Here is a 56,422-nt window from a genome sequence, read left to right as displayed (position 1 = left end):
AGAAGGACAAGGTCTGGCCGCTGATCGAGCAAGGCGCCATCATCTATGTCTGCGGCGACGGCGGCAAGATGGAGCCCGATGTGAAGGCTGCCCTCGTCGCGATGCACCGCGAGAAGAGCGGTAGCGATGCCGCGGCCAGTGCACGCTGGATCGAGGCGATGGGCGCGAACAACCGCTATGTGCTGGACGTTTGGGCGGGTGGGTGACCACGGGCCCGATCGTGCTAAACGTCAGGCATGATTCCCTGGGAAAAGATCGACACCGCGCAAATCCCCGGTTCCGACGGTGAGCTCCGCCTGATGCGGCGCGGCAAGGAGTTCTCTATCAAGCTCGGCAGCAACGAGCTGATGAACAGCCGCTTGTCGGGCTCGGAGGCCGCGCTTGCAACGCTGGCGGCAAAGCAGATCGAGAACGTCGCAAACCCTGTCGTCCTCATCGGCGGCCTCGGCATGGGTTTTACGCTGCGCGCGGCGCTTGCCGTGCTCGGAGGCAAGGCGAGGATCGTGGTCTCCGAACTTGTGCCTGCGGTGGTGGCCTGGGCACGCGGCCCGATGGCGTCGGTCTTCGGCGACAGCCTCGACGATCCCAGGGTGAGCATCCGGGAGACCGACGTTGGCGAAATCATTCGGGCGCAGCGCTCCGCCTTCGACGCCATTCTCCTCGACGTCGACAACGGGCCGGAAGGGCTGACACGAAAGGATAACGACGCGCTCTACAATGCGGACGGTTTGAGGGCGGCCAAGACGGCGCTGCGGCCAACCGGCGTGCTCGCTGTCTGGTCGTCAGGGCCCAACCCGGCCTTCACCAAGCGCATTGCGAGCGCCGGCTTCGACGTCAACGAAGTCAACGTCCGTGCTACCGGCAGAGGCGGCGGCGCGCGCCACGTGATCTGGATCGCGAGGAAGGGCTAGGCGGCTTGCGCCGCCGCGCCATGCGCGTGGTCGTCGATGGCGCCGATGATCTCGGGCCAGAAGCGCATCGGCAGCGCGTGGCCCATGCCTTCGATCATCAACAGCTTGGCGCCGGGAATTGACGCTGCCGTGTCCTTGCCGCCTTCGGGATGGACCAGGGGATCGACGGTGCCGTGAATGACGAGCGTCGGCGTCTTCACCCCATGCAGCCGTTCCTTGCGGCTGCCCGAGGCGAGCACGGCGCGGAGCTGCCGGCCGACGCCGGCCGGATTGAGTCCGCGTGCGAACACGCGCTCGGCGCGTTCAGGGTCGAGCGCTTCCTCTTCCGGAAATGACCCGGCGCGCAAGATCTTCCAGGTCTGGCCGAAGCGGACCATGAATTCCTCCTTGCTGCGTGGCGGCGGCGCCATCAGCATTGCGGCGGCCTCGCGTGTCGGCGGTGGCACGCGCGGATTGCCCGTGGTCGACATGATCGAGGTCAGCGAGCGTACGCGCTCGGGAAATGACAGCGTCACCTCCTGGGCGATCATGCCGCCCATGGAGGCTCCGACCAGATGCGTCGACTTGATGCCGAGCGCATCCATCAGCCCGATCGTGTCCTTCGCCATGTCGATCAGCTTGTAGGTTGCAGCAACCGGAATCCTGAGGAAGCGTAGCTTCAGCAGCTCGAGCGGCGTCAGCCGCTTGCCGCCGGTCAGATGGCTCGACTTGCCGATGTCGCGGTTGTCGAAGCGGATCACGCGAAAGCCGCGCGCGGCAAGCTGCTCGCAGAACGCATCATCCCAATGGATCATCTGCGCCCCGAGCCCCATGATCAGCAGCAGCGGCTCGGCATTGTCGTTGCCGAAGATTTCGTAGCAGATGTCGATCCCATTGGCGCGGACGGTCTGGGGCGGCTGATGGACGTTCACGGTCGCTATCCCTTGCTGCTGACCAATGCTGTATTGCACGGTTTCCCGCGGCAAAGAAGCCGTGTGCGCGGCACCGGGCCGCTCGCCGGTTGACCGGCCCCTCGCAAGGGTGTGGTATGGCCCAAAAGAAGAGCATCGAAGCTCTCGACATCAGGAGGACGCCGATGACCGACAAGACCAACGACCCTGTCGCCATGTGGCAGAAGATGATGGGCGAGATGGAGAAGGGGTTCAACTCCTTCGCCAACCAAGCCATGTCGTCGCCCGAATTCTCACAGGCGATGAACCGCGCGGGAGGAGTTGCTGCAGGTGCTCAGAAGCAGCTCGGTGAACTCATGGAGAAGTATCTCGTCGCAATGAACCTGGCGAGCCGGCAGCAGGTCATGGGTCTTGCGGAACGGCTCCAGTCCATCGAAGCTCAGATCGGCGAGATGAGGTCGATGCTGAGTCAGATGGCGGCAAATTCCGGAATATCGCAAGGCGGCGACGGCGCCCCACGGCCGCCGCGGACGAAGCGCCCGCCCTCCGAAGACGGAGAGCGGACATGAACGCGCCGACGGGACTTGATTTCGCATCTATCCCGGAGCGCATCCAGACCGAGGTGCAGCGCGCGATCCAGCGCAGCATCAAAGGCGTCGAATATTTCTCGACCTCCGGCCCCACGCTCGGATCGACACCGAAGGACGTGCTGCATTCGCGCGGCACGATGAGCCTCTATCACTACCGGCCAATGTCGAACGAGATCTACCGCGTGCCGGTGCTGATCGTGATGGCCACCACCAACCGTGGCTACATTCTCGACCTCGTCCCTGGCCAGAGCTTCATCGAGTTCCTCTTGAGGCGCGGCTACGACGTCTACATGCTGGATTGGAGCGCGCCGCGGCCGGAGGAGAAGAGCCTGCGGATGGAGGACTATGTCCTCGACTTCATTCCGGATTGCGTCCGCCGTGTGCAAGCCGATTCCGGCGAGCAGGACGTTTCCATCATCGGCTATTGCTTCGGCGGGGTGCTGTCGCTGCTCTACGGCTCGATCCACAAGGACGGGCCGATCAAGAATCTGATCTGCTTCACTACGCCGATCGACTTTCGCGAGATGAAGCTGTTCTCGAACTTCTCCGACCGCCGCTATTTCGATGTCGACCATCTCGTCGATAGCGTCGGCAACGTGCCGCCGGAGATGATCCTGTCCTCGTTCGAGATGTTGCGCCCGGCCTCGCGCACGGTGAGCCAGATCCAGCTTTGGGAGAACATCTGGAACGACGAGTTCGTCAAGTCTTACCGCATGTTCGACCGTTGGGCGACCGACACGCTGCCGCTGGCGGGTGAATATTTCCGCACCATCACCAAGGATCTGATGTGGGACAATAAGCTGTTCAACGACACCATGTCGGTCGGCGGCCGCGCAGCGAAGCTCGAAAACATCAAGGTGCCGCTCCTGCATGCGGTCGCCGAGCATGACCACATCGTGCCTTATGACTCCGCAAAGCACCTGATCGCAAAGATCGGCTCCGCGGACAAGGAAGAAGTGATGTTGAAGGGCGGCCACGTCTCCCTCGTGGCCGGTGCCAACGCGGTGAAGCGGCTGTGGCCGAAACTGGACTCCTGGCTGGGAAAGAGATCGACATGAATGAGCAGCGTTCCTATCCGCGTCACCTCAGGACCGATGCCGGTGATATCGAGATCCGCCTGATGTCGCCTGGAGACGAAGCCGCGGTGCTGGCCTTCGGCCAAGGTCTTCCGTCCCATGATCTGTTGTTCCTGCCGCGCAATATCAGCCAGCCGAAGGTGCTCTCCGCCTGGGTCAAGGAGATCGAGCGCGGCGCGATCACGAGCCTGCTTGCGGTGAGGGACGGCAAGGTCGTCGGCTGCGGCACGCTGGTGCGCGATCCGCATTCCTGGTCGCCTCATGTCGGTGAGATCCGCATGGTGGTCTCGTCCGACGTACGCGGGCAGGGTGTCGGGAAGGCGCTCTCGCAGGAGACCTTTGCACTTGCGCTCGGAGCTCGCCTGGAAAAGCTCTCGGTGCAGATGACGGTCGACCAGCAGGCGGCGATTGCCTTGTTCGAAAGCCTCGGCTTCAAGGCCGAGGCTCTGCTGCGCGATCATGTCCGGGACGTCGATGGCAAGACCCACGACATCGTCGTGCTCGGGCACCATATCGCGCAGGTTCAGGCCCAGATGGAGGCCTATGGATTGCCAGGCGCGGTCCAGCACTAAGGTGAAGATCGGGTGGTCCGGGACGGCCGCTGACGAAGGCAGCGCGGCGCCTTTTTCTAAGGCTTTTCACGATTCCGTGATGCCGCAGTGCAATAAGGATATTGCATCGCACAATAGTCCATGCCATATATGTCGTGCCCCGGGCCATGCGGACGGGGTGAGCCATAGCTCAGCGCAATGAGGATGGAGGAACCCATGACCACCGAAACCAACACCGCCTTCGAGGGCTTCAAGGACGCTTTCAAGAACATCCAGAATTTGGAAGTTCCTGAGGCCGCCCGCGAGTTCGTCAAGAAGACGGCCAGCACCGCTAAAGACCGTGCTGCCGAAGCTTTCGCCGGCTCCGAGCGGGTGACCGCCGCCGTCGAGAACGCGGTGACAGAATCGATCGCCGAGGCCGGCAAGATCAGCCGCAACATTCAGCAGGCGATCTATGAGGACGCTGAGGCGTTCTTCTCGGGCATCGACAAGCTCGCGTCCGCCAAGTCGATCAGCGAGGCCGTCGAGATCCAGTCGAGCCTGCTCCGCGCCCGCGGTGAAGTGTTCGTCTCGCGAGCCAAGGCGACTGCCGACTATTTCGGCAAGCTCGCCGCCAACGGTGCGAAGTCTGCGCAGGACAATTTCGCCAAGGTCTACAACAAGACCGCGTGATACGGCGCCTTGGGACGAGAAACTGATTTTGAGGCCCGCTTCGGCGGGCCTTTGTTTTTTTTCGCCACCGTCACTGCGAGCCACCGGGCCCGCGCAAAGCGCGGCCCGATGACAGGCTCCGCGAAGCGAATCCAAAGTCTTTCCACGGAAGCAGACTGGATTGCTTCGCTTGGCTCGGAATGACGAGTACTGTGATGCAGTGATGACTCCATCCGCCGCCTTCTCCTTCGACACCCCTGGTGACGCCAAACGTGCGGCCGAGCTGCGCCGCGTGAAAGCGCTCGCGACGTTGGTTCTGGCCGCGACGCTTGCGCTCTTCATCGTCGCGAAGATCCTTCTGAACGTGCATCCCGTGTTCGGCTTCGTCGCGGCCTTCGCGGAAGCCGCGACCATCGGCGGGCTCGCCGACTGGTATGCCGTGGTTGCGCTGTTCAAGCGGCCGCTCGGCCTGCCGATCCCGCATACCGCGATCATCCAGAGCAACCAGGCCCGCATCGCCGACAAGCTCGGCGAGTTCATCCAGGTGCATTTCCTCGAGGCCGGACCCGTCGAGGCCAAGCTGAAGGAAATCGATTTCGGCTCCTTCGTTGCCGACTGGCTGCGTGATCGTAAGCGCAGCGACGATCTCGCGCGCTTTGCGCTGCGCCTGCTGCCGGAGGCGTTCTCAGCGACGGAGAGCTCGGGCCTGATGACCTTCATCATCCGCCGCATGTCATCGCAGCTCCAGGCGATCGACCTTGCGCCGCTCGCAGCCGGCACGCTGCGCGGATTCGTAGCTGAGGGGCGGCACCAGATTCTGTTCGACGATCTCCTGCGCGTGATGCACGAGACGCTGAATCAGAAGGAGACGATGGCGATGATCCGCGAGAAGGTGCGCGCGGAATTGCCGACCCTGCTGAGACTCTACCGCGCCGACAAGTTTCTGGTGAACAAGATCGTCGCATCCGCCACCGCCTTCTTCAATGAGGTGCGCAGTGATCCCAAGCATCCGTTTCGCGGTGAATTCGACCGCATGGTGCTGACCTTCGTCGAGAGGCTCGGCACCGACCAGGCCTATATCGACCGTATCGCCGGGCTGAAGCGCGATCTGCTGGCGCGCCCCGAGCTTGCCCAACTCGCCCGCACCGTCTGGGCCAACACGCGCTCCTTCATTGAGCGCAGCGCCAGCGGCGAAACGCAGATGCTCCAGCATCATCTCGCCGGCATGTTCGTTGCCGCAGGCGAAGCGCTCGCGGGCGATGCCGAGTTGCGGGGCGAGATCAACAAGGGCCTGGTGACCGTGCTGCGCAGCTTCGTCGCCGATCAGAAGGGCGGCGTCTCGACTTTCATCTCCGACCAGGTCAAGGCGTGGAATATGACGCAGTTGATTTCTCTGATCGAAATCAATATCGGGCGCGACCTGCAATACATCCGCTTCAATGGCTCGCTGATCGGCGGTCTCGCCGGACTTGTGCTCTACTCCGTCGAATTCCTGCTCCGATTGTTGTGACTTTTGCGTCACGGCGTAAGCATTAACGCCTGAGCCTATTGTCGCCTTGCGCCTCTCCCGCTTGAATATCGGGAACCGGCCGCCTAGCTGATTCATGTTGCGCTGCGGAACGTTCAAGAGGCCGGCGTGTTGGAATCCATGCCCATTTTCCGCAATGCAGCCGGCCTTTCCAGGAATTCTTCCCAGGGGAACATTGATGAGCGCAACTGCCCAGACGCTGCGTCCGCCGTCCCGCTCCCTGATGTTTCTGGAGGGGCGCGCGATCCACGAGTTCGGCGCATTCCTCGGCGCGCTGCCGCTCTTGAGCCTCGCGCCGCGCGGCGACGGGCATCCGGTGCTGGTGTTGCCAGGCCTCGTGGCCTCCGATTCCTCCACGCGCGCGCTGCGCGCGTTTTTGACCAGCAAGGGCTATGCGGTGAGCGGCTGGGGCCAGGGTCGCAACTACGGCCTGCGTCCCGGCGTCCAGCAAGCGATGGTCGATCTGGTCCAGGAACTCAGCGATACGCATGGCCGCAAGATCAGCCTGATCGGCTGGAGCCTCGGCGGCCTCTATGCACGCCAGCTCGCCAAGATGATGCCGGAGCGCGTGCGCCAGGTGATCACGCTCGGCAGCCCCTTTGCCGGCAATCCGCGTTCGACCAACGCCTGGCGCGTCTATGAATGGGCGAGCGGGCGGAAGGCCGACGAGGTCGATCCGCACTTCGGCGGCGAGCTCGCCGTCCCGCCGCCCGTGCCGACCACCGCCATCTTCAGCCGCACCGACGGCATCTGCGCCTGGCAGGGCTGTATGGAGAAATCGGGAGCGCAGACCGAGAGCATCGAGGTCGAAAGCAGCCATTGCGGCATGGGACATCATCCCGCGGTGGTCTACGCGGTCGCCGATCGCCTCGCACAGACGGAAGGCCAGTGGCAGCCGTTCGACCGCAGCGGCTGGCGCAGCCTGGCCTATCCCGATCCGCACAGGTGATGCTTCGCCTCTGCCCGTAAGAACAAACGGGAAGAGGAGCAACGGCGTGGTTCCCCTCCATTGTCGCGCCCGCACCAAACGCGCTATGCCTTGCGCATGGCACATCCGTTGTCCCGCATCATCGATCAGCTCAAGCGCGAGCCGTCGCGCACTGGCTCCATCGTCATCACCGTATTCGGTGACGCCATCGTACCGCGTGGCGGTGTGGTGTGGCTCGGTACGCTGTTGGAATTCTTCGAAAGCCTCGACATCGACAGCGGCGTGGTGCGTACCGCGATGTCGCGCCTTGCAGCCGATGGCTGGCTGACGCGCGAAAAGGTTGGCCGCAACAGCTTCTATCGGCTGGCCGAAAAGGGACGCCAGACCTTCGAGGCCGCGACGCGCCACATCTACGATCCGCCGCCGTCCAACTGGACCGGGCGTTTCGAGCTGCTGCTGATCGGCAATGGCGAGGACCGCGACGCCTCGCGCGAGGCACTCCGCAATGCCGGCTTCGGCACTCCGCTGCCGGGCGTATGGGTTGCGCCATCGGGCGTACCGGTGCCCGACGAGGCCGCTGGCGCGATCCGCCTTGAAATCTCGGCGGAGGATGACAGCGGGCGCCGCCTGCTCAGCGCGAGCTGGCCGCTGGACCGTACCGCGGACGCCTATGTGAAGTTCATGAAGACGTTCGAGCCGCTCCGTGCCGCGATCGCGCGCGGCACGGATTTGTCCGAGACTGACGCCTTCACCGCGCGCATCCTCCTGATCCACTATTACCGCCGCGTCGTGCTGCGCGACCCGCTGTTGCCCGAAAGCCTGCTGCCGGCGGATTGGCCGGGCAGGGCAGCGCGTGCGCTTTGTGGCGAGATTTATCGCGCGCTGCTGGCTCCGTCGGAACAGTGGCTCGACAGGCATGGAACTAACGAGAGGGGACCCTTGCCGGCGGCGCGGAAGCTTCTGGAACGGAGGTTTGGGGTCTGATATATGTTACAGAAATATCTTGCATGAACTAAATTTTGTTATACATTTCCTCCAACAAATCGGGAGGATGCGCATGTACACCCAGGCGCTGAACATGGCCGAGACCGATGATCGCGGTCTTGAGGACGCAGCCAGGGCTGCACAATTCCAGGCCCGCATTGATACCGAGGAGCGCATCGAGCCGAACGACTGGATGCCGGCGGCCTATCGCAAGACGCTCACCCGCCAGATCTCCCAGCACGCCCATTCCGAGATCGTCGGCATGCTGCCGGAGGGCAATTGGATCACGCGCGCCCCGACGCTGCGCCGCAAGGCCGCGCTGCTCGCCAAGGTGCAGGACGAATGCGGCCACGGGCTCTATCTCTATGCCGCCGCCGAGACGTTAGGGACCTCGCGCGAAGAGCTGGTCGATGCCATGCTCGCCGGTAAGGCCAAATATTCCTCGATCTTCAACTATCCGACGCTGACCTGGGCCGACATCGGCACCATCGGCTGGCTGGTCGACGGCGCCGCGATCATGAACCAGATCCCGCTGTGCCGCTGCTCCTATGGCCCCTATGCGCGCGCGATGATCCGCGTCTGCAAGGAGGAGTCCTTTCACCAGCGCCAGGGCTACGAGATCATGTTGACGCTGTGCCGCGGCTCGGAGGAGCAGAAGGCGATGGCGCAGGATGCGTTGAACCGCTGGTGGTGGCCGGTGCTGATGATGTTCGGCCCACCCGATGCCGCGAGCCAGCACAGCGACACCTCGACGAAGTGGAAGATCAAGCGCTTCTCCAATGACGAGCTGCGCCAGAAATTCGTCGATGCCACCGTGCCGCAGGCGCAATATCTCGGCCTCACCATTCCCGATCCCGGCATGACCCAGGATGCCGACGGGCACTGGCGCTACAGCGAAATCGACTGGACCGAATTCAAGCAGGTGCTCGCCGGCAACGGTCCCTGCAATCGCGATCGGCTGGCCGCGCGCCGCAAGGCGCACGAGGAGGGCGCCTGGGTGCGCGAGGCCGCGGCTAGCTATGCCGCCAAGCGCGCGCAGCGTCAGACCGCACAAGCCGCGGAATAGGAGATTACGATGGCCACGCCGAACACGCCGCTGTGGGAAGTCTTCATTCGCAGCCGCAACGGGCTCGCGCACAAGCATGTCGGCTCGCTGCATGCGAGCGACGCAACGATGGCGCTGCAGGCCGCCCGCGACATCTACACCCGCCGCGGCGAGGGCCTGTCGATCTGGGTCGTGCCGTCCACTGCGATCACCGCGAGCGATCCCGCCGACAAGGGCATGATGTTCGAGCCGGCGGAGTCGAAGATCTATCGGCACCCGACCTTTTATGAGGTGCCCGAAGAAGTGGGACATATGTGATGCCGGTCGCCAACATCCAGGTCTCTGAAACGCCGCTGGTGCTCTACGCGCTGCGCCGGGCCGACGATGCGCTGATTCTCGGCCACCGGTTGTCGGAATGGTGCGGGCATGCGCCGATGCTGGAAGAGGACATGGCGCTGTCCAACATCGCGCTCGATCTCATCGGGCAGGCACGGGAGCTCTATGGCTATGCTGCCAGGGTCGAGGGCGAGGACAACGACGAGGACAAGCTCGCTTATCTGCGCGACGTCAGGCAGTACCGCAATCTGCTGCTGGTCGAGCAGCCGAACGGAGATTTCGCCCAGACGCTGGTTCGGCAGTTCTTCTATTCCGCCTTCGCCGATCTCTATTGGCGCGCGATGATGACCTCGCGCGATCCAACGCTTGCCGCCATTGCAGCCAAGTCGGAGAAAGAGAGCGCCTATCATCTGCGCCATGCCTCGGAGTGGATCATCCGGCTCGGTGACGGCACGCACGAAAGCCACGCCCGCGCGCAGGCCGCGATTGATCATCTCTGGGCCTTCACCGGTGAGATGTTTGCCGTCGACGAAGGCGAACGCGCCCTGATCGATGCCGACATTGCGGTTGATCCGGCGAGCTTGCGCGGTCGCTGGTTGACGACGTTGTCGGATATCGTCAGCGAGGCGACACTTGAGCTGCCGCAGAACGACTGGATGCAGCAGGGTGGCCGTTCTGGCCGGCACAGCGAGCATCTCGGCCATCTCCTGTCCGAGCTGCAATCGATGCAGCGCACTTTTCCGGGGCTGACATGGTGACGGTGCTGGATCGCGACACTGACCTGCGCCGGCGCGCCTGGGATGCTGCGGCGAGCGTGGTCGATCCCGAGATTCCGGTGCTGACCATCGGCGATCTCGGCGTGCTCCGTGACGTCGTTCTGGACGGCGATCGCGTCGAGGTCGCGATCACGCCGACCTATTCGGGCTGCCCTGCCATGAACATGATCGCACTCGAAATCGAGCTCGCGCTGGAACGCGCCGGCTTCCGTCGTCCGAACGTGCGTACAGTGCTGTCGCCGGCCTGGACCACGGATTGGATGAGCGAGGAGGGGCGCGCCAAGCTGCACGCCTACGGCATCGCGCCGCCGCAGGCCTCAAGCTCGCGCCGCGCGCTATTCGGCGGACAGACCGTCGCGTGTCCGCAATGCGGTTCTGACAAGACCGAACTCTTGTCCGAATTCGGCTCGACCTCCTGCAAGGCGCTCTGGCGCTGCAAGGCCTGCCGCGAACCCTTCGACTATTTCAAGTGTCATTGAGCTGAACGAATGCCAACCCCATCGTCATTGCGAGGAGCTTTTGCGACGAAGCAATCCAGACTGCTTCCGCGGAGAGACTCTGGATTGCTTCGCTTCGCTCGCAATGACGTCGGAGAGACCGAACGAGCGGGCACGTAATGTCAGCAGCCGCACCGCGCTTCCATCGCCTGGCCGTCAACGACCTCCGCCGCGAGGCCTCGGACGCCATCTCGATGACCTTCGCCATCCCCGGCGAACTCGCCAGCGATTACGCCTTCACGCCCGGCCAATACCTGACGCTCCGCACGACGCTCGATGGCGAAGAGGTTCGTCGCTCCTATTCCATCTGTTCCGGACCCGAGGACGGCGAGATCCGGATTGCCGTGAAGAAGGTCGACGGCGGCGCATTTTCGAGCTGGGCGGCGGACGAGCTGAAATGCGGTGACGAGCTCGATGTGATGACGCCGACGGGGCGCTTCGGCCTAGTCCCATCGGCGGAGAGCGGGCGCATCCATGTCGGCTTTGCCGCGGGCTCCGGCATCACGCCCATCCTCTCGATCGTGAAGGGCATACTCGCGCGTGAACCGCAGAGCCGCTTCTTCCTGTTCTACGGCAATCGCTCTACCGACAACATCATGTTTCTCGAAGCGCTGGAGGAGCTGAAGGACCGCTTCATCGACCGTCTTTCGATCTTCTACGTCATCTCCGGCGAGGAACAGGACATCCCGATCCTGCATGGCCGGCTCGACGGCGACAAGGTGAGGGTGCTCTTGCGTTCGCTGGTGCCGGCGGAAAGCGTCGACCATGTCTTCATCTGCGGTCCATCAGGCATGAGCGAGGACATCGAGGCGACCTGCCGCGATCTTGGGGTCGCGGAAGAGCGTATCCATGTCGAGCGCTTCGTCTCCGAATTCGGCGGCAAGCCGCGGCCGAAGAAGGTCGTTGCCCCCGACGCGCCGCCGAAGGCGGTCGCATCCCTTATCATCGACGGCAAACGCCGCGACGTGCCTGTTGCCGAGGACGAGGCGATCCTCGATGCCGCGCTCCGCGCCGGCGTCGATCTGCCCTTCGCCTGCAAGGGCGGCATGTGCTCGACCTGCCGCGCCAACCTGATCGCGGGCGAGGCGCCGATGGACATCAACTACTCGCTGGAACCCTGGGAGCTGAAGGCCGGCTTTATCCTGACCTGTCAGGCGAAGCCGTCGTCGGAGCGCGTCGTGGTCGATTACGACCATGTTTGACAGTTTTGGCCGAGCAGCAGAGCATGATGGATAAACACTTGCCCGGGAGAAGCGCGTGAACATCAAAGCTGCTCTTTCGTCCGAGGATATTGCCCGCGCCTGTGCTGACGCGATGTGGGTGGAGGACGATGCTTCCAAGGGGCTCGGCATGGAGATCGTCGAAATCGGCCCGGGCTTCGCGACGCTGACGATGGTGGTGCGGCCGGACATGGTCAACGGCCAGCGCATAGCCCACGGCGGCTTCATCTTCACGCTCGCCGATTCTGCCTTCGCATTTGCCTGCAACTCGCACAATGAGCGCGCCGTCGCGGCGCAGGGCCAGATCACTTTCATCAGACCGGGCAAGCTCGGCGATCGCTTGGTTGCGAAGGCTAGAGAGGTCACCCGTGGCGGCCGCTCCGGCATCTACGACGTGCGTGTCACTGTCGGCGACACCGTCATCGCGGAATTTCGCGGGCATTCGCGTGTCATTCCCGGCACGTGGCTGCCGGCGCAGGATCAATAAGAGAGCAAAGAAAAGAACAAACGAAATGAGGGGAAACGAGGATGGCTCTGACGAGACTCAAGGAAGGTGGCAACACTTATAGCGCGGAGATGGACGCGCAGGAGCGCGCCTCGCGTGACCAGATCATGGCGCTGCAGAAGCAGCGGCTGGCCTGGTCGCTGAAGCACGCCTATGACAACGTCGCGCATTACCGTAGCGCCTTCGACAAGGCCGGCGTGCATCCGTCCGACTTTCGCGAGCTTGCGGATCTTGCAAAATTCCCCTTCACCGTGAAGACGGATCTCCGCGACAATTATCCTTTCAACATGTTCGCCGTGCCGCGCGAAAAGCTGGTGCGGGTGCATGCCTCCTCAGGCACCACGGGCAAGCCGATTGTAGTCGGCTATACCCAACGCGACATAGACACCTGGTCGGACGTGATGGCGCGATCGATCCGCGCTGCCGGCGGCCGGACTGGCATGATCATCCACAATGCCTATGGTTATGGTCTTTTCACCGGCGGACTCGGCGTCCACTACGGCGCCGAGAAGCTCGGCTGCACCGTGGTGCCGATCTCCGGCGGCATGACCGAACGGCAGGTGCATCTCATCAACGACTTTCGGCCCGACATCATCACGGTGACGCCGAGCTACATGCTGGCGATCCTCGACGAGTTCAAGCGTCAGAAGCTCGATCCGCGCCAGTGCTCGCTCAAGATCGGCATCTTCGGCGCCGAGCCTTGGACCAACGCCATGCGCGGCGAGATCGAGGACGCCTTCGACATGGATGCGACCGACATCTATGGTCTCTCCGAGGTGATCGGTCCCGGCGTGGCGCAGGAATGCATCGAGACGAAGGACGGGCTCCATATCTGGGAGGACCATTTCTATCCCGAGGTGATCGACCCCGAGACCGGCGTGGTGCTGCCCGACGGCGAGAAGGGCGAACTGGTCTTCACCTCCCTCACCAAGGAAGCGTTCCCGGTGATCCGCTATCGCACCCGCGACTTGACGCGGCTATTGCCGGGCACGGCGCGGCCGGGCATGCGGCGCATGGAGAAAGTGACAGGGCGCTCGGATGACATGATCATCCTGCGCGGGGTCAATCTGTTCCCAACTCAGATCGAGGAGGTGCTGCTCGCCACCGACTGGTGCGGCGGCCACTTCATCCTGGAACTCACCCGCGAAGGCCGCATGGACGAGCTCACCATCATCGCGGAAGCGCGTCCCGAAAGCTGGGACGGCCGCGGGCTTCTCGATCATGCCGACAGGGTATCGACCCAAATCAAGAATACGATCGGGATCAGCTCCAAGGTTCAGGTGGTCGCGCCGGCCACGCTGGAGCGCTCGCTTGGCAAGGCCAAGCGGCTCTATGACAAGCGGCCGAAGGATTGACTTGATCGTCTCCAAAGGCGACAAGCCCCGCAAGAAATCACGGGTCTTTCGATGTCGCCAGCCGATGCCAAAACCGTTGAAGCGCGCTGCGTCCGCCTCAATGCCAGGGCCGAGAACGCCGCGGCGCTTGCTCCGGTGGTCGAGCCTCAGACGCTCATGCGCGGTCCGAACGATCTCCTGATCGAGGTGAAGGCTGCCGCAGTCAATCCCTCGGATGTGAAGGCCGCAACGGGCCTGATGCCTTATGCCGTCTTCCCGCGGACGCCCGGCCGTGACTACGCTGGTGTAGTGATCGATGGGCCGGCCGGCACGATCGGCCGTGAGGTGTTCGGCTCGTCCGGCGATCTCGGCATCCGCCGCGACGGCACCCACGCAACCCATCTCGTGGTCGAAGCCGATGCCGTGATGGAGAAGCCGAAGACGTTGTCCTGGGAGGAAGCCGCCGGCATCGGCGTGCCCTTCGTCACGGCCATGGAAGGCTTTCGCCGCGCCGGCGTGCCGAAGAGCGGCGACACCGTGTTGGTGTTCGGCGTCAATGGCAAGGTCGGCCAGGCTGCCGTGCAGATCGCGACCTGGCAGGGCGCACGCGTGATCGGCGTGGTGCGCAAGGCAGAAGCCTATGAAGGCCACACCAACGCGCCGATCGAGGTGATCGATGCCTCCACGAGCGATATCGCCACGCGCGTGCGCGATTTGACCGGCGGCAAAGGCACAGACATCGTCTTCAACACGGTCGGCGATCCCTATTTCCAGGCGGCGCACAAGTCGCTTGCCTTGCGCGGCCGCCAGATCCTGATCGCCGCGATCGACCGCATCGTGCAATTCAACATTCTCGAGTTCTACCGGGGTCAGCATACATATGTCGGCATCGACACGCTTGGCCTGTCGTCGTCGGCGACGGGCGCGGTGCTGCGCGATCTCGGTGCGGGCTTTGCGAGTGGCCACCTGAAGCCGTTCCCGATCAAGGCGAATGCCGTCTACCCGCTGGAGCGCGCCAAGGACGCCTATGTCGCCGTCGCTGGCTCGTCCCGCGACAGGGTAATCCTGCGGCCATGAAACGCGTCATTGCGAGCGCAGCGAAGCAAATCCAGGGTCTTTCCACGGCGGCAGTCTGGATTCTTCGCTGCGCTCGCAATGACGGCGAATGGCTAGAGACCTGAGAACCACCGATGGAATCTGCACAGCTCGTCATCCTCGCCGGTCTCGTCATCGGCCTGATCTATGGCGCCGTCGGCCTGCTCAGTGGCTTCTGTCTGATGAGCAGCATGCGCGGTGTTCTGGCGGAGGGCGACGGGCGGCTGGTGCGCACTTATGCGCTGGCGATTGCGGTTGCGATCGCCGCCAGCCAGTTGCTGGCGGGCAGCGGCACGGTCGATCTCGGCAAGTCGATCTATCTGCAACAAACCTTTTCTGCGCCGGCGTTGTTCCTCGGCGGCTTGCTGTTTGGCTATGGCATGGTGCTGTCAAATGGCTGTGGCTCGCGCGCGCTGGTGCTGCTCGGCCGCGGCAATCTGCGCTCCTTCGTCGTCGTGATCGTGCTTGCGATTGCCGCGCAGATGACGCTCAAAGGCCTGATTGCGCCGGCCCGCATTGCGCTGGTTCAGGCGTCGCAAGCTACCGTCAACGCGAATTCGCTGCCGTCGCTGCTGGCCGCGCTTGGTGCCGCTGAGCCGGTTTCGCGCGCGCTCGCTGCTGCCGCGGTCGTCGTCGCGCTGATCCTGTTCGCCTTCGCGCAGCCGGCGTTCCGGCGCTCGCCGGGCCAGATCGCGGCCGGCGTCATCATTGGACTTCTCGTTGCCAGTGGCTGGTTCGCCACCGGCTCTCTCGGCGCCGACGATTTCAATCCGGTGCCGGTGACTTCGCTCACCTTCATCGCGCCGATAGCCGATAGCCTGCAATACGCCATGCTCTCGACCGGCCTGACACTCAATTTCGGGATCGCGACCGTCGCTGGCGTCTTCGCCGGTAGCCTGGTCACGGCGCTCGCGACGGGTTGTTTCCATGTCGAAGGCTATTCCTCGCCCCGCCACATGCTACGTTCGGCCGGCGGCGCCGCGCTGATGGGAATCGGCGGCGTGATGGCGTTCGGTTGCTCGATCGGGCAGGGGCTCACCGGAATTTCGACGCTGGCGCTGGGCTCGTTCGTCGCTGTTGCCGGCATCCTGCTCGGCACGGCGGCGGGATTGCGCGGTGCGCTGCGCGTTCAGCCTCTCAAGACGGCAGCCGGGGCTGGCTCATCGGCCCCTTGAGCTACTCCACGGCTTTCGTCACGATGCGGATCTCCGAGGTCAGCGTCCGGTGCACCGGGCACTTGTCGGCGATCTCCATCAACCTCTTGCGCTGCTCGGCATCGAGCGCGCCCTCCATTGCAATGCCGCGCTCGATCTGATCGAGCATCCCCTCGCGCGTTTCGCACTCCGCACAGTCCTTGGCATAGATCTTGGAGTGCTTCAGTGTGACCGTGACGCGGTCGAGCGGCAGTGACTTGCGCTCGGCATAAAGACGCATGGTCATGGAGGTGCAGGCGCCGAGGCCGGCGAGCAGGAAATCGTAAGGGCCGGGCCCGGCATCCTCGCCGCCGGCGGCGACCGGCTCGTCCGCCACCAGACGGTGCGGACCAACCGAGACGATCTGGTGGAACTTGCTCTTGCGGGTCTCCTGGACCACGACCTGGCGCGGCGTCTCCGGGAGATCCATCGCCTTCGCGGACTTTGCGGTGTCGACATAGCGGCTGGCCCAGGCCGCGATCACATCGGCTGCGTAGAGAGCATCGCCGGGCTTCGCCAGCAGATGGTCGGCGTGGTCGAGGGAGACGAAGCTCTTGGGGTGCTTGGCCGCGACGAAGATCTTGGTCGCATTGTCGATGCCGACGGTATCGTCGACCGGGGAGTGCATCACCAGAAGCGCTTTGTGCAGACGGGTGACGTCCTTCATCAGCTCATGCTCGACGATATCGTCGAGGAATTCACGCTTGATCCGGAATGTACGGCCGGCCAGCGAAACGTCGACTTCGCCCTGCGCGCGGATGTTGTCGATGTGGTCCTTGAAAAGACCGGTGACGTGGGCGGGATCGGACGGCGCCGCGATGGTCACAACCGCGGTGGCTTCGGGGATCTGTCCTGCTGCCGCGAGGATCGCGGCACCGCCGAGGCTGTGGCCGATCAAGACGGACGGCGCTCTGCGCGTCGCGCGCAGGTGATCGGCGGCGCGCACGAGATCGGCGACATTGGAGGAGAACGTGGAATTGGCGAAATCGCCCTCGCTGGAGCCGAGCCCGGTGAAGTCGAAGCGCAGCACAGCAATGCCCTTGGCCGCGAGCGCGACCGCGATGCGCTTGGCCGCCAGCGTATCCTTGCCGCAGGTGAAGCAATGCGCGAACAGCGCGAAAGCCGCAGGCTCTCCGTCCGGCAGCTCCAGCGCGGCCGAAAGCTGATGGCCGCCTTCACCCCTGAATTGAAAGCGCTCCGTCGCCATTGGACTTCCCCCCGTCCTTTGTTCAACCTAATCGCCTGAATAGCGCTGCCCGGTCCATGGATCGCCGCGGTTATGATAGCCGCGGACTTCCCAGAAGCCCGGCGCGTCCTTGTTCAAAAACTCGATGGCCTGGAGCCATTTGGCGCTCTTCCAGAAATACAGATGCGGCACGACCAGCCGCACCGGGCCGCCGTGCTCGGCCGATAGCGGCTGGCCGGACCAGCTATGGGCGAGCAGCGCATCCTCGGCGGCAAAGTCTTCCAGCGCGAGATTGGTGGTGTAACCATCATAGGAATGCAGCACGACGAAGCGCGCATCCTCGCGCGGCTGGCAGGCCGCGAGCAGCTCACGCGTCGCGAGTCCTTCCCACTCATTGTCATAGCGCGACCAGGTCGTCACGCAATGGATGTCGGAGGTGAACCGCGCCTGCTTCTGCGCGACAAACTCGTCGAAGGTCCAGAACACGGGATTTTCGATCGCGCCATAGACGTCGAGCCGCCAGCGCTCACGCGATACCGGCGGCACGACCCCGAGATCGAGCACCGGCCAATCCTTGGTGAGATGCTGGCCGGGCGGTAGCCTTTGGTCTTCAGGCCGCGTGATCTTGCCGGTGAGGAAGCGGCCCTCGCGCGCCCATTTCTCCTTGGTGCGCGTCAGCTTGCTGTCGGATGGCGTCTCGTCGGTCATGGCCTACTCGTGCCGATGCATTGCAGAGGCGTGCTTGGTGTCGCGCATGGTGGAGTAGATGATCAGCGACAGGCAGATGATGCCGGCAAGATAGAAATAGAACCACTCCTCGTGCCGGATGCTCTTGAAGTAGAGCGCGATCGCCGGCGCCGTGCCGCCGAAGATCGAGACCGTGATGGCGTAGGGCAGGCCGACGCCGAGCGCGCGGACATTGGTCGGGAACAACTCGGCCTTCACCACCGCATTGATCGAAGTGTAGCCGGCGACGAACAGCCAGGCGGCGCAGATCAGGATGAACGCGACGAAGGGTGACTTTGTCTCCTTCAGCGTCATCAGCAGCGGCACGGTCGCGAGCGTGCCCGCGGCACCGAAGAAGATCAAGAGCGGCTTGCGCCCGATCCTGTCTGAGATGGCGCCGTAGATGGGCTGGAGGATGGTTGCGAAAATCAACGTGCCGAAGATCACGAAAGTGGTCTGGTCCTCGGTCAGCCCGACCGAAAGCTTGACGAAGGTCTGCATGTAGGTGGTGAAGGTGTAGAACGCCGCAGTGCCGCCGGCGGTGAGGCCGACGACTAACAGCAGTTCGCGCGGATAGCGCAGCAGATTGGTGATCGAGCCGGTCGGCTTCACCACCTTCTTGGCTTCCTCGAACGCTTCGGTCTCGTGCAGGCCGCGCCGCATCACCGCGGCGAAGATCGCGAGCGCCGCCCCGATCGCGAAGGGGATACGCCAACCCCACTCCTTCAGCTCCGCCGGCGTGAGGAAGACCTTCTGCAGAAGCAGCAGCACGATGATCGCGGTGAGCTGACCACCGATCAGCGTCACGTACTGGAAGCTGGAATAGAAGCCGCGGTGCTTGGGGTCGGCGACTTCGCTGAGGTAGGTGGCGCTGGCGCCATATTCGCCGCCGAGGCTCAGGCCCTCGATCACACGGGCGAGCGCCAGGATCACCGGTGCGGCGAAGCCGATCGTGGCATAGGTCGGCGTCAGCGCGATGATCAGCGAGCCGAAGCACATGAAGACGACGGACAGGGTCAGCGAGATGCGGCGACCGAAATGGTCGGCGAGATAGCCGAAGAACCAGCCGCCCAAGGGCCGCATCAGGAAGGTCGCCGCGAATACGACGGCGACGTTCAATTGCTGGACGACGGGGTCGTTACCAGGGAAGAACGCGGGAGCGAAGTAGAGCGCGAACGCCGTATAGGCGTAGAAATCGTACCATTCGACGAGATTGCCGATCGAGCCGATGAAGATCGCCTTGATCCGCCGTTCAGCGTCGGCAACGTCAAAATGCCCAGAGGCCGGCTTGGTTGCTTGCTCTGTCACGTCCGGCCTCCCGTACTCTGTTGGAGAGGCCTACATCGCCTTTCCGAGCAGAAATGGCAACTGGCGGGGGCCTCTCACCGTGCCCTGCGACCAGGTCACGGTGCCTGCCGGGTCGAGCGCGAAGTCTGGAATGCGTCTCAGCCATTCCTCCAGCGCAACCTGCATCTCCATGCGCGCAAGGTTGGAACCGACGCAGCGATGGATGCCAAGCCCGAAGGCGGCGTGGCGGTTTTCGCGGCGGTCGATCACGACTTTGTCAGCGTCCGGAAACATCTTGGGGTCACGGTTCGCCGCCGGGAAGGACAAGAGCACCATATTGCCCGCCTTGACCGGGCAGCCCGAAATGGTGGTGTCCTGGACCACCTCGCGCGCCATGGTCACCGGCGAATAGGCGCGCAGCAGCTCTTCCACCGCGATCGGGATCAGCCCGGGCTCGGCGATCAGCCGCTCGCGATCGGCCGGCGTTTTCGCAAGATGCCACAGCGAGGAGCCGATCGCGCTCCAGGTGGTGTCGATGCCGGCGATCAGCAGCAGGCGCAGCGAGCCCACCACGTGGGAGTCCTCAAGCGGATTGCCGTCCTTGTCCCTGGCATCCATCAGATAGGAGATCAGGTCATCGGTCGGCTTGGTCTTGCGCGCCTCGATGTGTCCGCTGAAATACGCGCTCATCTCCTCGACGGCCTGGAGCAGCTTGGTCTCGTCCTTGATGCCGAGCTCGAGGATCATGTGGATCCAGTTGATGAAGAGGTCGCTGTCGCTCTCGGGAATGCCGAGCATATGCGCGATCGCGCGCACCGGAATGTGCTTCGTGTAGCTCGCCGCAGCGTCCACGCTCTTTTCGGCGATGAAGTCGTCGATCAGTTCGTTGCAGATGGCGCGGACCCGCGGTTCGAGCTTCTTCATCGCATCCGGCGTGAACGGCGGCAGCAGCAATTGCTTGGCCGGCTTGTGCACGGGCGGGTCGGAGGTGATCGGCGGGGCGGCGTTCTTGCTGGTGATCTCCGGCCGCACGTCGCGGACGATGATCCGGCGCGAGGAGAAATGCGTGGTGTCGTTGGCGATCTCGCGCACCGCTTCATAGGTCGTCGGCAGATAGCAGCCGAGGAAGCGTTTTGTGTGCACCACCGGACTCGCGGCGCGCAACTGGTCCCAGATCGGGAAGGGATCTTCCGTCCATTGCGGATCGGTGTGGTCGAAATCATGGACCCAGTCGGTGACGGGTGGATGGGCGGCAGGCAGGCTGGCGTCGGACATCTCTAATCCCTCGGTTCGTGGTCGCTGAAGACAGGCGAGCGGGCGAAGAGCGCGCTACTCCTCGATCACGTCGATTGCGATTTCCGGGCAGTTGGATTTGGCAAGCCAGGCTTTGTCTTCCAGACCCGGCGGGACCGTGCCGTCGCCGGTTTCATGGGCGTTGCCGAATTCGTCGAGCTCGAATAGCTCCGGCGCGAGCGCCTTGCAGCGGGCGTGGCCCTGGCACTTGTCGGGATCGACGTGAACCTTCAGTCGCTCTGTCATCGCGGCTTCCTCGGTCGTTTGCGCGCGAGGCCCGAAGGCGGCGCGTTTCCTCGTCTGAGTTCTTCTTAAGTTATATCCTATTACATTCGCGACAGGCTTCCCCTGTCAAGCGCAAACTTATAGGCTTCGCTCGATATGCGCTCACAACTCACTCGCAAGCCCGAGAAGACCTACCACCATGGCGATCTTCGCGATGCCTTGATCAAGGCCGCTCTGCGCGAAGCGGAACGCGGCGGCGCCGAGGCGATCAGCATCAAGGCGCTGGCCAAGCAGCTCGGCGTCTCGCAGCCGGCCCCATACCGGCATTTTGCCGACCGCGAGGCCTTGCTCGCGGCGGTGACGGCGGAGGCGTTCCGGCAGCTCAGTGCAATTCTGCGCGAGGCGATGGCAAGGCCGTCGAAGCAATCGAAGCTGTCGCGGCTCGCGCTGGCCACGCTCGATTTCGGCCTCCGTCGCAATGGTGTCTACCGCCTGATGTTTGCCTCGCGCACCGTGTCATGCGCCGCCAAGGGCAGCGAGCTGCACGAGGCCACGCGCGAAACCTTTGCGCTCGTGATCGAGGCCTTGGAGGCTCCGGCGGTCGGTTACTTGCGCGAGCGGCAAGCGCTCAAGATCTGGGCGGCACTGCACGGCGTCGTGATGCTTGCCGAGCAGGGTCTGTTCACCGGCGAGGCGGCGCATGCCACGCGTGAGGAATTGGTCGAGGACTTCGTGAGCGAAACGAAGGCCGCCCTGGCCGTCGCGATCAAGGATGCCCGGCGAAAAAAGAACGGCGCTTAGGCCTTCGCCTTCAGCAGCCTCATCAGCTTGTCGACCGCGCTGTCCGGTGTGGTTACGACAGGGCGGCCGGTGGCCTCGGCGACCAGCGGCGCCGTCGCGGCGATGCTGAACTGCGCCAGCGCAATGACGTCGCAATCGCGCAAATCGCGCGATGCGTCTGCAATCAGCCGATCGTGCGTGGCGCGGTCGCCGCGGTCGAGTGCCGCCAGCGCCCCTTCGGCAAGTTTCGGTACGACCTCGACGGCGGCCGGAAACTCCTCGGGCATCGAGGCCAGGGTCGGCGGGAAAGTCGAGAGCAGGCCGATGCGCTGACCCATGGTCACGGCACGTTCGATCATGGCCTCGTTCGGCCTCAGCACCGGCATCGGTGCATGGGCGCGCGCGACCGCTTCGATGCAGGGACCGAAGGCCGAACAGGTGAACAAAATCCCATTCGCCCCCGTTGCCGCCGCGTAGTCGCCCAGTGCCAGGAAGCGCTCGGTCATGGAATCGCTGAGCACGCCCTCGCGCGCCAGATCGGCCGACAGGCTGTCGTCGAGTAGGTTCATCAGCCGTGCCTCGGGCCAAGCCTTCGCGAACGCCGTCTCGATCGGCGCGATGGAATGCTTGAGGGCGTGGATGAGGGCGATCCGCATATCTTCGCTGCTTCTCCCTCTCCCCGTTCTTACGGGGAGAGGGCTGGGGTGAGGGGCTCTATCTGCGCTAAGGTGAGGGTGGAGAGTCCTGCCTCACCCAGATTGCTGCGCAATCCGACCAAGCGCGGAGAGGTAAACTCCTTACTTGAACGGAATGGCGTACATCAAGCCGCCTTTGCTCCAGAGACCATTGAGGCCACGATCGAGCTTGAGCGGGCTGGCCTTGCCGACATTGCGCTCGTAGATCTCGCCATAATTGCCGGTGGTCTTGATCGCCGCGACCAGCCATTTGTTGTCGAGCCCAAGCCGCGAGCCGAGGTCGCCGGAGGCACCAAGGAGCCGCTGGATTGCAGGCGTCTGCGACTTCGCCATTTCGTCAACATTGGCTTGCGTGACGCCGAGCTCTTCTGCCTCGATCAGGCCGTAATGCAGCCAGGTGATGATGTCGCTCCAGACCTCGTCGCCGTTGCGGGTGAAGGGGCCGAGCGGCTCCTTGCTGATGGTCTGCGGCAGCACGACGTAGTCGGCCGGGTTCGGCGCCGCGGTGGTCACTGCACCTGCGAGCGCGGAAGCGTCCTGGGTCATGGCATCGCAACGGCCGCCGAAGAAGGTCTGGTACATGGTGTCGATGCGGTCGAACACCAGCGGCTTCCAGTCGATGCCGTTGGCGCGGCCGTAATCGCCCAGCGTGACCTCATGCGTGGTGCCTTGAGCCACGCAGACGGTGGCGCCCTTGAGGTCCTTGAGCTCCTTCACGCCGAGGTCCTTCTTCACCACGAAGCCCTGACCGTCGTAGAAGTTGATCGGACCCTGCCGCAGGCCCAGCGTGACGCCGCGCAAGTAGGTCTGGGTCGAGTTGCGGTAGAGTACGTCGATCTCGCCCGATTGCAGTGCGGTGAAGCGATTCTGCGCAGTCAGCGAGACGTAACGCACCTTGTTGGGATCACCGAGCACGCCGGCCGCAAGGGCGCGGCAATAGTCGACGTCGAGGCCTTTGTAATTGCCTTGCGAATCCGGCGCGGAGAAGCCGGCAAAGCCGGCGCTGACGCCGCACACCAGCGTGCCGCGGCTCTTCACCGTGTCGAGCGTCGCGGCCGAAGCGACAACAGCCGACGCTGCGAGCACGCCCGCTGCGATAACCACTTTCCTCATCATGCTACTCTCCCCTCAGTTATTGACATTACGCAACACGTTGTCGACGGCCGTGCCAAGCCTGTCGACGATCAGGTCGATCTCGTCTGCGGAAGCGATATAGGGCGGCGCCAGCAGCACGTGGTCGCCGCGCACACCATCCACGGTGCCGCCGCCGGGATAGCAGCCGAGCCCGTTGGCGAGCGCCTCCGCCTTGATTTTCTGGTGCAGCTTGAGCGCCGGATCGAACGAGGTGCGGCTGGCGCGATCGGCGACGAGCTCGATGGCCCAGAACAGGCCGCGGCCCCTGATGTCGCCGACATGGTGGTGATTGCCGAAGCGTTCGGTCAGCCGCTGCTCGAGTTGTCGTCCGCGCTCCCTGACCCGATCGAGCAGGCCGTCCTCGCGGATCACGTTTTGCACCGCGAGCGCGGCCGCGCAGGCGAGGGGATGCGCCAGATAAGTGTGACCGTGCTGGAACGCGCCTGAGCCGGCGCGGATCGTGTCGATGATCTTGCCGCTCGCCAGCATCGCGCCGATCGGCTGGTAGCCACCGCCGAGCCCCTTTGCGATCGCCTGGATATCGGGCGCGACACCTTCCTGCTCCCAGGCGTGCATGGTGGCGGTGCGGCCCATGCCGCACATGACCTCGTCGAGGATCAGCAGCGCGCCGTGCCGATCGCAGATCTCGCGTATCGCCTTGAAGTAGCCGTCGGGCGCGGTCACGGCGCCGGCGGTGGCGCCGACCACGGGCTCGGCGAGAAACGCCGCGACCGTGTCGGGCCCCAGCCGCTGAAACTCGGCCTCGAGCTCGGCGGCAAGGCGCGCGACGAACTGCGCGTCCGACTCGCCCTCGCGCTTCTCGTGATAGACGAAGGCCGGCGTCACGTGGCTGAACGCAGTCGAGAGCAGCGGCGCGTAGGGCGCGCGTCGCCAGGCATTGCCGCCGGCGGCAAGCGCGCCGAGCGTGTTGCCGTGATAGCTCTGCCGCCGCGCGATGAAGTGTTGCCGCTGCGGCTCGCCGCGCTCGATGAAATATTGCCGCGCGAGCTTGATGCTGGCCTCGATCGCTTCCGATCCGCCGCTGACGAAATAAGCATAGGCGAGACCGCCGGGCTCGTGCCCAACCAGCGCTTCGGCCAGCGCCTCGGCCGGCTCGGAGGAGAAGAACGCCGTATGAGCATAGGCAAGCGTCGCGGCCTGCTTCGCCATCGCCGCGATCACGCGCGGGTGCTGGTGCCCGAGGCAGGAGACCGCCGCGCCGCCGGAGGCATCAATGATGCGCCGGCCATCCTCGGCGAAGAGATAGACGCCTTTACCGCCGATCGCCTTAGGCGGCGTTTCGCGCAATGAGCGATGCAGCACACGGCTGGTGCGGGCGGCCATGGGTCAACCTTTCTCTGGGACGTAAGTGGAGGCCGCGGCGAGTCGCGCCTCAGTACTTTCCAGACGCTTCTTCGCGGCAACCCCGCCGAGCGAGAACGTGACCGCCGCGAGCGACTGCGCGATCGCAATCGCGCCAGTGAGGCTCGGAAAGAAGCCGGGGGAGGAGGCCGCCTCGAACAGCAGCACGTGGTCGGCGCCCTCGGCCATGGGTGCCGAGAGACTATCCGCGATGGCGACCAGTGTCGCGCCGGTACGATAGGCCGCCCGTGCGACGCAGACGCTTGCATGCGTGTAGGGCAAGAATCCGACGACAATGACCGCTTCCCCGGGCCGGAAGGCGCCGAGATCGAGGTCGTCGGGCCCGGAAGCGCCGACGAGCTGGACCTGTTCGGGTCGAAACAGTCGCAGCTCGTAGTTCAGCAATTCCGCGACGCTGCGGCAGCTTCGATAGCCGGCGATCCAAATCCGCTTGGCGTCGTGCAGCGCGCGGGCAGCTTCCGCGATCGGCTGCGCCGGGATCCGTCGAAGACCCGCGGCCTCCGCCTGGAGCTTGTCGATAACGAGCGCGACATCGGCGTTCGGCCCGTGTCGACGGCCCTTTGCGCGGCCGGAGAAGGGCGCCGCCTGCGATGGCCGCCGCGCCTCGGTCAGCGCCGCGCGCAATTCCTCCCAGCCGGAATAGCCGATCGCCTTCGCAAGCCGCGTGAACGCGGCAGGATCGGCGCCGGCTTCCGCCGCGAGATCGCGCATGGAACGGGTGGTGGCGTCGTAATCGTTGGCGGCGACGAAACGTCCGACCTCCTGCAAGCGCATCGGGAGCGATGGCAATGCAATACGCAGCTCGCTCAACGGCGAGGATTTCGCAGGCTCGACCATGAAACATTTGTTGCATGAATTGAGGTTTGGTGCAACACTTGACGTGCGCTGCCGGAAGTCGCTGCCTTTTGAGAAGGTTTTTGTGCCGTGACATCAGACGTGCCGAGACCGCCGCCACGCCGTCGTTTCTTCGGCGCCTTCGGGCGCCGCGAGCTGAAAGGCCTGTTCTGGCAGGTGCTGGTCGTCGGCATCGCGGTTGCGGTCATCGCTTTCCTTTGGTCCAACACCGTCACGAACCTCTCGGCTCGGCGCATCACGACCGGCTTCGCCTTCCTCGGTCGCGAGGCCGGCATGCCGATCGCCGACAGTCTGCTCGCCTATAATCCGAGAGACACTTATTTTTGGGCGTTCGTCGTCGGCGTCACCAACACCTTGCGCGTTGCCGTGATCGGAATCGTGCTCGCGACGATTTTGGGCACGCTGATCGGCATTTCGCGATTGTCGGCGAACTGGCTGCTGTCACGGCTCGCTGCGGTCTATGTCGAGACGCTCCGCGACATCCCGCTGCTGCTTCAGCTCCTGTTCTGGTACGTATTGATGCAGGCGCTGCCGGCCGCACGCGCCGCGTGGCGACCAGTCGAGGGTGTGTTCCTGTCCAATCGGGGCCTGATCCTGCCGGCGATCCCGTTCGGGCCGGCGCAGCTCGCGGTCCTCGGCACCGCCGTGCTGGGTTGCGCGGTGCTCTATATCGTCCGGCGATCGCTGGTCGCGCAGCAGATGCGCGATGGCAAGCCGCGGTCGGCGTGGCCCTTTGCGGTTGCGCTGGTGATTGCGTTGCCGGCGCTGGCGTCCGTGCTGCTCGGTGCATCCTGGAGCATCGAATGGCCCGAGTTGCGCGGCTTCAACTTTGTTGGTGGGCTGACGCTGGCGCCGGAATATTTCGCGCTGTTGCTCGCACTCGTCACCTACACCTCGGCCTTCGTCGCCGAGATCGTGCGCAGCGGCATCCAGTCGGTGCCGCGGGGACAGTGGGACGCCGCCAACGCGCTTGGCCTGCGCCGCAGCTTCATGCTGCGGCAGATCATCCTGCCACAGGCATTGCGCGTGATCGTTCCGCCGATGACCAGTCAGTATCTCAATTTGACAAAGAACTCATCGCTTGCGGTCGCGATCGGTTACCAGGACGTGGTCTCGATCGCCAACACCACGCTGAACCAGACCGGGCAGGCGATCGAGGCGATCGCGCTGATCATGGCGGTGTTCTTGACCATCAGTCTCGGGATCAGCTTTTTCATGAACTGGTACAATGCGCGCATCGCGCTGGTGGAGCGCTGAGAATGACGGCGATCAGCGATATGCCGGACGTGCCGCGTGCCGCTCGCCGCCCGCAAGTTGGTAATCCGATGCTGCGCTGGCTGCGCAGCAACTTGTTCTCCTCGATTCCGAACGGCATCCTCACGATCGTGCTGCTGGCGGTGCTCGCGAAGGGCGTGATCAGCTTCGTGCAATGGGGCATCGCCAGCGCTGTCTGGCTTACGCCGGCGAATGATTCCAGCGCTTGCCGCGCGGTGCGCGGCATCGGCGCCTGCTGGGCTGTCATCCCCGAAAAGTACCGCTTCATCCTGTTCGGCACCTATCCATTCGACGAGCAGTGGCGACCGGCGTTGTCGGTCGTGCTGTTCATCGCGCTGTTCTATCTCTCGACCCGCCGCGCGCTGTGGCGGCGCGAACTCGTTTTCATCTGGATCGGTGCACTCGCGCTGATCAGCGTGCTGATGTGGGGCGGGGTGCTCGGGCTCTCGTTCGTCTCGCAGGACCGCTGGGGCGGATTGCCGGTCACGCTGATCCTGGCGACGTTTGGACTCGCGTTCGGCTTTCCGCTCGGCATCCTCGTCGCGCTCGGCCGTCGTTCGAAGCTTCCGGCAATCCGCTCGCTTAGCGTGCTCTATGTCGAGCTGATCCGCGGCGTGCCGCTGGTGAGCCTCTTGTTCATGGCGAGCGTGATGTTTCCGCTGTTCATGCCGAGTGGGTTCAACATCGACAAGCTGTTGCGCGCACAGATCGCGATCATACTGTTCGCGGGCGCCTACCTTGCCGAAGTCATCCGCGGTGGTCTCCAGGCCGTACCGCGCGGGCAGTATGAGGCTGCCGACGCGCTGGGACTGTCCTACTGGCGCAAGCACCGGCTGATCATCTTGCCGCAGGCGATCCGCCACGTCATCCCGCCACTGGTCAACACCTTCATCGCCTTCTTCAAGGATACCAGTCTCGTGCTGATCATCGGCATCTTCGACCTGCTGACGACGGCGAAGACCGCGATCATCGATCCCGCTTGGCAGCAGTTTTCCGTCGAGGTCTATATCTTCGTCGCCGCAATCTATTTTGTCTTTTGCTTTGCGATGTCGCGCTATAGCCGGAGTCTGGAGGCATCAGGCGCGCGGTGACGCTCGGCCCCGGCGATGCAGCGCATCGCTGAAAGAGCGCTGCGCTGCATCCGGGCACCAGAGCGAGATTAATTCTTCACCTTCGGATCAATCGGGGTCGTGCCGCGCAGGCCCAATATATCCTCCAGCACCTTCGCGCCTGCAATCACCTGCGCATCTGCGCGCGGTGCGCCGACCACCTGCACGCCGACAGGCAGGCCGGACGCGGTAAAGCCGCAGGGCAGCGACAGCGACGGGCAGCAGGCGAGCGTGATGGCGTAGACGATGCCGAGCCATTCGACATAGTTCTCGAACGTCTTGCCGGCGCATTCGGCGACATAGCGATGCTCGACCGGGAAGGGCGGCACGATCGTCGTCGGCACCAGCAGGAGGTCGTAGGTCTTGAAGAACTCGACGGCGCGCGCCGTCATGCCAACGCGCTGGGCCTCGGCGCGCGCAAGCTGCTCGACGGTGAGCTTGAGGCCTTCCTCGATGTTCCAGATCACCTCGGGCTTGAGCAGGTCACGCTTGGTCCGGAGAAGTTGCGCCTTGCTGATCGCGAAATCGAAAGCGCGCAGCACGTGGAAGCATTCATGCGCCTCGCGCCAGTCCGGATGCGCCTCCTCGACGATGACGCCGGCCTCGGCAAAACGTTCAGCCGCCTTGCCCGTGATCGCCTTGACCTCGGGATCGACCGGCGTGATGCCGAGATCGGGCGAATAGGCGATGCGCTTCGGCCTCTTGCCAGACTGCGCCGCCGAGAGAAAAGAAGTCAAAGGCGCCGGCAGCGACAGCGGATCGGCGGCATAGTCGCCGCTCATGGCATCCAGCAGCAGCGCGAGATCCTCGACGTTGCGTGCCATCGGACCCTGCACGCCCAGATTGCGGTCGATGCCTGCCTTCGGCGTATGCGCGACGCGGCCGATGCTCGGCCGCATGCCGACGATGCCGCAGAAGCTCGCAGGGCTGCGCAGGCTGCCGCCCATGTCTGAGCCCTGCGCGAGCCAGGCCATGCCGGTGGCGAGCGCAACTGCTGCGCCGCCGGAGGACCCGGCCGCAGATTTCGAAGTATCCCAGGGATTGAGGGTCGCGCCGAATACCTCGTTGAAGGTGTTGGCGCCGGCGCCGAATTCCGGAGTGTTGGATTTGGCGTAGACGACTGCGCCGTTGGCCTCGAGGTTCTCGACCATGAGATCGGATTTCGCTGGGATGTTGTCCTTGAAGATCGGCGAGCCCTGGGTGTTCAGCACGCCCGCAACGTCGGTCAGATCCTTGATCGGCACCGGCAGGCCCGCGAGCAGCCCGCGCGCGCCGGCCGGCTTCTGCATCAGCGCCTTGGCGTTATCCCGGGCGCGGTCGAAGCACAGCGTCGGCAGCGCGTTGACCTTGCTGTCGACTTCACTGATGCGCTTCTCCAGCACATCCAGCAGCTCGAGCGGCGAGACGTCGCCGGACCGCAATTTGTCGACGACGGTGCACGCAGTTTCGCGAATCAGCTCTTGAGACAATTATCGTGCTCCTGTGTTTCAACCATCATTGCGAGCGTAGCGAAGCAATCCAGACTCTTACCCGCCGATACATTCCTGGATTTGCTTCGCTGCGCTCGCAATGACGAGGACAGAGTTAACCCCAGCCGGCGCTGATGCCGCCATCGACGGTATAGATCACGCCCGACGTATAGCCCGAGCGATCCGACGCCAGGAACGCCATGAGGTCGCCGATCTCGCGCGCATGCGCAGGGCGCCCGAGCGGCAGACTCTTCTGGAATTCCCTGTAGCGGCTCTCGTCGCCGAATTGGTGCTTTGCCCGCGTCTTGAGCAGCGTGACGTGGCGGTCGGTGCCGACAGGGCCGGGATTGATGCCAACCACACGGATGTTGTCGGCGAGACTTTTTCCACCGAGGGCACGGGTGAACGCCATCAGCGCAGCATTGCCGGCGCTGCCGCAGATGTAATTGGCATCAAACTTCTCGCCGGCCGCGCCGATGTCGTTGACGATCACGCCGCCACCCCTGGCCTTCATCTGCGCGTAGATCTGCCGCGTGAGGTTGATGTACCCGAACACCTTCAATTCCCAGGCGTGCCGCCAGGTCGCCTCGTCGATCTTGTCGATGGACCCGCCGGGGATGTCGCCGGCATTGTTGACGAGGATGTCGATGCCGGCGGCCTCCTTGGCGAGCCGCGCAATGTCCTCGGCTTTGCGCAGATCGACGACACTCGTCGCGGCGTCGATCTGGTGCGCGGAACGCAACCGCTCGGCCAGCGCCTTGAGCTGCTCGCCGCTGCGGGCTGCAAGCAGCAGATGCGCGCCTTCCTCGGCAAACGCCTCAGCGGCGGCCGCGCCGATGCCCTTGGATGCGCCCGTGATCAGGACGCGCTTGCCGCGCAGATGCAGATCCATGAGGGGTACTCGCAGGATGGGAACAGGATCAGATCAGTAGGCGCTCGGTCGCGCCACGGTCAACATTGCAGTGCAGCGTTGCACTGCCGCCGCGTTTGGTCCATTGCAGTGCAATCAAAAGGCGGCTGCCGAAACCAACCAAGGACGTCTCGATGAGCAAGAAACAATACCGGATCGCAATCATTCCCGGCGACGGCATCGGCAAGGAAGTGATGCCTGAGGGCCTGCGCGTTTTGGAGGCGGCGGCGAAGAAGCACGGGGTGTCCCTGCAATTCGACCATTTCGACTTCTCGTCCTGGGATTATTACGAGAAGCACGGCCAGATGATGCCAGATGACTGGAAGGAAAAGATCGGTAAGCACGATGCGATCTATTTCGGCGCGGTCGGCTGGCCGGCCAAGATTCCGGATCACGTCTCGCTGTGGGGCTCGCTGATCAAATTCCGCCGCGAGTTCGACCAGTATGTGAACCTGCGTCCCGTGCGGCTGATGCCCGGCGTGCCGTCGCCGCTGGCGAACCGCAAGCCCGGCGACATCGATTTCTGGGTGGTGCGCGAGAACACGGAAGGTGAATATTCCTCCGTCGGTGGCCGCATGTTCCCGGACACCGAGCGCGAGTTCGTGACGCAGCAGACAGTGATGACTCGCACCGGCGTTGACCGCATCCTGAAGTTCGCCTTCGAACTCGCGCAGTCGCGGCCGAAGAAGCACTTGACCTCGGCGACGAAGTCGAACGGCATCTCCATCACCATGCCCTATTGGGATGAACGCGTGGAGGCGATGGCCAAGAAGTTTCCGGGCGTGAAATGGGACAAGTACCACATCGATATTCTCACCGCGAACTTCGTGCTGCATCCAGACTGGTTCGACGTCGTGGTCGGCTCCAATCTGTTCGGTGACATCCTCTCCGATCTCGGCCCGGCCTGTACCGGCACCATCGGCATCGCGCCGTCTGGCAACATCAATCCCGAGCGCAATTTCCCATCCGTGTTCGAGCCGGTGCACGGCTCGGCGCCCGATATCGCGGGGCAGGGCATCGCCAACCCGATCGGCATGATTTGGTCGGGCGCGATGATGCTCGAGCATCTCGGCGAGAAGGAAGCCGGCAAGTCGATCGTCGACGCGATCGAGCGCACGCTCGCCGAACGCACGCTGCGGACGAAGGACCTCGGCGGCAATGCCGACACCACTGCCTGCGGCAAGGCGGTGGCGGAGATGGTAGACTAGTTCGCTGTTTTACCCTCTCCCCTTGTGGGAGAGGATGGCTTCAATGCGAAGCGTCGAAGACGGGTGAGGGTGTATCTTCGCGGAAGCAGACCTCTCATTGTGGGTTTTTGCTCGCTGCGAGAACCCCCTCATCCGGCGCTTCGCGCCCCCTTCACAAGGGGAGAAGGGGAAGACAAGCGTGCTTCGCTCTGCTTAGCCCACAATCTTCTCAATCGTCGCCTGATCAAGCCCGAACCGCTTTCCGGCGTCCAGAATCTCCTGCCAGGTATTCGGATCCACAGGAATGCCCTCGGCGAGCCGCTTCTTCTTGGTCTCGCGCTCGGGCTCGCCGGCGATCTTCACCTTGTCGACGCCGGGGGCGGGGGGCGAGCCGGTGTGCCAGGCAACGAAGCTCTCGACTTCGCGCGCGAGGTTCTCGCCGGTGCCGAGCTTGTTCGGATCGATGATGATCGAGAGCATGCCGTTGAGGACGCGGCGCTTGCTGTCGGCCGGTCCTTTGACGACCTGCCCGCCCGAAAGTGCGCCGCCGAGAATTTCGCACACCAACGCCAACCCAGAACCCTTATGCTCGCCGAACGGCAGGATGGCGCCGTGCGGGGCGATCACGGTGTAGCGCGGGTTCGTGGTTGGCCTGCCTTCGTTATCGATGATGGTGCCGGGCTCGAGCGCGACCCCCTTGTTGTAGGCGACGCGGGTCTTGCCCTGCGCGATCTTGCTGGTGGCGAAGTCGAGCACGATCGGCTCGTGGCCTTCGCGCGGGATGCCGACGCAGAACGGATTGGTGCCGTGGCGCGCATCGCTGCCACCCCAGGGCGCCACGATCGGGCGCGAGATCACGTTGACGAAGTGGATCGACACCAGCCCGTGCTCAATGCACTGCTCGGCCCAATGGCCGATGCGGCCGATATGGTGCGAGTTGGAGAGGCCGACGACGCACACGCCGTTGCGCTTGGCGCGCTCGGCGCCTAGCTCCATCGCCTCATGGCCCATCACCTGGCCGTAGCCGGTGAGGCCGTCGAGGGTCAGCAGGGGGCCCGTATCCATCACGATCTTGACATGCTGGTTGACCGCGAGGCCGCCCTCGGCGACCGCCTCGGCATAGCGCGGAATCATGCCGACGCCGTGCGAGTCGTGGCCTTTCAGGTTCGCCTCGACGAGGTTGGTGGAGACCAGTTCGGCTTCGCGATCGGTGGATCCGCCCGCCTTGGCGATGGCATGGATGACGCTGGTGAGCTTCTCTGCCTTGATGGTGCGGTAATCGGCCATGGTTGTTGCTGTTATCCCTTCACGATCCGGCGGCAGTGCTCCCACGCCGCGCCAATCAGGTTCTCGCTCGCCTCCGGCGTGCGGAAGGCGGAATGCGCCGACAGCGTCACATTCGGCAATTTTGTCAGCGGATGGTCGCCGGGCAGCGGCTCGACGTTGAAGACGTCGAGGCCGGCATGGCGGATGTGGCCCGATTTCAGCGCATCAATCATGGCGGCTTCGTCCACGATCGCGGCGCGAGCGGTGTTGATCAGGATGACACCGCGCTTCATCGCAAAGATCTTCTCGCGCGTGATCGTGCCGCGCGTCTCGTCATTGAGCAGCAGGTGCAGCGACACGACGTCGCTCCTTGCCAGCACGGTATCGAGATCGGTGAATTCCACGCCAGGATGGCTCTTCGGCGAGCGGTTCCAGGCGATCACCTTCATGCCGCTACCGGACGCAATGCGCGCAACTTCTGCGGCGATGCCGCCGAAGCCGATCAGCCCGAGCGTCTTGCCGGTGAGCTGCATACCGTCCTCGCGCAGCCAGTTGCCGCCGCGCATCTCGCGATCCATCATCGCGATGACGCGGGCCGAGGCCCACATCAGCGCGATCGCGGATTCCGCCACCGCCGTGTCGCCGTAGCCCTTGATCAGATGCACGGAGATGCCGAGCTCGGCCAGTTCCTCCGGGTTCATGTAGCTGCGCGCGCCGGTGCCCAGGAACACGACGTGCTTGAGGCCGGTGCACTTCCTCGCAACCCCGGTCGGCAGTGCGGTGTGGTCGACGATGGCGATCTCGGCGCCGTCGAGGATCTCCGGATATTGCTCCGGCTTGATATCGGGATTCCTGTGGATCCGCACTTTGGGATCGCCGGGCTTCTCCAGCCGCTCCATGATCACGGCCAGCGTTTCATTGGCGTCGACGAAAACTCCGCGCATGGTTCTCTCCGGTCAGGACGCGACGCCGGCGATCGCCAGCACGGTGTGCATGAGCACGTTGGTCCCCGCGGCACAGTCCGCTTGCGTGGCATCCTCCAGCTCGTTATGGCTGATGCCGTCCTTGCAGGGCACGAACACCATCGCCGCCGGCATGACGGTGTTGAGGTTGCAGGCGTCGTGGCCCGCCCCGGAGGTGATGCGGCGAGAGGAATAGCCGAGCGTCTTCGCCGCGTTCTCGACCGCTGCAATCAGCTTGGGATCGAAATGCGTCGGCGGCTTGCGCCAGACCAGGTCGATCTTGACCTCGACCTTGCGGCGCGCAGCGATCTCGGCAATCGCGGCGCGCAAATCGCGATCGAGCGCGTCCATGATGGCACCATCCGCGCTGCGGCAATCCATGGTGAAGGCGATCTCGCCGGGAATGACGTTGCGGGACGGATTTGCGATCACGGCCTCGCCGATGGTGCCGACCGCGTTCGGCCCATGCTTTTTCGCGATCGCTTCCATCGCCAGCACGATCTCCGACAATGTCGCCAGCGCGTCGCGCCGCAGCGGCATCGGTGTCGAGCCTGCATGGCTCTCGAAGCCGGAAATCTTGCCGTCGTACCACAGCACGCCCTGGCCGGAATCGACCACGCCGATGGTCTTGCCTTCGGCCTCCAGGATCGGGCCCTGCTCGATGTGCAATTCGACAAAGCAGCCGAGCTTCTGGAAACCGACCGGCTTGTCGCCGCGATAACCGATGCCGTCGAGCGCCTGCCTGACGGTCATGCCTTCAGCGTCCTTGCGCGCCAAAATGTCATCGGTGGTGAAATCGCCGACATAGGCGGCAGACGCCATCATCGCCGGTGCGAAGCGCGAGCCTTCCTCGTTGGTCCAGTTGACGATGCAGATCGGCGCTTCCGTCTCGATGCCGGCATCGTTCAGCGTGCGGATCACTTCCAGTGCGCCGAGCGTACCCAGAATGCCATCATACTTGCCGCCGGTCGGCTGGGTGTCGAGATGCGAGCCGATGCCGACGGGCGGCTTTGTCATGTCGCGCCCCTTGCGCAGGCCGAACATCGAGCCGAGCGCATCGACATGCACCTCCAGGCCCGCGTCTTCGCAGGCCTTGCGGAACCAGTCGCGGACCTGCTTGTCCTCGGAGCTGAGCGTCAGCCGCCGCACGCCACCCTTGGCCGTCGCGCCGAACTGCGCGGTCTCGTGGATGGAGCCCCAGAGGCGGGCGGGATCGATCTGCAGGTTGGTGGCGGCTCGGCTCATGCGGTCAGTCTCTCAATTGTCCGGCGTCTTTTTCAATGACGCGCCAGCGCGGGCGCGTCAACCGCGAGGCTGCTCTGCGCAATTTGCCGCGCCAGCTCCGCGACGCGCTCGATAGCCACGACGTCGGGCGAGGCGAGCCAACTCGCGGTGAAGGTCAGCGGCGCGATCGCGAGATCGGTGTCGAGCAGTTGCAGCCTCCCGTCGGCGAGCTCGTTCTCGACGATGGCGTCGGGGATCACGGCGATGCCGAGCCCTTCGACCGCCATGTGGATGACGGTGGCCAGCGAGGCGGAGGCATGCAGTCGGATCGGCGGCAGCTCGGGCCGGTCGAACACCTCGCGCACGACCTCGTAAGGCTTGGTCTTGCGCGGGAAGGTGATGATCGGAAATCGCGCGAGCTCCGCCGGCGTCACCGGGCCCTTGCCGAGGCCGAGCGAGGGGCTGGCGAGGAAACCGATCGGATAATCGGCGAGCACGCGGTTGTGCACGCCGGAAGCGGACAGCGGTCCCACCACGAACGCAAGCTCGATCTCCTGCGCGAGCAGGCGGGCGGTGAGGTTCGGCGTGATGTCGACCTCGATCTCCAGCGACAGGTTCGGATAGACCTCGTTCATGCTCTTCACCAGGCGCGGCAGCCAAGTGTGCACGATGGTCTCGGCGACGCCGAGTCGCATCACGCCGCGCATCGCCGAGCGGTCGCCGATCTCCGCCATCATCGCGGCGCGCAGCCCGATCAGCTTCTCCGCATAGACCATCATCTGCCGGCCGCTCGGGGTCGGCGAGGCCACGCGATGGTCGCGGTTGAGCAGCTTTACGCCCATCTCGCGCTCGAGCTGGGCGATGCGCTGGGAGATCGCCGGCTGGGTTGTGTTGAGCCGTTGCGCGGCGCCCCGAAAGCTGCCGAGCTTCACAACCCAGAGAAATGTCTCGATCGACCTGAAGTCCAGCATTGGAAGGATCTTCCTAATCGATAAAAAAAATTTATCGAGTTTGATTAGAAACGACGATTAGACTTTATAGCACGCTTGGTGTTGGCTTGTCTTTGTCGAGTTTATAGGCAGGTCGATCCCATGACTGTTTTGGTGGCAGCGCAGCAAACTGAAACGCCCGACACGCTCCCGAGCCGCAAGGCGCGGCTTGCCTATCGCGAAGGGCAGGTCGCCTCCACCGCCGGCGTTGCGCCCGGCTTCGTCCAGGGCAATCTGGCGATCCTGCCGGCGGAATATGCCAGCGCCTTTCACCGCTTCTGCCAGCTCAATCCGAAGCCGTGCCCGATCATCGGCATGTCCGACGTCGGCAGCCCGCACATCCCCTCGCTCGGCGTCGATCTCGACATCCGCACCGACGTGCCGCGCTATCGCGTCTGGCGTGACGGCGAGGTCGTCGACGAGCCGACCGACGTGAAGAGCTGCTGGCGCGACGATCTCGTGACCTTCGTGCTTGGCTGCTCCTTCTCGTTCGAAGAGGCGCTGCTCGAGGAGGGCATGCCGATCCGTCACATCGAACAGAACGTGCGCGTGCCGATGTACCGCACCAACATCGCTTGCGGCGAGGCCGGACCGTTCGCCGGTCCGATGGTGGTGTCGATGCGCCCGTTCAAGCCGGCGGATGCGATCCGCGCGGTGCAGATCACCTCGCGCTATCCCGCCGTGCACGGTGCGCCGGTGCATCTCGGCCATCCGCATCTGATCGGCATCAAGGACATTGCCAAGCCCGATTACGGTGATCCCGTGCCGGTCGCCGATGACGAGATCCCGGTGTTCTGGGCTTGCGGCGTCACGCCGCAATCGGTGATCAACGCAGCAAAGCTGCCGTTCGCGATCACGCATTCGCCCGGCCTGATGCTGGTGACGGATCTCAAGAACAGGACCATGGCCGTGATTTAGTAGGCAGCGTTTGCTGCTTGTTCGGGCTTTACCGCATCCATCAATCACTTCATTCGATCAGTCGAAATTCAGTAACAGGGGACTTTGCCATGACGATCTCTCGCCGCGACGTGTTGTTGGGAGCTACCGCTACGGCCGCGCTGGTGCCGCTGGCAGCGCGCGCACAGACCTCGGAAGTCGTGATCGGCGTGATCTATCCGTTCTCCGGCGGCAGCGCGCAGCAGGGCGTCGATGCCCAGAAGGCCTATGAGACCGCGCTCGAAGTCATCAACAAGGACACCGATTTCGACCTGCCCCTGGCGAAAGGTGAAGGCCTGCCGGGGCTCGGCGGCGCCAAGGTCCGCCTCGTGTTCGCCGACCACCAGGCCGATCCGCAGAAGGGGCGTGCCGAGGCCGAGCGCCTGATCACGCAGGAAAAAGTCGCCGCCATCATCGGCACCTATCAGAGCGCGGTCGCCGTCACTGTCAGCCAGATCTGCGAGCGCTACCAGATCCCGTTCGTCTCCGCCGACAATTCCTCGCCGAGCCTGCATCGCCGCGGCCTGAAATACTATTTCCGTGCCGCGCCGCATGACGAGATGTACTCGGCCGCAATGTTCGACTTCTTCGATGCCATGAAGAAGAAGGGCACCAAGATCGAGACGCTGTCGCTGTTCCACGAGGACACCATCTTCGGCACGGACTCCGGCAACGCTCAGGCCAAGATCGCCGGCGAGCGCGGCTACAAGATCGTCACCGACATCAAATACCGTGCCAACTCGCCCTCGCTCTCGGCCGAGGTGCAGCAGCTCAAGTCCGCCAACGCCGACGTGCTGATGCCGTCGAGCTACACCACCGATGGCATCCTCCTGGTCAAGACCATGGCCGAGCTCGGTTACAAGCCGAACGCGATCGTGGCGCAGGATGCCGGCTTCTCGGAGAAGGCGCTCTATGATGCCGTCGGCGACAAGCTCGAAGGCGTGATCTCGCGCGGCACCTTCTCGCTCGACCTCGCGCAGAAGCGCCCGATGGTCGGCAAGATCAACGACATGTTCAAGGCGAAGTCGGGCAAGGACTTCAACGACCTCACCTCGCGCCAGTTCATGGGCCTGATCATCCTCGCCGACGCCATCAGCCGCGCCAAGTCGACCGACGGCGAGAAGATTCGCGATGCGCTGGCGGCGACCGACATCCCGGGCGAGCAGACCATCATGCCCTGGAAGCGCGTCAAGTTCGACGAGATGGGCCAGAACAACGACGCCGACCCGGTGCTGCTGCAATATGTTGGCGGCAAGTTCGTCACCATCTTCCCGCCGCAGGCCGCGATCGCCGAGGCGATCTGGCCGATGAAGTAAGACGCTGCTGGAGCAGGATAGAAGATCGAGGTCGTCGTGAATGCCTCGTCATTGCGAGGAGCGTAGCGACGAAAGCAATCCAGACTGCCTCGGCGGTGAGATTCTGGATTGCTTCGCTTCGCTCGCAATGACGGAGCAAACTATGACGTTTCGAACGGGGGATCAGAGGTGACAGCCCAAGCCATTATCCAAAGTCTCGCGAGCGGCCTGCTCATGGGCCTGCTCTACGGACTGATCGCGGTCGGCCTCGCGCTAATCTTCGGCCTGATGGACGTCACGAACTTCGCCCATGGCGAGTTCCTGATGATCGCGATGTACCTGTCCTTCTTTCTGTTCGCGTTCTTCGCGATCGACCCCTTGCTGTCTGCGCCGCTGGTCGCCGCGGCGCTCTTTATCTTAGGGGCGGTAGTCTACTTACTCATTGTACGCTTCGCCATGCGCGCCAAGGCCAATGCCGGCATGGTGCAGATCTTCTCGACCTTCGGCCTGGCCATCGTCATGCGCGGCCTCGCGCAGTACTTCTTCACGCCGGACTATCGCAGCATCCCCCAGTCCTGGCTCGGCGGTAAAACCATCTCGGTTGCCGGCATTTTCCTGCCGGAGCCGCAGCTGGTTGGGGCGCTGGTCTCGATTCTCGCTTTCGCCGGTCTCTATCTCTTCATCCACCGCACCGACTTCGGCCGCGCGCTGGAAGCCACGCGTGAAGATCCCGGTGCGGTCGCACTTGTCGGCATCGACAAGAACCGCGTGTTCGCGTTCGGTTGGGGGCTCGGCGCCGCGCTGGTCGGCCTTGCGGGTGCGATCATGGCGAGCTTCTTCTACATCTATCCCGACGTTGGCGCGTCCTTCGCCCTGATCGCCTACGTGACGGTGGCGCTCGGCGGCTTCGGCAGCGTGTTCGGCGCCTTCGCCGGCGGCATCATCGTCGGTCTGGTCGAAGCGGTGACCGCGCTGGTGCTGCCGCCGTCGCTGAAATCGGTCGGTATCTACGCGGTCTATCTGCTGGTCGTCTTCGTCCGGCCGCGCGGCCTGTTCGGATCGATATGATGGACAAGGATTTTGCAGCGCGGCGCCGCCGCGACCTCGTCATCGCCGCGGTGCTCGCCGTGGTTGCCGCGCTGACGCCATTGTTCGTGAAGGACGTCGTCGTCCAGAACATCCTGATCCTGACGCTGATGTATGCGGGACTGTCACAAAGCTGGAACATCCTGTCCGGCTATTGCGGGCAGATTTCGCTTGGGCACGCGCTGTATTTCGGCCTGGGTGCCTATACCACCGAGCTGCTGTTCATGAAGTTCGGCGTGCTGCCCTGGTTCGGCATGCTGGCGGGCGGCGTGGTGTCGGCGCTGATCGCGATGGGACTCGGTTATCCCTTCTTCCGCCTGCGCGGCCATTACTTCGTGATCGCCACCATCGTCATCGCTGAGATCGGGTTGCTTCTGTTCCATAACTGGGAATGGGCCGGCGCCGCGATGGGCATCACCATTCCAATCCGCGGCGACAGCTGGCTGAAATTCCAATTCCTGCGCACGAAGCTGCCGTACTTCTACTTCGCGCTGGCGCTGTGCTGCCTCGCCTGGTTCGTCACTTGGTGGCTGGAAGATTCCAAATGGGGCTATTGGTGGCGTGCGGTAAAGGACAATCCGGAGGCGGCCGAGAGCCTCGGCGTCGTCGTGTTCAATTCCAAGATGGGCGCGGCCGCCGTCTCCGCCTTCCTGGTCGCGGTGGGTGGCAGCTTCTACGCCCAGTTCGTCTCCTACATCGATCCCGAAAGCGTCATGGGCTTCCAGTTTTCGTTGCTCATGGCCTTGCCCGCCGTGCTCGGCGGCATCGGCACCCTGTGGGGGCCGGTGCTCGGCGCCGCCATCCTGATCCCGCTGACTGAGCTGACGCGCTTCAAGTTCGGCGGCTCGGGACGCGGTGTCGACCTCATTGTTTACGGCACGCTGATCGTCCTGATCTCGTTGGCCTTGCCGCGAGGGCTGTTGAGCCTGTTTTCGCGCCCGAACAAGACGGGAGCCACGCGATGACCGCGCTGCTTGAAACACGCGGCGTCTGGCAGAGGTTCGGCGGGCTCGTCGCCAACAGCGATGTCTCGATCTCGGTCGGCCGCGGCGAGATCGTCGGCCTGATCGGCCCGAACGGCGCCGGCAAGTCGACATTGTTCAATCTCATCGCGGGGGTGCTGCCGCCGACGCAAGGCTCGATCTGGTTCGACGGCGAGGATGTTACCCGCATGCCGGCGGCCGAGCGCTGCCAGCGCGGCATCGGGCGCACCTTCCAGGTGGTCAAGAGCTTTGAGACCATGACGGTCATCGACAACGTCATCGTCGGCGCCTTGGTTCGCAACACCCTGATGCGTGAGGCGCGCCGCAAGGCGCATGAGGTGCTCGAATTCACCGGCCTTGCCGCGCGCGCCGATGTGCTCGCAAGCGACCTCGTGCCGGCCGAAAAGCGCCGCCTCGAAGTCGCGCGTGCGCTGGCAACCGAGCCAAAGCTGCTGCTGCTCGACGAAGTCCTCACCGGCCTCACGCCGACGGAGGCGCAGACTGGCGTCGGCTTGGTGCGCAAGGTGCGCGATGCCGGCATCACCGTGCTGATGGTCGAGCACGTCATGGAGATCGTGATGCCTTTGGTCGACCGCGCCATCGTGCTCGACCTCGGCAAGGTGCTGGTCGAGGGCAAGCCTGCTGAGGTCGTCCGCGATCCCAAGGTGATCAGCGCATATCTGGGAGATCGTCATGCTGTCGGTGCGTGAAGTCACGACCGCCTACCAGGGCCTGGTCGCGATCTCCGCGGTCTCGATCGAGGTTCAGAAGGGCGAGATCGTCTGCGTTGCCGGCGCCAACGGCGCGGGCAAGTCGACGCTGCTCAAGTCCATCGCCGGCGCCGAGCGGCCGCGTTCGGGCACGGTGACATTCGACGGCAAGCGTCTCGATGGCATGGCGCAGCATCACATCACGGCCACCGGCATTGCCTATGTGCCCGAGAACCGCCGCCTGTTCCCTCGCCTGTCGGTGCGCGACAATCTGCGCCTCGGCAGCTATCTCTATCGCGGCGAGGCGAACCGTGAGGAGCCGCTCGATCTCGTCTTCCAGCTTTTCCCGCGTCTGTCCGAACGCCTGGAGCAGCGCGCCGAGACGCTCTCCGGTGGCGAACAGCAGATGCTCGCGATCGGCCGCGCGCTGATGACGCGTCCGCGGCTGTTGATGCTGGACGAGCCTTCGCAGGGTATCATGCCAAAGCTGGTGGACGAGATCTTTCAGGCCGTGAAGCGCATCCGCGACGCCGGCATGACCGTGCTGATCGTCGAGCAGCGCATGGCCGAGTGCCTCGAGATCGCCGATCGCGCCTACATCCTGCAAACCGGCCGCGTGCTGATGCAGGGCGCGGCCGCGGAGATCAAGGGCAATCCCGACGTGAGGAAGGCGTATCTGGGGTTGTAGGCACGAAGTGTGGAGCAAGCTGCCCCCGCACACGCGGTGTCATCGCCCGACTTGATCGGGCGATCCAGCATTCCAGAGACGCCAGCGAGAGACGGATAAGCCGCGGCGTACTGGATTCCCCGCTTTCGCGGGGAATGACAGTGGGCGAGGCGACGCTCGTCCATTCCTAACCGCAAATCGCTAGTCCCCATGCCCATGCTCCGGCAGCGTCACCCCGAACACCTTCGCCAGATCCTGCACCTGCTCCGGCGACAAATACCGTGGGTTCATCCCGCGCAGCAGCAGGTACAGCTTTGCCGTTTCCTCCAGCTCTTCCGTCGCGAACACCGCGGCTTCCAGCGTGTCGCCGGCGACGACTGGGCCGTGATTGGCGAGCAGCACCGATGAATATTTCCCCGCCAGCCCTTTGATCGCATCCGCGACGGCAGGATCGCCAGGGCGATAATACGGCACGAGCGCGGTGGCGCCGCATTTCATCAGATAGTAGGCCGTCATCGGCGGCAGCGCGGCGCGCGGGTCGATCTCGGGCAGCATCGAGAGCGCAACCGAATGGGTCGAGTGCAGGTGCACGATCGCGCGCGCGCTCCCGCGCGTGTCATAGAGCGCCGTGTGCAGCGGAACTTCCTTGGTCGGCGCATCGCCTGAAACCAGCCGTCCCCGGCTATCCAGCCGCGACAGCTTTGCCGGATCGAGGAAACCAAGCGAGGCGTTGGTCGGCGTCACCAGCCAGCCGCCGCCGTCCAGCCTGACGCTGATATTGCCGGAGGAGCCCGGCGTCAGCCCGCGCTCGAACAGCGACCGCCCGAAGCGGCAGATATCCTCGCGCAGCCGTGTCTCATTGCTCATGGCCGTCATGCCTGCTTGTCTCACGCTTTGGCAGCGCGGCCAAGCCGTGTTATCGGTTCGCCGAGCCGCCGCAAAGGGCGGCGGTCCGGGAAACGTTCGCAAGGGTCAGTTGCATGTCCGCCTCCACGTCACAAAATCAGCGCATCGTCGTGATCGGGCTCGGCTCGATGGGCTTTGGCATGGCGACCTCGCTGAAACGCGCCGGCCATGCCGTCACCGGCTGCGACGTCTCGGACGATGCCGTCGCGCGCTTCGTAAAGGACGGTGGCGCGGGTGCCAAGACGCCGGCTGACGCTGCCAAGGACGCCGACATCGTCGTCAGCGTCGTGGTTAACGCTGCCCAGACCGAAACGATCCTGTTCGGCAAGGACGGCGCCGCCGAGACCATGCCGAAGGGCAGCGTCTTCATATCCTCGGCGACCATGGATCCGGATGTCGCGCGGCGTCTTGCCAAGCAGTTTGAGGCGACCGGCCGGCATTATCTGGATGCGCCGATCTCCGGTGGGGCGCAGCGCGCCGCGCAAGGCGAGCTGACCATCCTCGCGTCCGGTAGCTCCGCCGCTTTTGCTAAGGCGCGGCCAGCTCTCGATGCCATGGCCGCAAAGGTCTATGAGCTCGGGGACGCCGCAGGGCAGGGCGCCGCGTTCAAGATGATCAACCAGCTCCTCGCTGGTGTGCACATCGCCGCCGCCAGCGAAGCGATGGCGTTCGCGGCCAAGCAGGGCCTCGACATTCGCAAAGTCTATGAGGTGATCACGGCCTCCGCGGGCAATTCCTGGATGTTCGAGAACCGGATGCCGCACGTGCTCGATGGCGACTACACGCCGCGCAGCGCGGTCGAGATCTTCGTCAAAGACCTTGGCATCATCCAGGACATGGCGCGCAGCGCCAGATTCCCGGTGCCGGTCTCCGCCGCCGCGCTCCAGATGTTTCTGATGACGTCAGCCGCCGGCATGGGCCGTGACGATGACGCTTCGGTGGCGCGGATGTATGCGCAGGTCACCGGCGTCAAGCTGCCCGGCGACAAGTAGAGCTGAGAGGATTCCGATGCCCCGTTTTGCCGCCAATCTCTCGATGATGTTCACCGAGGTGCCGTTCCTCGACCGGTTCGATGCCGCCGCGCAAGCGGGCTTCACCGCAGTCGAGTTCCTGTTTCCCTATGAGCATCCCGCCGAGGCGGTCGGCGAACGGCTCAAGCGCAACGGCCTGACCCAGGCGCTGTTCAACCTGCCGCCGGGCGACTGGAACGCCGGTGAGAAGGGCTTTGCCGCGCTGCCATCACGCTTCTCCGATCTCAAGGCAAGCCTGGAGACGGCACTGCCCTATGCGAAGGCGACCGGGGTCAAGTGCCTGCACCTGATGGCCGGCATCGCCAACCGCGGCGAGCGCGTGGCGATCGAGGCCTTCTACAAGTCGGTGGCCTGGGCCGCGGAGTTCTTCGCGCCGCACGGCATCGACGTCGTGATCGAGCCGATCAATGCGCGCAACGTGCCCGGCTACTTCCTCAACGATTTCGGCTTCGCGCGCGACCTGATCCAGGAGTTGAGGCTGCCGAACCTCAAACTCCAGTTCGACATCTATCACTGCCAGATCATCCATGGCGACGTCACGATGCGGCTGCGCGAGATGATGCCGATCATCGGCCACATCCAGATCGCCAGCATTCCCTCGCGCAACGAGCCTGACGGCGAGGAGCTCAACTATCCGTTCCTGTTCGATGAGCTCGACCGGCTCGGCTATACCGGCTTCGTCGGCTGCGAATACAATCCGCGCGGCAAGACAACGGATGGGCTCGCCTGGTTCAAGCCTTACGCAGGAGTGAAGCCGTGATACTTGCCTTGGGCTGCATCGCCGACGACTACACCGGCGCCTCCGACCTTGCCAATACGCTGACGCGTGCGGGCCTGCGTACTGTGCAGACCATCGGCGTGCCCGCGAACGATCTCGCGCTGCCCGAGGTCGACGCCGTCGTGGTGTCACTGAAGAGCCGTTCGATCGACGCCAGCCTTGCCGTGTCGCGCTCACGCGCGGCGGAGACATGGCTGCGCGGCCGCGGCGCGGGCCACGTGCTGTTCAAGATCTGTTCGACCTTCGATTCCACCGATGCCGGCAATATCGGGCCGGTGATGGACGCCTTGCGCGCCGATTGCGGCGAAAGCGCCGTGCTGGTGACGCCGGCCTTTCCGGAAACAGGACGCACCGTCTACCAGGGCAACCTCTTCGTCGGCGCCGTGCCGCTGAACGAGAGCCCGCTGAAGGACCATCCGCTCAACCCGATGCACGATTCCAACCTGGTGCGCGTCTTGGCGCGCCAAAGCAAGACGCAAATCGGGCTCGTCGATCTCGCCACGGTCTCGCGCGGTACAGACGCCGTGCGGGCGCGCCTGGCCGAGCTCGCGGGCAAAGGCATCGGCGCCGCGATCATCGACGCCGTGTTCGACCGCGACCTCGAGACGATCGGCCTCGTCGCCGCCGAACATCGGCTCTCGGTCGGCGCCTCCGGCATCGGCCTTGGCCTCGCTCGTGCGCTGGTGTCGACAGGCAAGGTCAACTCGACGGCGGCAGGCGGTACGGGCGCTGCGGTTGGCGGGCCGGCGGCCTGCCTTGCCGGAAGCTGCTCGCAGGCAACACTTCAGCAGATCGCCAATGCCGAGCGTGTCATGCCGGTGTTACATCTTGATCCCGAGCAGATCGTCGCAGGGGCCGGCGAAGCGCAGCGGGCGCTGGCCTGGGCGAGACCGCGCCTGGCGGATGGCCCTGTCCTGATCGCCTCGAGCGCGACACCGGAAGCCGTTGCCGCCGTTCAGGCGCATCACGGCCGCGATGCGGCCGGGCATGCCATCGAGCAGGCCATGGCCAACATTGCCGAAGGCCTGATGCAGGCGGGTGTTCGGCGCTTGATCGTCGCGGGTGGCGAGACGTCAGGTGCCGTGGTCGACCGGTTGAGGATTCCCGGGTTTCTCGTAGGAGTGGAAATTGCGGCGGGTGTCCCGGTGTTGCGCGCTGTCGGCGCAGAGACAGGCGAGATGCTGCTTGCCCTAAAGTCCGGCAATTTCGGTGGCCCGGAGTTTTTCAAGGACGCGCTTAGACTCATGCGCTGAGCGCAGAGCATTGTTAGCTGCCTGTTCATTTCTTTCGGCTTTCCGTACTCGTACGGAGTCGTAGTTAACTTCTGCGCAGGTGCTCTGGTGTCGGATGTCGGTGCTGCTCCTTTTGTTTGATTCGTAGTTCCCGGACGCGCACCGGCCAGCACAAAGAGACCCAGTTCATGTTCGCCACTATTTCCATCCGCGCCAAGATCATCAGTGTCGTGGCATTCTTGCTGGTCGCAATGACCGGCATGGGTCTGCTCGCCGTCATGAAGATGCGGTCGATGAATGCCAACACCGTCGACATCACCACGAACTGGATGCCCAGCGTGCGCGTGCTGGGCGAACTGCGCGCCGGTGTGATCACCTATCGCAACGTGATCCGCGAGCACATGCTGTCCGAAACCCTGGAAGAGAAGCTGGCGGCGGAAAAAACGCTTGGGACGGTGGTCGAGGCGAATACCAAGCTTCGGCAGTCGTATGAAGCCATGATCACGTCGATCGAGGAACGGGCACTCTACAGCGAGTGGTCCAAGCTGTGGGAAGACTACAAAAAGGGCACACAGGAGGTGATGGCCCTGTCGCGCAAGGAGGCCGGCAAGATTCCGCACGAAGCGCACGAGTTGAACAGCAAGACGGTCAACAAGATCGGGCTGCAGGCCGACGAGGTTTTGAGGCGGGACATCGAGCTCAACACCAAGGGCGCGGATCAGGCCGCACGAGACGCTGACGACAGTTATGATCATGCCGTCATGCTGGTCTCACTCATTCTCAGTGCGGCGGTCGTCATTGGCATCGGCGTCAGTTTCTATCTTGTTCGTGACGTCTCCCGGGGCATCAGCTCCATCACCGAACCCATGCAGGCGCTGGGCAAGGGTGACCTCACTGCCAAAGTCCCCCATCGCGGCGAGAAGACCGAGATCGGCGCCATGGCCGATGTGCTCCAGGTCTTCAAGGAGGCGCTGATCGCCAAGAGGGCGGCCGACGAAGCCGCCGCGGTCGACGCCGAAGCCAAGATCGAGCGCGGCCGCCGCGTCGACAGCATCACCCGCGAATTCGAAACGATGATCGGCGAGATCGTCCAGACCGTGTCGTCGGCCTCGACCCAGCTCGAAGCCTCCGCCTCGACGCTGACCTCGACCGCCGACCGCTCGCAGCGGCTGGCGACCACAGTTGCCGGAGCTTCGGAGGAAGCCTCGACCAACGTGCAGTCGGTGGCCTCGGCGACCGAGGAGATGGCCTCGTCAGTCGGTGAGATCAGCCGCCAGGTGCAGGAATCGGCGCGGATGGCGGGCGACGCCGTCGGCCAGGCGCGCGCGACCACCGAGCGCGTCAGTGAACTGTCCAAAGCGGCGTCCCGCATCGGCGACGTCGTCGAGCTCATCAACACCATCGCCGGCCAGACCAATCTCTTGGCGCTGAACGCCACCATCGAGGCCGCGCGCGCCGGCGAAGCCGGCCGCGGCTTTGCGGTGGTCGCCTCCGAGGTGAAGGCGCTGGCCGAGCAGACCGCGAAGGCGACCGGCGAGATCGGCCAGCAGATTTCCGGCATCCAGGCGGCGACCAACGATTCGGTCGGCGCCATCAAGGAGATCTCCTCGACCATCGAGCGCCTGTCGGAGATCTCGTCGGCGATCGCGGCCGCCGTGGAAGAGCAGGGCGCGGCAACCCAGGAGATCGCGCGCAACGTGCAGCAGGCAGCGCAGGGCACCCAGCAGGTCTCCGCCAACATCACCGACGTGCAGCGCGGCGCGACCGAGACCGGCACGGCCTCCTCGCAGGTGCTGTCGGCGGCGCAGATGCTGTCGAACGATTCGAACCGGCTGAAGAACGAAGTCGGCAAGTTCCTGTCCAACGTGCGCGCCGCGTGAGGCACGCGGCCGCATGGCTGCGATGTAGATTTCGCAGTGCGGTAGCAGGGAAGTGAATGCGCGAGGGCCGCCGGAGGTTAGCGTTTCCGGCGGCGCTCGGGTAAAGGGAGATGGGGGTCGCCCGGGGGCGGATTTCCACATTCTCGCTTGACCTGGAATTGCCTGGCGCATGATTGCTCTGGTCCGTATTGCCCTGAGCCGGCCCTATACTTTCGTCGTGCTCGCGCTGCTGCTGCTGATCATCGGGCCGCTGGCGGCGCTGCGGACACCGACTGATATCTTCCCGGACATTCGCATTCCCGTGATCGGCGTGGTCTGGCAGTACACCGGCCTGCCGCCCGACCAGATGTCCGGCCGCATTACGACGCCATTCCAGCGCGCGCTGACGACGACGGTCAACGATATCGAGCACATCACTGCCAATTCCTATAACGGTTTCGGCATCATCAAGATCTTCTTCCAGCCGAGCGTCGATATCCGCACCGCGAACGCGCAAGTCACCGCCATCTCGCAGACGCTGCTCAAGCAGATGCCGCCGGGCGCGACGCCGCCCTTGATCCTGAACTACTCCGCTTCCACCGTTCCGATCATCCAGGTGGCGCTGTCGGGTGAAGGCCTCACCGAGCAGAACCTCGCCGATATCGGCATCAATCAGCTTCGCACGCCGCTGGTCACTGTGCCCGGGGCGGCGATCCCGTACCCGTTCGGCGGCAAGCAGCGCCAGGTTCAGATCGACCTCGATCCGACCGCGCTCCAGGCCCGCGGCCTCTCGGGCCAGGACGTTGCCAACGCGCTCGCCGCCCAGAACCTCATCACGCCGGTCGGCACCCAGAAGATCGGCCAGTTCGAATACAACATCCAGCTCAACAACTCGCCGCTCCGGATCGACGAGCTCGGCAATCTGCCGATCAGGACCGTCAACGGCGCGATGGTCTACGTCCGCGACGTCGCGAGCGTGCGCGACGGCAATCCGCCGCAGACCAACATCGTCCATGTCGACGGCAACCGCTCGGTGCTAATGATGGTGCTGAAGGCGGGCGCGACCTCGACACTCGATATCATCGCCGGCATCAAACAGAAGGTCATCGAGGTCAAGGACCAGCTGCCCGACGCACTGAAGATCGGCTTCATCGGTGATCAATCGGTGTTCGTCCGCGGCGCGATCCAGGGCGTTGCCTTCGAAGGCGTGATCGCGGCGCTGCTCACCAGCGTCATGATCCTGTTGTTCCTCGGCAGCTGGCGCTCGACCATCATCATCGCGGTCTCCATCCCGCTGTCGGTGCTGGGCGCCATCATCATGCTGTCGGCGATCGGCGAGACGCTGAACATCATGACACTCGGCGGCCTTGCGCTCGCCGTTGGCATTCTCGTCGACGACGCCACGGTCACGATCGAGAACATCAACTACCATCTGGAGCAGGGCAAGCCGGTCGAACAGTCGATCCTCGACGGTGCCAACCAGATCGTGACGCCGGCCTTTGTGTCGCTGCTCTGCATCTGCATCGTGTTCGTGCCGATGTTCTTCCTCACCGGCGTCGCGCGCTTCCTGTTCGTGCCGATGGCCGAAGCCGTGATGTTCGCGATGATCTGGTCGTTCATCCTGTCGCGCACGCTGGTGCCGACCATGGCGAACTACCTGCTGCAGGCGCATGTCCATCACGAGGGCGGGCCGCCGAAGTCGCGCAATCCCTTCGTCTGGTTCCAGCGCGCCTTCGAGGCGCGGTTCGAGCGCATTCGCGGCTTCTATCGTGGTTTGCTCGGCCTCGCGCTGGCGCACCGTGCGGTCTTCGTGATCGGCTTCCTCTGCGTGGTCGGCGCGTCCTTTGCCCTGGTGCCGTTCCTCGGGCGCAACTTCTTCCCCGCGGTCGATGCCGGCAACATCCTAATGCATGTCCGCACCCAGGTCGGCACCCGCGTCGAGGAGACCGCCAACCAGCTCGCCGACGTGCAGAAGGCGGTCCGCAAGCTGATCCCGGGCGAGATCGAGACCATGACCGACAACATCGGCATGCCGATCTCCGGCATCAACATGACCTACAACAACACCGGCGTGATCGGCCCGCAGGACGGCGACATCCAGATCAAGCTGAAAGAAGGCCACAAGCCGACCGAAGAGCATGTACGCGTGCTGCGTGAGCAGCTGCCGCGATTGTTCCCCGGCGTCAGCTTCGCGTTCCCGCCCGCCGACATCGTCAGCCAGATCCTGAACTTTGGCGCGCCGGCGCCGATCGACCTCCAGATCCGCGGCGCCGATGTCAGCGCCAATTTCGCTTACGCCAATAACCTGCTGGCCAAGGTCCGCAAGATTCCCGGCGTTGCCGATGCGCGCATCCAGCAATCGCCGAACAATCCGACATTCAACATCGATGTTGATCGCACCCGCGCGCAATATGTCGGTCTGACCGAACGGGACGTCACCAACAGCCTCGTCGTCAATCTCGCCGGCTCCTCGCAGGTCGCGCCGACCTACTACCTCAACCCCGACAACGGCGTGTCGTACTCGATCGTGATGCAGACGCCGCAATACCAGATCGACTCGCTCAGCGCGCTCCAGACGCTGCCGATCACCGCGACCGGCAATGCGCAATCGCCGATCCTCGGCGGCATCGCCGATATTAAGCGCTCGACCTCGAGCGCGGTGGTCTCGCAATACGACATTCAGTCGATGGTGCAGATCTTCGCGACCACGTCCGGCCGCGATCTCGGGGCGGTCGCGGCCGACATCCGTCAGCTGATCGCGGACACCGCAAAGGAGGTGCCGAAGGGCTCGTCCGTGGTGCTGCTCGGTCAGGTGCAGACCATGAACAGCGCCTTTACTGGTCTGCTGTTCGGCCTGCTTGGCGCCGTCGTGCTGATTTATTTCCTGATCGTCGTGAACTTCCAGTCCTGGTCCGATCCCTTCGTGATCATCACGGCGCTGCCGGCCGCGCTTGCCGGCATCGTCTGGATGCTGTTCATGACGGAGACCACGCTGTCGGTGCCGGCGCTCACCGGTGCCATCATGTGCATGGGCGTTGCCACCGCCAACAGCGTGCTCGTGATCTCCTTCGCGCGTGAACGCTACCAGGAGCTCGGCGATCCCGTCGCCGCTGCGCTGGAAGCCGGTTTCGTCCGATTCCGCCCCGTCCTGATGACCGCGCTCGCCATGATCATCGGCATGGCGCCGATGGCCTTGGGCCTCGGCGAGGGCGGTGAGCAGAATGCGCCGCTCGGCCGCGCCGTGATCGGCGGCCTGATCTTTGCAACCTTCGCCACGCTGATGTTTGTTCCCGTGGTGTTCAGCATGGTACACAAGAAACAAGGCGCCAAAGCCGCCGCCCCATTGGAGACTGCGCATGTCGCCCACTGAAACCCGCTCCCCGGTGTCGCACCGGAAATTGGGCATCTTCGGCGTGGTGGCGCTGATTGCGGCAGGCCTCGTGGTGGGCACGGGCATCCGTGCCCGCGAGGAGCAGGGCTCCAAGTTGAAGGAATGGACCCATGATCAGGCCATTCCGAGCGTTGCGGTGACCCAGCCCAACGCCAAGGCCCTCAACGCCACCATCGATCTGCCGGGCCGGCTGGAGGCCTACTACCGTGCGCCGATCTTCGCGCGCGTGTCGGGTTACCTGAAGAGCTGGAGCGCCGATATCGGCGCCCGCGTCAAGGCAGGGCAGGTGATTGCCGAGATCGAGGCGCCAGACCTCGATCAGCAGCTGTTGCAGGCCCGCGCCGACCTCGCCAGCCAGCAGGCCAGCGCCAGGCTGTCCGAAGCGACGCTGAACCGCCGCAAGACGCTGGTCGCCTCGAACTTCGTCTCTGCACAGGAGATCGACGAGCGCACTGCAGATCTCTCCAACAAGAACGCTGCCGTGCATTCGGGCCAGGCCAACGTCGAGCGGCTGGAAGCGCTGGCCGGCTACAAGAAGATCACCGCGCCGTTCGACGGCGTCGTCACCGCCCGAGACACCGACGTCGGCGCACTGATCAATGCCGGCGGCGGGGCGGGTCCGGCGATGTTCGTGGTTTCCGACATCACCAAGCTGCGTGTTTACGTCAACGTGCCCCAGAATTATGTGCCGGCGATCAAGATCGGCGCCAAGGCCATCATCACGCTCCCGGAATATCCGAATCGGTCGTTCCAGGCGACCGTGGAAGCCTCCTCCCAGTCCGTCGACGTCGCCTCGGGCACCACGCGGATGCAACTCGGGCTCGACAATTCCAGCGGCGAGCTGATGCCCGGCGGTTATGCCAGCGTGAAGCTCAGCTTGCAGCGCGACTCCGCGCCGCTCAGCATCCCCGCCAGTGCGCTGATCTTCAACAGCAACGGCCTGCGCGTTGCGACGGTCAGCCCGGACGACAAGGTACAGTTCAAGACCGTGACCATCGCGCGCGACCTCGGCCGCGAGATCGAACTTGCTTCGGGCATTACAGCGGACGACCGCGTCATCACGGCACCGCCGGACGGCTTGTCGGATGGGGATGCAGTGCGCGTGGTTGGCGCCAAGGCCAAGCCGGCGACCGCGTCGGAGAAGCAGGCACCGAAGAGCTAGGGCGCCTCGTGCCCCGGACGCAGCGCAGCATGAAGTCATGCGCTGCTGAGCCGGGGCTCGTCTCCCCTCAAAGCACCGTGTTTCTTGCCGGGGGCCCCGGCTCTGCGGAGCGGCCTTGCATGCCGCACCCTGTCCGGGACACGAGAGCTACGTCACCCGCCACTGCGGCACGCCGTCGGTCGCCGTCGTGACATCGCCGACTGATCCCACCGGCGTGCGATCCATGTTGAGCAGATGCGCCAGCGTCGCCGTGTCGCTCGCTGGAATCCGCGCCAACGTGCGGCGATCGTCTGCCGTCCGCAGCATCACCACGCCATGCTCGACCTCGCCGCCGCGGCCGTAGAGCACGGTAAAGCTCTCGACCTTGCCCTTGCCAGTTGCCTCCGCGACGAATTCCGGCACGGCCCGCTTGTTGCGGTCGGCTTCCGCCTGCACGCTCGTCTCCTGCATCAACGCCGCGCGCGGCGGCGTCTTCGACACCACCAGCGCGTGGTGCTTGGTGACGAAGCCGCCCTGGCCGTAGAGCAGACCGAGCTTGGCGCCGTCGCGCACGCGCCGCACCATCGCGCAGGCCGCGTGCGTCATGTAGGTATTGAGCGGGGCGCCGAAGAACGTGAGGCCGCCGGTCACGGTCGGCTGCACGTCAGCATCCAGGCCAAGCGTCCGCCGCGCCATCTTCGGGACGCACGGGAAGCAGCTGTAGAGCTCGATGGCGTCGAACTTCTTGCCGTCGCCGCCGGCGAGATCCATCACGGCCTTCAAGACCGCGTTCTGCGGATGGCTCTCGTAGAACTGGTCGCGCAGGAGATAATCGCGCGGCTCCTCCGCCGAGGCGCCGCCGAGCGGATAGACCAGCTTGTCCTCGGTAATGCCCGCCGCACGCGCCTTGGCAAGGCTCGTGAGCAGCAGCGCGCCGCCCATGTTGACGCTGGGATTGGCGACCATGAGCTTATTGTAAGGCCATGCGATCAGGCGGTTGTCCGCGGTCGGGGTCGTGATTTCGTCAGGCGCATAGCGCCGCTTCAGCCAGGCATTGGGATTTTGCGCCGCGGCTTCGGAGTAGCGCGACCACAGCGTGCCGGATTCAGCCATCGCCTCGCGCGGCGTCTGGCCCCAATACGCGGACGAAGCCGCCTCATAGAACGGATAGACGGTGACCGGGCGGAACACGCCGAGCTTCACTGCCAGCGGTTTCTGGAACGCTGCCCCGCGCTTGGGCTCCTCGACATCGTGTGCGAATGGCGTCCATGGCAGCTTTGTCCCGGCGCGCTCAGCCTTGGTCGCGGTCGATTGCGCCTCGGCGCCGCAGATGGCCGCCACGGTGCATTCGCCCCGCGCGATGCGCTTTGCAGCCTCGTGAATATAGCGGATCGGGCTCTCGCCGCCGACTGGGCCGTAGTAACAATGCGAAGGCGAGATGCCGAGCCGCTGTGCCAGCAGCGCTTCTGGATCGCGATAGCGCCAGCTCAGAAAGTTCACGACGTCAAGCGACTGCACCTCGCCCAGCAGCTTTGCACCGGCGTCTGCTTCCGCGCGCCGCAGCGCCTGTTCGAGCAGATCGAGCGGCTCGAGGCCGTCAGTGATCTCCTTGGGACGGTCGACAATCTCGCCGACGCCGACGATGACGGGGATGCGGTCTGGGGAAACAGTCGTCATTGTTCTTGCTTCTTCACTCTCTGAGATCTCCGACCTCATCCTGAGGAGCCTGCGAAGCAGGCGTCTCGAAGGATAGGCCACGGGCTCTCATGGTTCGAGACGGCGCTTGCGCGCCTCCTCACCATGAGGGTCCATCACTCCGCCACCAGCGCATTCATGTGCTCGACGGCCTCCGCAAACTCTTCCTTGAACTCCTGCACCACGGCGCCGGCCGACTTCACGCTGTCGATCAGCCCGACGCCCTGGCCGACGAAATAGCTGACGAGATCACGCGCCTTGGCATTGCCGCTCGCCGCCGCGCGATCGATGGAGTTGAAGGCGTCGCGACTGATGATGCTCTGGAGCGGCATCGGCAGCGCGCCCGGACTCTCCGGCGCGCGGTCCCAGGCATCGGTCCAGACCGAGCGGAGCTGTCGCGCGGGCTTGCCTGTACGGCCCTTCGAGCGCACCGCGTCGCGTGAGGAGGCCGCGATCATCTTCTCGCGAAAAATCTCCGTGGTTTCGGCCTCGACGGTCGCAAGCCACACCGATCCGGTCCAGGCGCCGGCCGCGCCCATCGCCATGCAGGCCGCCATCTGCCGGCCCGTCATGATGCCGCCGGCGGCCAGCACCGGCACCTCGCGGATCGGCTTGATCGCCTTAATCACCTCCGGCACCAGCACCATGGTCGAGACGTCGCCGCAATGGCCGCCGGCTTCCGTGCCCTGCACCACGAGAATGTCGACACCGGCTGCGACCTGGCGCAGCGCGTGCTCCTTGGCGCCGACAAGCGCAGCAACGGGCACGCCGTGGGTCTTGCCCATCTCGATCATGGCCTTCGGCGGCACGCCGAGTGCATTGGCGATGAGCCGGATCGGATGGCGGAACGAAATTTCGAGCAGCTCCAGCGCCGTTTTGGCGTCGAACGGCTGCGGCTGGTTGGCGGCGACCTCGGTCGTCGTCAGCTCGATGTCGTACTTCTTCAGGAGATCGCGCGCGTAGTTGCGGTGCTCTTGCGGCACGCGGGTTTCCAGGCTCTTCCAGGTGACGTTCTTCTCGCCCGCGGTGGAGATGTTTTCGGGGATCAGCACGTCGATGCCGTAGGGCTTGCCATCGACGTGATCGTCGATCCATGCCAGTTCGCGTTCGAGCGTATCAGGCGTATGCGCGGTGGCACCTAACACGCCAAAGCCGCCGGCGCGGCTGACGGCTGCAACGACGTCGCGGCAATGGCTGAAGGCGAGCAGCGGGAACTCGATCCCCAGCATGTCGCAGATCGGCGATTTCATGGCTCTTTCCCGGCAGTCTTCGCGTTCTCGTTGCTGTCGCGGCGAAGCAAAGCGACGCTAGCGGATCGTCGCTGGCGATGCCATGCCGGATTCCACGGCGCATCTTGCGTGGACACGCCGCGCGATGCTCCACCCCCAGGCTAACTCCTGGTGCTTGGAAGGCTTCGTGATGGAGTCCGAAGCGCCGGAGCTGGCGGCAGACAGGCGAGCGCATGACGCGAGCCTGAGGCCCGCGCCGGGCGCAGATCGGGCAGCCCTTGTCATCCGCCATTTGCGGGCTAATTAATGCAGGCGCATCTTTCCGCCGGAGCCTCTCGCATGACCGATACCCCTGCCTACGTGCCGCCCAAAGTCTGGACCTGGAACAAGGAAAATGGCGGCCAGTTCGCCAACATCAACCGCCCGATCGCCGGCCCCACCCACGACAAGGAGCTACCGGTCGGCCGCCATCCGCTCCAGCTCTATTCGCTGGCGACGCCGAACGGGGTGAAGGTGACGGTGATGCTGGAAGAGTTGCTGGCGCTCGGCCATAAGGGCGCCGAATACGACGCTTGGTTGATCAGGATCGGCAACGGTGACCAGTTCGGCAGCGGTTTTGTCGAGATCAATCCGAACTCCAAGATCCCGGCGCTGATGGACCGCTCCGGGCCCGAGCCGATCCGGGTGTTCGAGTCCGGCTCGATCCTGTTCTACCTCGCCGAGAAGTTCGGCGCCTTCCTGCCGAAGGACGTCAAGACGCGCACTGAGGCGATGTCCTGGCTGTTCTGGCAGATGGGCAGCGCGCCCTATCTCGGCGGTGGCTTCGGCCATTTCTACGCCTACGCGCCGACCAAGATCGAATACGCCATCGATCGCTTCGCGATGGAGACCAAGCGCCAGCTCGACGTGCTCGACCGGCGGCTCGCCGACAACGAATATCTCGCGGGCAGCGAGTACACCATCGCCGATATGGCGGTGTGGCCCTGGTACGGCGCCCTCGCCAAGGGCTTGGTCTATGGCGCCGGCGAATTCCTCTCGGTGCAGGATTACAAGAACGTGCAGCGCTGGACCGACCAGATCGCCAGGCGCCCGGCCGTGAGGCGCGGCCGCATGGTCAATCGCGTCTCCGGCGATCTCGCCAGCCAGCTCCACGAGCGGCACGACGCGAGCGATTTCGAGACCAAGACTCAGGACAAGCTTGAGGCGGCGAAGACTGCGTAACGTCGTTCGCCGATATGGTAGTTCGCCGATATTGTAGCAACCATTAAGTGACGGCAGTTTTTTGCTCCGCCCGGATCGTCTGCGCCTGCCATGATGACGCCGTGCTCGCGTCCGTCAAGGCGTGGCCTGGCAACAGACCACGTGAGGTTCGAGCGAGCGACGGCCATCCTTGACGGACGCTGCGCGCGACGTCATGA

At 64.3% G+C, this 56,422-nt stretch carries 54 protein-coding genes (1 of these 54 cut by a window edge); 35 read left to right on the top strand and 19 right to left on the bottom strand.

Features of this window, described 5'->3' with window-relative positions:
- Positions 1 to 206, top strand: the final stretch of a protein-coding gene (locus IVA87_RS15720) for a cytochrome P450 (RefSeq protein ID WP_346657737.1). It extends 3,916 nt beyond the left edge of the window; the window shows 206 of its 4,122 coding nt (coding positions 3,917-4,122); its start codon lies off the left edge, out of view; it ends in the stop codon at positions 204 to 206.
- A gap of 30 nt (positions 207 to 236) precedes the next feature.
- Positions 237 to 911, top strand: coding sequence for a spermidine synthase (locus IVA87_RS15715; RefSeq protein ID WP_247334125.1), 675 nt, complete (start codon positions 237 to 239; stop codon positions 909 to 911).
- Here IVA87_RS15715 and IVA87_RS15710 read toward each other — a convergent pair.
- The gene (locus IVA87_RS15710; protein WP_247334123.1) at positions 908 to 1,822 is read right to left on the bottom strand and encodes an alpha/beta hydrolase; all 915 of its coding nucleotides are present in this window, start codon (positions 1,820 to 1,822) and stop codon (positions 908 to 910) included. The genes IVA87_RS15715 and IVA87_RS15710 overlap by 4 nt on opposite strands.
- 164 nt (positions 1,823 to 1,986) lie before the next feature.
- Here IVA87_RS15710 and IVA87_RS15705 point away from each other — a divergent pair, with 164 nt between their 5' ends.
- From IVA87_RS15705 to IVA87_RS15630, 16 genes are all read left to right on the top strand, one after another.
- Positions 1,987 to 2,370, top strand: coding sequence for a hypothetical protein (locus IVA87_RS15705; RefSeq protein ID WP_247301191.1), 384 nt, complete (start codon positions 1,987 to 1,989; stop codon positions 2,368 to 2,370).
- The gene (locus tag IVA87_RS15700; RefSeq protein WP_247301190.1) at positions 2,367 to 3,449 is read left to right on the top strand and encodes an alpha/beta fold hydrolase; all 1,083 of its coding nucleotides are present in this window, start codon (positions 2,367 to 2,369) and stop codon (positions 3,447 to 3,449) included. Before IVA87_RS15705 ends, IVA87_RS15700 begins: the two co-directional genes overlap by 4 nt.
- Positions 3,446 to 4,039 (top strand): GNAT family N-acetyltransferase, encoded by a 594-nt coding sequence (locus IVA87_RS15695; protein WP_247301189.1) that lies wholly within the window; start codon positions 3,446 to 3,448, stop codon positions 4,037 to 4,039. The genes IVA87_RS15700 and IVA87_RS15695 overlap by 4 nt, the downstream gene beginning before the upstream one ends.
- A 195-nt stretch (positions 4,040 to 4,234) precedes the next feature.
- Positions 4,235 to 4,690, top strand: coding sequence for a phasin (locus tag IVA87_RS15690; RefSeq protein ID WP_247301188.1), 456 nt, complete (start codon positions 4,235 to 4,237; stop codon positions 4,688 to 4,690).
- 202 nt (positions 4,691 to 4,892) lie between these two features.
- On the top strand, positions 4,893 to 6,179 hold the full coding sequence (locus IVA87_RS15685; protein ID WP_247301187.1) for a DUF445 domain-containing protein: 1,287 nt from the start codon (positions 4,893 to 4,895) through the stop codon (positions 6,177 to 6,179).
- A 196-nt stretch (positions 6,180 to 6,375) separates the two neighbouring features.
- Positions 6,376 to 7,146 carry an alpha/beta hydrolase gene (locus IVA87_RS15680; RefSeq protein WP_247301186.1) on the top strand — a complete coding sequence of 257 codons (771 nt, stop codon included), beginning with the start codon at positions 6,376 to 6,378 and terminating at the stop codon, positions 7,144 to 7,146.
- 96 nt (positions 7,147 to 7,242) lie between these two features.
- Positions 7,243 to 8,109 (top strand): phenylacetic acid degradation operon negative regulatory protein PaaX, encoded by an 867-nt coding sequence (paaX, locus tag IVA87_RS15675; RefSeq protein WP_247301185.1) that lies wholly within the window; start codon positions 7,243 to 7,245, stop codon positions 8,107 to 8,109.
- Between the two features lie 73 nt (positions 8,110 to 8,182).
- Positions 8,183 to 9,175, top strand: a complete 993-nt coding sequence (gene paaA / locus IVA87_RS15670; RefSeq protein ID WP_247334121.1) for a 1,2-phenylacetyl-CoA epoxidase subunit PaaA — start codon at positions 8,183 to 8,185, stop codon at positions 9,173 to 9,175.
- A 9-nt stretch (positions 9,176 to 9,184) separates the two neighbouring features.
- A complete protein-coding gene (paaB, locus tag IVA87_RS15665; RefSeq protein ID WP_106942621.1) occupies positions 9,185 to 9,472 on the top strand; it encodes a 1,2-phenylacetyl-CoA epoxidase subunit PaaB in 288 nt (95 codons plus the stop codon).
- Positions 9,472 to 10,248, top strand: a complete 777-nt coding sequence (gene paaC / locus IVA87_RS15660; RefSeq protein ID WP_247301183.1) for a 1,2-phenylacetyl-CoA epoxidase subunit PaaC — start codon at positions 9,472 to 9,474, stop codon at positions 10,246 to 10,248. The genes paaB and paaC overlap by 1 nt, the downstream gene beginning before the upstream one ends.
- A complete protein-coding gene (gene paaD / locus IVA87_RS15655; RefSeq protein ID WP_247301182.1) occupies positions 10,242 to 10,745 on the top strand; it encodes a 1,2-phenylacetyl-CoA epoxidase subunit PaaD in 504 nt (167 codons plus the stop codon). The genes paaC and paaD overlap by 7 nt, the downstream gene beginning before the upstream one ends.
- A 137-nt stretch (positions 10,746 to 10,882) precedes the next feature.
- On the top strand, positions 10,883 to 11,965 hold the full coding sequence (gene paaE, locus IVA87_RS15650) for a 1,2-phenylacetyl-CoA epoxidase subunit PaaE (protein WP_247301181.1): 1,083 nt from the start codon (positions 10,883 to 10,885) through the stop codon (positions 11,963 to 11,965).
- A 55-nt stretch (positions 11,966 to 12,020) separates the two neighbouring features.
- A complete protein-coding gene (gene paaI / locus IVA87_RS15645) occupies positions 12,021 to 12,470 on the top strand; it encodes a hydroxyphenylacetyl-CoA thioesterase PaaI (RefSeq protein ID WP_247301180.1) in 450 nt (149 codons plus the stop codon).
- A 41-nt stretch (positions 12,471 to 12,511) separates the two neighbouring features.
- Positions 12,512 to 13,843: a phenylacetate--CoA ligase PaaK gene (gene paaK / locus IVA87_RS15640; protein ID WP_247301179.1), complete on the top strand. Its 1,332-nt coding sequence runs from the start codon at positions 12,512 to 12,514 to the stop codon at positions 13,841 to 13,843.
- A 51-nt stretch (positions 13,844 to 13,894) separates the two neighbouring features.
- Entirely contained in the window at positions 13,895 to 14,899 is a 1,005-nt protein-coding gene (locus IVA87_RS15635; RefSeq protein WP_247301178.1) for a zinc-binding alcohol dehydrogenase family protein, read from the top strand.
- A gap of 113 nt (positions 14,900 to 15,012) precedes the next feature.
- Positions 15,013 to 16,092, top strand: a complete 1,080-nt coding sequence (locus IVA87_RS15630; protein WP_247301177.1) for a YeeE/YedE family protein — start codon at positions 15,013 to 15,015, stop codon at positions 16,090 to 16,092.
- Between the two features lies 1 nt (position 16,093).
- On the opposite strand, the gene IVA87_RS15625 is transcribed toward IVA87_RS15630, so the two are convergent.
- The 5 genes from IVA87_RS15625 to IVA87_RS15605 are packed head-to-tail and all read right to left on the bottom strand — an operon-like array spanning position 16,094 to position 20,848.
- On the bottom strand, positions 16,094 to 17,317 hold the full coding sequence (locus IVA87_RS15625) for a bifunctional alpha/beta hydrolase/OsmC family protein (protein WP_247301176.1): 1,224 nt from the start codon (positions 17,315 to 17,317) through the stop codon (positions 16,094 to 16,096).
- Positions 17,318 to 17,344: 27 nt separating this feature from the next.
- Positions 17,345 to 18,004 (bottom strand): sulfite oxidase-like oxidoreductase, encoded by a 660-nt coding sequence (locus tag IVA87_RS15620; RefSeq protein ID WP_247301175.1) that lies wholly within the window; start codon positions 18,002 to 18,004, stop codon positions 17,345 to 17,347.
- A 3-nt stretch (positions 18,005 to 18,007) separates the two neighbouring features.
- Entirely contained in the window at positions 18,008 to 19,330 is a 1,323-nt protein-coding gene (locus tag IVA87_RS15615; RefSeq protein WP_247334119.1) for an MFS transporter, read from the bottom strand.
- A gap of 30 nt (positions 19,331 to 19,360) precedes the next feature.
- Positions 19,361 to 20,584 carry a cytochrome P450 gene (locus IVA87_RS15610; RefSeq protein WP_247334117.1) on the bottom strand — a complete coding sequence of 408 codons (1,224 nt, stop codon included), beginning with the start codon at positions 20,582 to 20,584 and terminating at the stop codon, positions 19,361 to 19,363.
- Between the two features lie 54 nt (positions 20,585 to 20,638).
- Entirely contained in the window at positions 20,639 to 20,848 is a 210-nt protein-coding gene (locus tag IVA87_RS15605; protein WP_247301172.1) for a ferredoxin, read from the bottom strand.
- A gap of 135 nt (positions 20,849 to 20,983) precedes the next feature.
- On the opposite strand from IVA87_RS15605, the gene IVA87_RS15600 reads away from it, so the two are divergent.
- Positions 20,984 to 21,628, top strand: coding sequence for a TetR/AcrR family transcriptional regulator (locus IVA87_RS15600; RefSeq protein ID WP_247301171.1), 645 nt, complete (start codon positions 20,984 to 20,986; stop codon positions 21,626 to 21,628).
- On the opposite strand, the gene IVA87_RS15595 is transcribed toward IVA87_RS15600, so the two are convergent.
- The 4 genes from IVA87_RS15595 to IVA87_RS15580 form a co-directional block, all read right to left on the bottom strand.
- Positions 21,625 to 22,263, bottom strand: coding sequence for an aspartate/glutamate racemase family protein (locus IVA87_RS15595; RefSeq protein ID WP_247301170.1), 639 nt, complete (start codon positions 22,261 to 22,263; stop codon positions 21,625 to 21,627). The genes IVA87_RS15600 and IVA87_RS15595 overlap by 4 nt on opposite strands.
- Positions 22,264 to 22,404: 141 nt before the next feature.
- Positions 22,405 to 23,418 (bottom strand): amino acid ABC transporter substrate-binding protein, encoded by a 1,014-nt coding sequence (locus tag IVA87_RS15590; protein WP_247301169.1) that lies wholly within the window; start codon positions 23,416 to 23,418, stop codon positions 22,405 to 22,407.
- 12 nt (positions 23,419 to 23,430) lie between these two features.
- Complete coding sequence (locus IVA87_RS15585; RefSeq protein ID WP_247334115.1) at positions 23,431 to 24,780, bottom strand: aspartate aminotransferase family protein; 1,350 nt, start codon at positions 24,778 to 24,780, stop codon at positions 23,431 to 23,433.
- A gap of 3 nt (positions 24,781 to 24,783) precedes the next feature.
- On the bottom strand, positions 24,784 to 25,656 hold the full coding sequence (locus IVA87_RS15580) for a MurR/RpiR family transcriptional regulator (protein ID WP_247301167.1): 873 nt from the start codon (positions 25,654 to 25,656) through the stop codon (positions 24,784 to 24,786).
- An 87-nt stretch (positions 25,657 to 25,743) separates the two neighbouring features.
- On the opposite strand from IVA87_RS15580, the gene IVA87_RS15575 reads away from it, so the two are divergent.
- Positions 25,744 to 26,931, top strand: a complete 1,188-nt coding sequence (locus tag IVA87_RS15575; RefSeq protein WP_346657736.1) for an ABC transporter permease subunit — start codon at positions 25,744 to 25,746, stop codon at positions 26,929 to 26,931.
- 2 nt (positions 26,932 to 26,933) lie between these two features.
- Complete coding sequence (locus tag IVA87_RS15570; protein ID WP_247301165.1) at positions 26,934 to 28,040, top strand: amino acid ABC transporter permease; 1,107 nt, start codon at positions 26,934 to 26,936, stop codon at positions 28,038 to 28,040.
- A 68-nt stretch (positions 28,041 to 28,108) separates the two neighbouring features.
- On the opposite strand, the gene IVA87_RS15565 is transcribed toward IVA87_RS15570, so the two are convergent.
- Positions 28,109 to 29,527 (bottom strand): amidase family protein, encoded by a 1,419-nt coding sequence (locus tag IVA87_RS15565; protein ID WP_247301164.1) that lies wholly within the window; start codon positions 29,525 to 29,527, stop codon positions 28,109 to 28,111.
- A 115-nt stretch (positions 29,528 to 29,642) separates the two neighbouring features.
- Positions 29,643 to 30,419: an SDR family oxidoreductase gene (locus IVA87_RS15560; RefSeq protein WP_247302350.1), complete on the bottom strand. Its 777-nt coding sequence runs from the start codon at positions 30,417 to 30,419 to the stop codon at positions 29,643 to 29,645.
- A 152-nt stretch (positions 30,420 to 30,571) separates the two neighbouring features.
- Between IVA87_RS15560 and IVA87_RS15555 the strand changes: the two genes are divergently transcribed.
- The gene (locus IVA87_RS15555; protein WP_247334114.1) at positions 30,572 to 31,645 is read left to right on the top strand and encodes a tartrate dehydrogenase; all 1,074 of its coding nucleotides are present in this window, start codon (positions 30,572 to 30,574) and stop codon (positions 31,643 to 31,645) included.
- A 192-nt stretch (positions 31,646 to 31,837) separates the two neighbouring features.
- Here IVA87_RS15555 and IVA87_RS15550 read toward each other — a convergent pair whose 3' ends face one another.
- Genes IVA87_RS15550 through IVA87_RS15535 form a run of 4 tightly spaced genes read right to left on the bottom strand, consistent with a single transcriptional unit; the run spans position 31,838 to position 36,047 of the window.
- Positions 31,838 to 32,911, bottom strand: coding sequence for a malate/lactate/ureidoglycolate dehydrogenase (locus IVA87_RS15550; RefSeq protein ID WP_247302346.1), 1,074 nt, complete (start codon positions 32,909 to 32,911; stop codon positions 31,838 to 31,840).
- Between the two features lie 11 nt (positions 32,912 to 32,922).
- Positions 32,923 to 33,834: an NAD(P)-dependent oxidoreductase gene (locus IVA87_RS15545; protein WP_247334113.1), complete on the bottom strand. Its 912-nt coding sequence runs from the start codon at positions 33,832 to 33,834 to the stop codon at positions 32,923 to 32,925.
- Between the two features lie 12 nt (positions 33,835 to 33,846).
- A complete protein-coding gene (locus tag IVA87_RS15540) occupies positions 33,847 to 35,097 on the bottom strand; it encodes a Zn-dependent hydrolase (protein ID WP_247302343.1) in 1,251 nt (416 codons plus the stop codon).
- Between the two features lie 32 nt (positions 35,098 to 35,129).
- Positions 35,130 to 36,047: a LysR family transcriptional regulator gene (locus IVA87_RS15535; protein WP_247279797.1), complete on the bottom strand. Its 918-nt coding sequence runs from the start codon at positions 36,045 to 36,047 to the stop codon at positions 35,130 to 35,132.
- Between the two features lie 120 nt (positions 36,048 to 36,167).
- On the opposite strand from IVA87_RS15535, the gene IVA87_RS15530 reads away from it, so the two are divergent.
- From IVA87_RS15530 to IVA87_RS15505, 6 genes are all read left to right on the top strand, one after another.
- Entirely contained in the window at positions 36,168 to 36,983 is an 816-nt protein-coding gene (locus IVA87_RS15530) for a putative hydro-lyase (protein WP_247334112.1), read from the top strand.
- 89 nt (positions 36,984 to 37,072) lie between these two features.
- A complete protein-coding gene (locus IVA87_RS15525) occupies positions 37,073 to 38,317 on the top strand; it encodes an ABC transporter substrate-binding protein (RefSeq protein ID WP_247302338.1) in 1,245 nt (414 codons plus the stop codon).
- A gap of 168 nt (positions 38,318 to 38,485) precedes the next feature.
- On the top strand, positions 38,486 to 39,364 hold the full coding sequence (locus IVA87_RS15520; RefSeq protein WP_346657735.1) for a branched-chain amino acid ABC transporter permease: 879 nt from the start codon (positions 38,486 to 38,488) through the stop codon (positions 39,362 to 39,364).
- On the top strand, positions 39,364 to 40,347 hold the full coding sequence (locus tag IVA87_RS15515; protein WP_247302337.1) for a branched-chain amino acid ABC transporter permease: 984 nt from the start codon (positions 39,364 to 39,366) through the stop codon (positions 40,345 to 40,347). Before IVA87_RS15520 ends, IVA87_RS15515 begins: the two co-directional genes overlap by 1 nt.
- Entirely contained in the window at positions 40,344 to 41,075 is a 732-nt protein-coding gene (locus IVA87_RS15510) for an ABC transporter ATP-binding protein (RefSeq protein WP_247302335.1), read from the top strand. The genes IVA87_RS15515 and IVA87_RS15510 overlap by 4 nt, the downstream gene beginning before the upstream one ends.
- Entirely contained in the window at positions 41,059 to 41,763 is a 705-nt protein-coding gene (locus tag IVA87_RS15505; RefSeq protein ID WP_247302333.1) for an ABC transporter ATP-binding protein, read from the top strand. The genes IVA87_RS15510 and IVA87_RS15505 overlap by 17 nt, the downstream gene beginning before the upstream one ends.
- Positions 41,764 to 41,943: 180 nt before the next feature.
- Here IVA87_RS15505 and IVA87_RS15500 read toward each other — a convergent pair whose 3' ends face one another.
- Complete coding sequence (locus IVA87_RS15500; RefSeq protein WP_247334111.1) at positions 41,944 to 42,618, bottom strand: aldolase; 675 nt, start codon at positions 42,616 to 42,618, stop codon at positions 41,944 to 41,946.
- Between the two features lie 104 nt (positions 42,619 to 42,722).
- Here IVA87_RS15500 and ltnD point away from each other — a divergent pair, with 104 nt between their 5' ends.
- From ltnD to IVA87_RS15470, 6 genes are all read left to right on the top strand, one after another.
- Positions 42,723 to 43,640, top strand: coding sequence for an L-threonate dehydrogenase (gene ltnD / locus IVA87_RS15495; RefSeq protein ID WP_247302329.1), 918 nt, complete (start codon positions 42,723 to 42,725; stop codon positions 43,638 to 43,640).
- Between the two features lie 16 nt (positions 43,641 to 43,656).
- Positions 43,657 to 44,439: a 2-oxo-tetronate isomerase gene (otnI, locus tag IVA87_RS15490; RefSeq protein ID WP_247302327.1), complete on the top strand. Its 783-nt coding sequence runs from the start codon at positions 43,657 to 43,659 to the stop codon at positions 44,437 to 44,439.
- Positions 44,436 to 45,710 (top strand): 3-oxo-tetronate kinase, encoded by a 1,275-nt coding sequence (gene otnK, locus IVA87_RS15485; RefSeq protein WP_247334110.1) that lies wholly within the window; start codon positions 44,436 to 44,438, stop codon positions 45,708 to 45,710. The genes otnI and otnK overlap by 4 nt, the downstream gene beginning before the upstream one ends.
- A gap of 167 nt (positions 45,711 to 45,877) precedes the next feature.
- On the top strand, positions 45,878 to 47,569 hold the full coding sequence (locus IVA87_RS15480) for a methyl-accepting chemotaxis protein (protein WP_247302323.1): 1,692 nt from the start codon (positions 45,878 to 45,880) through the stop codon (positions 47,567 to 47,569).
- Positions 47,570 to 47,738: 169 nt separating this feature from the next.
- The gene (locus IVA87_RS15475; RefSeq protein ID WP_247302322.1) at positions 47,739 to 50,918 is read left to right on the top strand and encodes an efflux RND transporter permease subunit; all 3,180 of its coding nucleotides are present in this window, start codon (positions 47,739 to 47,741) and stop codon (positions 50,916 to 50,918) included.
- On the top strand, positions 50,905 to 52,101 hold the full coding sequence (locus IVA87_RS15470) for an efflux RND transporter periplasmic adaptor subunit (protein WP_247302320.1): 1,197 nt from the start codon (positions 50,905 to 50,907) through the stop codon (positions 52,099 to 52,101). Before IVA87_RS15475 ends, IVA87_RS15470 begins: the two co-directional genes overlap by 14 nt.
- 147 nt (positions 52,102 to 52,248) lie before the next feature.
- Here IVA87_RS15470 and IVA87_RS15465 read toward each other — a convergent pair whose 3' ends face one another.
- The gene (locus tag IVA87_RS15465; RefSeq protein WP_247334109.1) at positions 52,249 to 53,757 is read right to left on the bottom strand and encodes an acetyl-CoA acetyltransferase; all 1,509 of its coding nucleotides are present in this window, start codon (positions 53,755 to 53,757) and stop codon (positions 52,249 to 52,251) included.
- A 134-nt stretch (positions 53,758 to 53,891) separates the two neighbouring features.
- A complete protein-coding gene (locus tag IVA87_RS15460) occupies positions 53,892 to 55,025 on the bottom strand; it encodes a nitronate monooxygenase (protein WP_247302311.1) in 1,134 nt (377 codons plus the stop codon).
- 318 nt (positions 55,026 to 55,343) lie between these two features.
- Between IVA87_RS15460 and yghU the strand changes: the two genes are divergently transcribed.
- Positions 55,344 to 56,225, top strand: a complete 882-nt coding sequence (yghU, locus tag IVA87_RS15455; RefSeq protein WP_247302310.1) for a glutathione-dependent disulfide-bond oxidoreductase — start codon at positions 55,344 to 55,346, stop codon at positions 56,223 to 56,225.
- The last annotated feature ends 197 nt before the right edge of the window (positions 56,226 to 56,422 follow it).

The organism is Bradyrhizobium sp. 147, assembly GCF_023073935.1.
Lineage (GTDB): Bacteria > Pseudomonadota > Alphaproteobacteria > Rhizobiales > Xanthobacteraceae > Bradyrhizobium.
Note: the sequence above shows the minus strand (reverse complement) of the source record. Positions and strands in the feature narration are given on the sequence as shown.

Bases quoted from the DNA above. Each gene is read 5' to 3' on its own strand.
- IVA87_RS15540 (WP_247302343.1), bottom strand. From the start codon at position 35,097: ATGAGCCGAGCCGCCACCAACCTGCAGATCGATCCCGCCCGCCTCTGG.
- IVA87_RS15505 (WP_247302333.1), top strand. From the start codon at position 41,059: ATGCTGTCGGTGCGTGAAGTCACGACCGCCTACCAGGGCCTGGTCGCG.
- paaA (WP_247334121.1), top strand. From the start codon at position 8,183: ATGTACACCCAGGCGCTGAACATGGCCGAGACCGATGATCGCGGTCTT.
- IVA87_RS15550 (WP_247302346.1), bottom strand. From the start codon at position 32,911: ATGGCCGATTACCGCACCATCAAGGCAGAGAAGCTCACCAGCGTCATC.
- paaD (WP_247301182.1), top strand. From the start codon at position 10,242: ATGGTGACGGTGCTGGATCGCGACACTGACCTGCGCCGGCGCGCCTGG.
- paaC (WP_247301183.1), top strand. From the start codon at position 9,472: ATGCCGGTCGCCAACATCCAGGTCTCTGAAACGCCGCTGGTGCTCTAC.
- IVA87_RS15590 (WP_247301169.1), bottom strand. From the start codon at position 23,418: ATGATGAGGAAAGTGGTTATCGCAGCGGGCGTGCTCGCAGCGTCGGCT.
- ltnD (WP_247302329.1), top strand. From the start codon at position 42,723: ATGTCCGCCTCCACGTCACAAAATCAGCGCATCGTCGTGATCGGGCTC.
- IVA87_RS15680 (WP_247301186.1), top strand. From the start codon at position 6,376: ATGAGCGCAACTGCCCAGACGCTGCGTCCGCCGTCCCGCTCCCTGATG.
- IVA87_RS15715 (WP_247334125.1), top strand. From the start codon at position 237: ATGATTCCCTGGGAAAAGATCGACACCGCGCAAATCCCCGGTTCCGAC.
- IVA87_RS15535 (WP_247279797.1), bottom strand. From the start codon at position 36,047: ATGCTGGACTTCAGGTCGATCGAGACATTTCTCTGGGTTGTGAAGCTC.
- IVA87_RS15685 (WP_247301187.1), top strand. From the start codon at position 4,893: ATGACTCCATCCGCCGCCTTCTCCTTCGACACCCCTGGTGACGCCAAA.
- IVA87_RS15705 (WP_247301191.1), top strand. From the start codon at position 1,987: ATGACCGACAAGACCAACGACCCTGTCGCCATGTGGCAGAAGATGATG.
- IVA87_RS15690 (WP_247301188.1), top strand. From the start codon at position 4,235: ATGACCACCGAAACCAACACCGCCTTCGAGGGCTTCAAGGACGCTTTC.
- IVA87_RS15700 (WP_247301190.1), top strand. From the start codon at position 2,367: ATGAACGCGCCGACGGGACTTGATTTCGCATCTATCCCGGAGCGCATC.
- IVA87_RS15580 (WP_247301167.1), bottom strand. From the start codon at position 25,656: ATGGTCGAGCCTGCGAAATCCTCGCCGTTGAGCGAGCTGCGTATTGCA.
- IVA87_RS15475 (WP_247302322.1), top strand. From the start codon at position 47,739: ATGATTGCTCTGGTCCGTATTGCCCTGAGCCGGCCCTATACTTTCGTC.
- IVA87_RS15605 (WP_247301172.1), bottom strand. From the start codon at position 20,848: ATGACAGAGCGACTGAAGGTTCACGTCGATCCCGACAAGTGCCAGGGC.
- IVA87_RS15635 (WP_247301178.1), top strand. From the start codon at position 13,895: ATGTCGCCAGCCGATGCCAAAACCGTTGAAGCGCGCTGCGTCCGCCTC.
- IVA87_RS15560 (WP_247302350.1), bottom strand. From the start codon at position 30,419: ATGGATCTGCATCTGCGCGGCAAGCGCGTCCTGATCACGGGCGCATCC.
- IVA87_RS15625 (WP_247301176.1), bottom strand. From the start codon at position 17,317: ATGGCGACGGAGCGCTTTCAATTCAGGGGTGAAGGCGGCCATCAGCTT.
- IVA87_RS15515 (WP_247302337.1), top strand. From the start codon at position 39,364: ATGGACAAGGATTTTGCAGCGCGGCGCCGCCGCGACCTCGTCATCGCC.
- IVA87_RS15555 (WP_247334114.1), top strand. From the start codon at position 30,572: ATGAGCAAGAAACAATACCGGATCGCAATCATTCCCGGCGACGGCATC.
- yghU (WP_247302310.1), top strand. From the start codon at position 55,344: ATGACCGATACCCCTGCCTACGTGCCGCCCAAAGTCTGGACCTGGAAC.
- paaX (WP_247301185.1), top strand. From the start codon at position 7,243: ATGGCACATCCGTTGTCCCGCATCATCGATCAGCTCAAGCGCGAGCCG.
- IVA87_RS15500 (WP_247334111.1), bottom strand. From the start codon at position 42,618: ATGACGGCCATGAGCAATGAGACACGGCTGCGCGAGGATATCTGCCGC.
- otnI (WP_247302327.1), top strand. From the start codon at position 43,657: ATGCCCCGTTTTGCCGCCAATCTCTCGATGATGTTCACCGAGGTGCCG.
- paaE (WP_247301181.1), top strand. From the start codon at position 10,883: ATGTCAGCAGCCGCACCGCGCTTCCATCGCCTGGCCGTCAACGACCTC.
- IVA87_RS15570 (WP_247301165.1), top strand. From the start codon at position 26,934: ATGACGGCGATCAGCGATATGCCGGACGTGCCGCGTGCCGCTCGCCGC.
- paaB (WP_106942621.1), top strand. From the start codon at position 9,185: ATGGCCACGCCGAACACGCCGCTGTGGGAAGTCTTCATTCGCAGCCGC.
- IVA87_RS15530 (WP_247334112.1), top strand. From the start codon at position 36,168: ATGACTGTTTTGGTGGCAGCGCAGCAAACTGAAACGCCCGACACGCTC.
- IVA87_RS15595 (WP_247301170.1), bottom strand. From the start codon at position 22,263: ATGCGGATCGCCCTCATCCACGCCCTCAAGCATTCCATCGCGCCGATC.
- IVA87_RS15630 (WP_247301177.1), top strand. From the start codon at position 15,013: ATGGAATCTGCACAGCTCGTCATCCTCGCCGGTCTCGTCATCGGCCTG.
- IVA87_RS15545 (WP_247334113.1), bottom strand. From the start codon at position 33,834: ATGCGCGGAGTTTTCGTCGACGCCAATGAAACGCTGGCCGTGATCATG.
- IVA87_RS15510 (WP_247302335.1), top strand. From the start codon at position 40,344: ATGACCGCGCTGCTTGAAACACGCGGCGTCTGGCAGAGGTTCGGCGGG.
- IVA87_RS15610 (WP_247334117.1), bottom strand. From the start codon at position 20,584: ATGTCCGACGCCAGCCTGCCTGCCGCCCATCCACCCGTCACCGACTGG.
- IVA87_RS15585 (WP_247334115.1), bottom strand. From the start codon at position 24,780: ATGGCCGCCCGCACCAGCCGTGTGCTGCATCGCTCATTGCGCGAAACG.
- IVA87_RS15620 (WP_247301175.1), bottom strand. From the start codon at position 18,004: ATGACCGACGAGACGCCATCCGACAGCAAGCTGACGCGCACCAAGGAG.
- IVA87_RS15525 (WP_247302338.1), top strand. From the start codon at position 37,073: ATGACGATCTCTCGCCGCGACGTGTTGTTGGGAGCTACCGCTACGGCC.
- IVA87_RS15695 (WP_247301189.1), top strand. From the start codon at position 3,446: ATGAATGAGCAGCGTTCCTATCCGCGTCACCTCAGGACCGATGCCGGT.
- IVA87_RS15460 (WP_247302311.1), bottom strand. From the start codon at position 55,025: ATGAAATCGCCGATCTGCGACATGCTGGGGATCGAGTTCCCGCTGCTC.
- paaK (WP_247301179.1), top strand. From the start codon at position 12,512: ATGGCTCTGACGAGACTCAAGGAAGGTGGCAACACTTATAGCGCGGAG.
- IVA87_RS15465 (WP_247334109.1), bottom strand. From the start codon at position 53,757: ATGACGACTGTTTCCCCAGACCGCATCCCCGTCATCGTCGGCGTCGGC.
- IVA87_RS15470 (WP_247302320.1), top strand. From the start codon at position 50,905: ATGTCGCCCACTGAAACCCGCTCCCCGGTGTCGCACCGGAAATTGGGC.
- IVA87_RS15600 (WP_247301171.1), top strand. From the start codon at position 20,984: ATGCGCTCACAACTCACTCGCAAGCCCGAGAAGACCTACCACCATGGC.
- IVA87_RS15480 (WP_247302323.1), top strand. From the start codon at position 45,878: ATGTTCGCCACTATTTCCATCCGCGCCAAGATCATCAGTGTCGTGGCA.